50 protein-coding genes (2 of these 50 cut by a window edge) are annotated in these 57,671 nt (G+C 48.8%); 40 read left to right on the forward strand and 10 right to left on the reverse strand.

Annotated elements, in window-relative coordinates; genetic code table 11:
- The 5 genes from BFW38_RS06600 to BFW38_RS06620 all read right to left on the reverse strand — a co-directional run.
- Positions 1 to 1,440, reverse strand: the 5' portion of a protein-coding gene (locus BFW38_RS06600) for an AMP-binding protein (protein WP_068997677.1). Its footprint begins 276 nt before the window's first position; 1,440 of the gene's 1,716 nt are visible here — the first part of the coding sequence; its start codon is at positions 1,438 to 1,440; its stop codon lies beyond the left edge, outside the window.
- A 133-nt stretch (positions 1,441 to 1,573) separates the two neighbouring features.
- The gene (locus BFW38_RS06605) at positions 1,574 to 1,966 is read right to left on the reverse strand and encodes a MerR family transcriptional regulator (protein ID WP_068997678.1); all 393 of its coding nucleotides are present in this window, start codon (positions 1,964 to 1,966) and stop codon (positions 1,574 to 1,576) included.
- A gap of 450 nt (positions 1,967 to 2,416) precedes the next feature.
- Positions 2,417 to 3,922 (reverse strand): NCS1 family nucleobase:cation symporter-1, encoded by a 1,506-nt coding sequence (locus BFW38_RS06610; RefSeq protein WP_425427889.1) that lies wholly within the window; start codon positions 3,920 to 3,922, stop codon positions 2,417 to 2,419.
- Between the two features lie 44 nt (positions 3,923 to 3,966).
- Positions 3,967 to 5,367 carry an NCS1 family transporter gene (locus BFW38_RS06615; RefSeq protein WP_068997679.1) on the reverse strand — a complete coding sequence of 467 codons (1,401 nt, stop codon included), beginning with the start codon at positions 5,365 to 5,367 and terminating at the stop codon, positions 3,967 to 3,969.
- Positions 5,368 to 5,441: 74 nt separating this feature from the next.
- On the reverse strand, positions 5,442 to 6,170 hold the full coding sequence (locus BFW38_RS06620; protein WP_068997680.1) for an aspartate/glutamate racemase family protein: 729 nt from the start codon (positions 6,168 to 6,170) through the stop codon (positions 5,442 to 5,444).
- A 516-nt stretch (positions 6,171 to 6,686) separates the two neighbouring features.
- On the opposite strand from BFW38_RS06620, the gene puuE reads away from it, so the two are divergent.
- From puuE to BFW38_RS06745, 25 genes are all read left to right on the forward strand, one after another.
- Positions 6,687 to 7,613 (forward strand): allantoinase PuuE, encoded by a 927-nt coding sequence (gene puuE, locus BFW38_RS06625; RefSeq protein ID WP_068997681.1) that lies wholly within the window; start codon positions 6,687 to 6,689, stop codon positions 7,611 to 7,613.
- 89 nt (positions 7,614 to 7,702) lie between these two features.
- A complete protein-coding gene (locus tag BFW38_RS06630; RefSeq protein WP_068997682.1) occupies positions 7,703 to 8,548 on the forward strand; it encodes a MurR/RpiR family transcriptional regulator in 846 nt (281 codons plus the stop codon).
- 511 nt (positions 8,549 to 9,059) lie between these two features.
- Positions 9,060 to 9,887 carry a bifunctional allantoicase/(S)-ureidoglycine aminohydrolase gene (locus BFW38_RS06635; RefSeq protein WP_068997683.1) on the forward strand — a complete coding sequence of 276 codons (828 nt, stop codon included), beginning with the start codon at positions 9,060 to 9,062 and terminating at the stop codon, positions 9,885 to 9,887.
- Between the two features lie 134 nt (positions 9,888 to 10,021).
- Entirely contained in the window at positions 10,022 to 10,510 is a 489-nt protein-coding gene (locus BFW38_RS06640) for an ureidoglycolate lyase (RefSeq protein ID WP_068997684.1), read from the forward strand.
- A 335-nt stretch (positions 10,511 to 10,845) separates the two neighbouring features.
- A complete protein-coding gene (locus tag BFW38_RS06645) occupies positions 10,846 to 12,336 on the forward strand; it encodes a CoA-acylating methylmalonate-semialdehyde dehydrogenase (RefSeq protein WP_068997685.1) in 1,491 nt (496 codons plus the stop codon).
- 34 nt (positions 12,337 to 12,370) lie between these two features.
- Positions 12,371 to 13,537, forward strand: a complete 1,167-nt coding sequence (locus BFW38_RS06650; protein WP_068997686.1) for an acyl-CoA dehydrogenase family protein — start codon at positions 12,371 to 12,373, stop codon at positions 13,535 to 13,537.
- Complete coding sequence (locus BFW38_RS06655; protein WP_068997687.1) at positions 13,534 to 14,319, forward strand: enoyl-CoA hydratase; 786 nt, start codon at positions 13,534 to 13,536, stop codon at positions 14,317 to 14,319. Before BFW38_RS06650 ends, BFW38_RS06655 begins: the two co-directional genes overlap by 4 nt.
- A gap of 71 nt (positions 14,320 to 14,390) precedes the next feature.
- Positions 14,391 to 15,512 carry an enoyl-CoA hydratase/isomerase family protein gene (locus BFW38_RS06660; protein ID WP_218186375.1) on the forward strand — a complete coding sequence of 374 codons (1,122 nt, stop codon included), beginning with the start codon at positions 14,391 to 14,393 and terminating at the stop codon, positions 15,510 to 15,512.
- A gap of 177 nt (positions 15,513 to 15,689) precedes the next feature.
- A complete protein-coding gene (gene mmsB / locus BFW38_RS06665; protein ID WP_068997688.1) occupies positions 15,690 to 16,580 on the forward strand; it encodes a 3-hydroxyisobutyrate dehydrogenase in 891 nt (296 codons plus the stop codon).
- Between the two features lie 230 nt (positions 16,581 to 16,810).
- On the forward strand, positions 16,811 to 18,700 hold the full coding sequence (locus BFW38_RS06670; protein ID WP_425427931.1) for a propionyl-CoA synthetase: 1,890 nt from the start codon (positions 16,811 to 16,813) through the stop codon (positions 18,698 to 18,700).
- Between the two features lie 227 nt (positions 18,701 to 18,927).
- Positions 18,928 to 19,938, forward strand: coding sequence for a thiosulfate ABC transporter substrate-binding protein CysP (cysP, locus tag BFW38_RS06675; RefSeq protein WP_068997690.1), 1,011 nt, complete (start codon positions 18,928 to 18,930; stop codon positions 19,936 to 19,938).
- 239 nt (positions 19,939 to 20,177) lie between these two features.
- Positions 20,178 to 21,044, forward strand: a complete 867-nt coding sequence (cysT, locus tag BFW38_RS06680) for a sulfate/thiosulfate ABC transporter permease CysT (RefSeq protein WP_068997691.1) — start codon at positions 20,178 to 20,180, stop codon at positions 21,042 to 21,044.
- Between the two features lie 14 nt (positions 21,045 to 21,058).
- Positions 21,059 to 21,937, forward strand: a complete 879-nt coding sequence (cysW, locus tag BFW38_RS06685; RefSeq protein ID WP_068997692.1) for a sulfate ABC transporter permease subunit CysW — start codon at positions 21,059 to 21,061, stop codon at positions 21,935 to 21,937.
- The gene (locus BFW38_RS06690; protein WP_068997693.1) at positions 21,934 to 23,052 is read left to right on the forward strand and encodes a sulfate/molybdate ABC transporter ATP-binding protein; all 1,119 of its coding nucleotides are present in this window, start codon (positions 21,934 to 21,936) and stop codon (positions 23,050 to 23,052) included. The genes cysW and BFW38_RS06690 overlap by 4 nt, the downstream gene beginning before the upstream one ends.
- Before the next feature lie 422 nt (positions 23,053 to 23,474).
- Positions 23,475 to 24,665 (forward strand): methyl-accepting chemotaxis protein, encoded by a 1,191-nt coding sequence (locus BFW38_RS06695; protein WP_068997694.1) that lies wholly within the window; start codon positions 23,475 to 23,477, stop codon positions 24,663 to 24,665.
- Between the two features lie 91 nt (positions 24,666 to 24,756).
- Positions 24,757 to 25,119: a response regulator gene (locus BFW38_RS06700; RefSeq protein WP_068997695.1), complete on the forward strand. Its 363-nt coding sequence runs from the start codon at positions 24,757 to 24,759 to the stop codon at positions 25,117 to 25,119.
- Between the two features lie 56 nt (positions 25,120 to 25,175).
- Positions 25,176 to 25,475, forward strand: a complete 300-nt coding sequence (locus BFW38_RS06705; RefSeq protein ID WP_068997696.1) for an STAS domain-containing protein — start codon at positions 25,176 to 25,178, stop codon at positions 25,473 to 25,475.
- Positions 25,476 to 25,605: 130 nt separating this feature from the next.
- Positions 25,606 to 27,792 (forward strand): chemotaxis protein CheA, encoded by a 2,187-nt coding sequence (locus BFW38_RS06710; RefSeq protein WP_068997697.1) that lies wholly within the window; start codon positions 25,606 to 25,608, stop codon positions 27,790 to 27,792.
- Between the two features lie 20 nt (positions 27,793 to 27,812).
- Positions 27,813 to 29,555 (forward strand): methyl-accepting chemotaxis protein, encoded by a 1,743-nt coding sequence (locus BFW38_RS18560; protein ID WP_068997698.1) that lies wholly within the window; start codon positions 27,813 to 27,815, stop codon positions 29,553 to 29,555.
- A gap of 15 nt (positions 29,556 to 29,570) precedes the next feature.
- Complete coding sequence (locus BFW38_RS06720; RefSeq protein WP_068997699.1) at positions 29,571 to 30,113, forward strand: chemotaxis protein CheW; 543 nt, start codon at positions 29,571 to 29,573, stop codon at positions 30,111 to 30,113.
- Between the two features lie 3 nt (positions 30,114 to 30,116).
- Positions 30,117 to 30,974 carry a CheR family methyltransferase gene (locus BFW38_RS06725; RefSeq protein ID WP_068997700.1) on the forward strand — a complete coding sequence of 286 codons (858 nt, stop codon included), beginning with the start codon at positions 30,117 to 30,119 and terminating at the stop codon, positions 30,972 to 30,974.
- Positions 30,971 to 32,050 (forward strand): protein-glutamate methylesterase/protein-glutamine glutaminase, encoded by a 1,080-nt coding sequence (locus tag BFW38_RS06730; RefSeq protein ID WP_068997701.1) that lies wholly within the window; start codon positions 30,971 to 30,973, stop codon positions 32,048 to 32,050. The genes BFW38_RS06725 and BFW38_RS06730 overlap by 4 nt, the downstream gene beginning before the upstream one ends.
- Before the next feature lie 96 nt (positions 32,051 to 32,146).
- Entirely contained in the window at positions 32,147 to 32,695 is a 549-nt protein-coding gene (locus tag BFW38_RS06735) for a chemotaxis protein CheD (protein ID WP_068997702.1), read from the forward strand.
- An 80-nt stretch (positions 32,696 to 32,775) separates the two neighbouring features.
- Entirely contained in the window at positions 32,776 to 33,447 is a 672-nt protein-coding gene (locus BFW38_RS06740) for an energy-coupling factor ABC transporter permease (RefSeq protein ID WP_068997703.1), read from the forward strand.
- A gap of 256 nt (positions 33,448 to 33,703) precedes the next feature.
- Complete coding sequence (locus tag BFW38_RS06745) at positions 33,704 to 34,312, forward strand: TMEM165/GDT1 family protein (protein WP_425427890.1); 609 nt, start codon at positions 33,704 to 33,706, stop codon at positions 34,310 to 34,312.
- A gap of 98 nt (positions 34,313 to 34,410) precedes the next feature.
- On the opposite strand, the gene BFW38_RS06750 is transcribed toward BFW38_RS06745, so the two are convergent.
- Together BFW38_RS06750 and BFW38_RS06755 are read right to left on the reverse strand one after the other, a co-directional pair.
- Positions 34,411 to 34,950: a response regulator transcription factor gene (locus BFW38_RS06750; RefSeq protein ID WP_068997705.1), complete on the reverse strand. Its 540-nt coding sequence runs from the start codon at positions 34,948 to 34,950 to the stop codon at positions 34,411 to 34,413.
- Positions 34,931 to 36,250, reverse strand: a complete 1,320-nt coding sequence (locus BFW38_RS06755) for an ATP-binding protein (protein WP_068997706.1) — start codon at positions 36,248 to 36,250, stop codon at positions 34,931 to 34,933. Before BFW38_RS06755 ends, BFW38_RS06750 begins: the two co-directional genes overlap by 20 nt.
- A gap of 319 nt (positions 36,251 to 36,569) precedes the next feature.
- Here BFW38_RS06755 and BFW38_RS06760 point away from each other — a divergent pair, with 319 nt between their 5' ends.
- The 4 genes from BFW38_RS06760 to BFW38_RS06775 all read left to right on the forward strand — a co-directional run bounded on the left by BFW38_RS06760 (position 36,570) and on the right by BFW38_RS06775 (position 41,495).
- Positions 36,570 to 38,156, forward strand: coding sequence for a peptide chain release factor 3 (locus tag BFW38_RS06760; protein ID WP_068997707.1), 1,587 nt, complete (start codon positions 36,570 to 36,572; stop codon positions 38,154 to 38,156).
- A 208-nt stretch (positions 38,157 to 38,364) separates the two neighbouring features.
- The gene (locus BFW38_RS06765) at positions 38,365 to 40,206 is read left to right on the forward strand and encodes a PilZ domain-containing protein (RefSeq protein ID WP_068997708.1); all 1,842 of its coding nucleotides are present in this window, start codon (positions 38,365 to 38,367) and stop codon (positions 40,204 to 40,206) included.
- Between the two features lie 94 nt (positions 40,207 to 40,300).
- Positions 40,301 to 41,065, forward strand: coding sequence for a TatD family hydrolase (locus tag BFW38_RS06770; RefSeq protein ID WP_068997709.1), 765 nt, complete (start codon positions 40,301 to 40,303; stop codon positions 41,063 to 41,065).
- A gap of 115 nt (positions 41,066 to 41,180) precedes the next feature.
- Positions 41,181 to 41,495 carry a hypothetical protein gene (locus BFW38_RS06775; RefSeq protein ID WP_068997710.1) on the forward strand — a complete coding sequence of 105 codons (315 nt, stop codon included), beginning with the start codon at positions 41,181 to 41,183 and terminating at the stop codon, positions 41,493 to 41,495.
- A 348-nt stretch (positions 41,496 to 41,843) separates the two neighbouring features.
- Here the strand turns inward: BFW38_RS06775 and ygfZ are convergent, their stop codons facing one another.
- Positions 41,844 to 42,920 (reverse strand): CAF17-like 4Fe-4S cluster assembly/insertion protein YgfZ, encoded by a 1,077-nt coding sequence (ygfZ, locus tag BFW38_RS06780; protein WP_068997711.1) that lies wholly within the window; start codon positions 42,918 to 42,920, stop codon positions 41,844 to 41,846.
- Positions 42,921 to 43,251: 331 nt separating this feature from the next.
- Between ygfZ and BFW38_RS06785 the strand changes: the two genes are divergently transcribed.
- From BFW38_RS06785 to BFW38_RS06795, 3 genes are all read left to right on the forward strand, one after another.
- Positions 43,252 to 43,449 (forward strand): cation transporter, encoded by a 198-nt coding sequence (locus tag BFW38_RS06785; RefSeq protein WP_068997712.1) that lies wholly within the window; start codon positions 43,252 to 43,254, stop codon positions 43,447 to 43,449.
- Between the two features lie 76 nt (positions 43,450 to 43,525).
- Positions 43,526 to 45,808 carry a heavy metal translocating P-type ATPase gene (locus BFW38_RS06790; protein ID WP_068997713.1) on the forward strand — a complete coding sequence of 761 codons (2,283 nt, stop codon included), beginning with the start codon at positions 43,526 to 43,528 and terminating at the stop codon, positions 45,806 to 45,808.
- Between the two features lie 292 nt (positions 45,809 to 46,100).
- Positions 46,101 to 47,516 (forward strand): diguanylate cyclase, encoded by a 1,416-nt coding sequence (locus BFW38_RS06795; protein WP_068997714.1) that lies wholly within the window; start codon positions 46,101 to 46,103, stop codon positions 47,514 to 47,516.
- 3 nt (positions 47,517 to 47,519) lie between these two features.
- Here the strand turns inward: BFW38_RS06795 and BFW38_RS06800 are convergent, their stop codons facing one another.
- The gene (locus BFW38_RS06800; RefSeq protein ID WP_068997715.1) at positions 47,520 to 48,083 is read right to left on the reverse strand and encodes a Smr/MutS family protein; all 564 of its coding nucleotides are present in this window, start codon (positions 48,081 to 48,083) and stop codon (positions 47,520 to 47,522) included.
- 318 nt (positions 48,084 to 48,401) lie between these two features.
- On the opposite strand from BFW38_RS06800, the gene prmB reads away from it, so the two are divergent.
- The 5 genes from prmB (at position 48,402) to phaC (ending at position 53,730) form a co-directional block, all read left to right on the forward strand.
- Positions 48,402 to 49,343 carry a 50S ribosomal protein L3 N(5)-glutamine methyltransferase gene (gene prmB, locus BFW38_RS06805; protein WP_139116573.1) on the forward strand — a complete coding sequence of 314 codons (942 nt, stop codon included), beginning with the start codon at positions 48,402 to 48,404 and terminating at the stop codon, positions 49,341 to 49,343.
- Between the two features lie 115 nt (positions 49,344 to 49,458).
- On the forward strand, positions 49,459 to 50,550 hold the full coding sequence (aroC, locus tag BFW38_RS06810) for a chorismate synthase (protein ID WP_068997716.1): 1,092 nt from the start codon (positions 49,459 to 49,461) through the stop codon (positions 50,548 to 50,550).
- A 210-nt stretch (positions 50,551 to 50,760) separates the two neighbouring features.
- The gene (locus BFW38_RS06815) at positions 50,761 to 51,015 is read left to right on the forward strand and encodes a DUF6489 family protein (protein WP_068997717.1); all 255 of its coding nucleotides are present in this window, start codon (positions 50,761 to 50,763) and stop codon (positions 51,013 to 51,015) included.
- Between the two features lie 348 nt (positions 51,016 to 51,363).
- Positions 51,364 to 51,786, forward strand: coding sequence for a phasin family protein (locus BFW38_RS06820; RefSeq protein WP_068997718.1), 423 nt, complete (start codon positions 51,364 to 51,366; stop codon positions 51,784 to 51,786).
- 78 nt (positions 51,787 to 51,864) lie between these two features.
- Positions 51,865 to 53,730, forward strand: coding sequence for a class I poly(R)-hydroxyalkanoic acid synthase (gene phaC / locus BFW38_RS06825; RefSeq protein WP_068997719.1), 1,866 nt, complete (start codon positions 51,865 to 51,867; stop codon positions 53,728 to 53,730).
- A 155-nt stretch (positions 53,731 to 53,885) separates the two neighbouring features.
- On the opposite strand, the gene BFW38_RS06830 is transcribed toward phaC, so the two are convergent.
- Positions 53,886 to 54,767, reverse strand: a complete 882-nt coding sequence (locus BFW38_RS06830) for a LysR family transcriptional regulator (protein ID WP_068997720.1) — start codon at positions 54,765 to 54,767, stop codon at positions 53,886 to 53,888.
- A 404-nt stretch (positions 54,768 to 55,171) separates the two neighbouring features.
- Between BFW38_RS06830 and leuC the strand changes: the two genes are divergently transcribed.
- From leuC to leuB, 3 genes are all read left to right on the forward strand, one after another.
- On the forward strand, positions 55,172 to 56,590 hold the full coding sequence (leuC, locus tag BFW38_RS06835; RefSeq protein WP_068997721.1) for a 3-isopropylmalate dehydratase large subunit: 1,419 nt from the start codon (positions 55,172 to 55,174) through the stop codon (positions 56,588 to 56,590).
- Positions 56,591 to 56,605: 15 nt separating this feature from the next.
- A complete protein-coding gene (leuD, locus tag BFW38_RS06840) occupies positions 56,606 to 57,253 on the forward strand; it encodes a 3-isopropylmalate dehydratase small subunit (RefSeq protein WP_068997722.1) in 648 nt (215 codons plus the stop codon).
- A 232-nt stretch (positions 57,254 to 57,485) separates the two neighbouring features.
- Positions 57,486 to 57,671, forward strand: the 5' end (the start) of a protein-coding gene (gene leuB / locus BFW38_RS06845) for a 3-isopropylmalate dehydrogenase (RefSeq protein ID WP_068997723.1). 900 nt of this gene lie beyond the right edge of the window; only the first 186 of its 1,086 coding nucleotides appear in the window; its start codon is at positions 57,486 to 57,488; its stop codon lies beyond the right edge, outside the window.

Consider the following 57,671-nt stretch of genomic DNA (forward strand, 5'->3'; position numbering starts at 1 on the left):
ATGTAAAAATTCTTCGACTTCTCGCGGATAAATATTCTCGCCGCCGCGAATAATCATGTCTTTCTTGCGACCGGTGATCGTGACATAGCCTTCTTCATCCATTTCTGCCAGATCGCCCGTATGCATCCAGCCACTGGTGATGGCTTCATCCGTCGCTTCCGCGTTATTCCAGTAACCCAGCATGACACTATACCCGCGAGTACAAAGCTCACCTTTCTTCCCACGAGGTAAAATCTGACCGCTCTCGGTGTCGATGATTTTAGCTTCTAAGTGAGGATGGATGACGCCTACGGTTGAAACTCGTTTTTCTAACGGCGTATCGCTCAGTGTTTGGAAACTGACTGGACTGGTTTCTGTCATGCCGTAGCAGATTGTGATGTCACGCATGTGCATCCTTTCCATTACCTGACGCATGACCTCGATGGGGCAGGTTGTGCCCGCCATGATGCCTGTCCTAAGGCTGCTCAAGTCGTACTGATCGAAGCGGGGTTCTTCTAACTCGGCAATAAACATGGTCGGGACCCCAAACAGCGCGACGGCTTTTTCAGCTTCGACGGCTTTTAAGGTGGCCTGGGCATCAAAGCTTTCACTGGGATACACCATGGTGGCTGCGTGGGTGATACAGCCCAGGTTACCCATGACCATGCCAAAGCAATGATAGAGCGGCACTGGAAGTGCTACGGCCTCGCCAGGTTTTAGGGCGAGTTGTTCAGCAACGAAATAGCCATTATTCAGGATATTGTGATGCGATAGGGTTGCCCCCTTTGGCATACCCGTTGTCCCTGAGGTGTATTGGATGTTAATGGGGTCGTCGAATTGGAGGCTCTGTTGGCGCTGTAAAAGCGCCTCATAAGGGATGTGGGTATGATATTGTATCAGTTGTTGCCAACTGAGCATGGCTGATGTCGCCGCTTCTTCATTCAAACAGATCACGCTATGAAGTTGAGGGAACTCTTGGCTGTGAAAATGGGCGGGATCTTGGGTTTTGAGTTCTGGGATCAGATCACTAATGATCGCTATGTAATCAAGTTCTTTGACTGCAAGCTGATCATTGATAATTAATGCGGTCAGCCCCGAGTGTTGGATCACGTAAGCCAATTCATGGCGTCGGTAGAATGGATTGATATTGACGAGGATGGCACCGATTTTGGCCGTGGCAAATTGAGTAATGCACCATTGCGCGTTGTTGGGAGACCAGATTCCAACGCGATCTCCACGTTGAATCCCCAGGTACATTAGGCTTCGGGCGCATTTTTCGACAATTTCGTGAAAAGTGCGGTAGTCATAGCGTATTGATTGATGGCAGGCAATTAAAGCGGGAAGTTCCGGATACTGGGCGACGGTGTCATCTAGCTGCTCACCGATGGTCTTACCTAACAAAGGGAAGTCGCAGGTCCCGCTGACATAACTGACCTGCGGCTTGTGGTTTTGATCCTTCATAACGCCACCTCTGATATTGAGATCACATGAATGACGATGAGCCATTCACGGGTGGGCTATGACGACGGTGTGCTTCTAGTCAGGCATCATGCCGACGCTTTTAGAAGAAGGGAACCGTTCCATCCGTGGGGGCTCAATCGTACTCCAGCTCTGCCAGTGCTTCCCGGCAGCGCGTTTCTGCAGCATCGAGTTCACTTTGCAAACGGCGAATGTCGCTCATTTGCTGTTCTAGGTCGTGCCGCTTACGCTCTAGAATTTTTAGCATGCGTTGAAGCTGCTGACTATCTCCGCGTCTTGTCGTGTCATAAAGCTCAAAAAGCTCACGGGTCTCAGCCAAGCTAAAACCGAGTCTTTTGCCTCTTAACGTCAGCATTAGGCGAACACGATCTTTTTCATTATAGATTCGAGTTTGTCCTTGCCGGGTCGGCGACAAAAGCCCTTGTTGTTCATAAAAACGGATGGTTCGAGTGGTAATGTCGAACTCTTTTGCCAGTTCACTAATGGAATAAGTGCGGTGATGAGGCATGTTTTTGGTCTTCATGGCCTTCGGTATGCATTTAACCTAGTTGTATTTTACGTTGACGTAAAGGTCCGGTTGAGGGGTTTACGGCAAGTCATGGGATGTATTGATTGGGATGAGCTTGTATAGGGCTTATAGATCCAGAGAATGCATCATTGTAACGCAATCCGGATTTTCTGTGGGCCTTTGAGGTCTGTGAACAAGAATTAAAGCAAGGATTATGCCAAATATGGTGTTTGAACGTTAGCGTTAAGGCTGATGTTGGCGTGTTAGTTAAAGGAAACCACTCAAACGTTTTAGATCAGTCTCTTTGAATAAACGCCTGATGAGCGAACTGGATATAAAGCAGAAGGCGGGCGCATCTGCGCCCGCCTTCTGTGAAGTACTGTTGTGAAGTACTGTTGTGAAGTGCTTGTTATGACATGCCTGTTGTCAGTGGCTCGATGGCCGAAAGCGTTAAGGCGCTGTCTGAGCCAGCAGCCGTTCTGGCGTTTGACGGAACATGAAAAGGGTGTAGAAGACACCGCCAAGCGCTGCGCCAATCAACCAAGCATAGCCATTAAGTGCAGCCAGTGAAGGCACCCAGATGGCACTTAATGAGAAGCAGGCAGCTAGACCAAAGGCCATTAAGGCACGGCGGTTCCAGCCGTTAACATAGTGGTAAGCGCTGTCGGGGTCTGCCGAAAATAACGCCTGAATGTTCAGCTTTTGTCGACGAACACGATAAAAGTCAGCCACGATAATGCCGAAGAAGGGGGCAATCACTGCGCCAATTGCGTTCACAAATCCAGGAATGCCGATTTTGCTGATTAAAGAGACCCACAAACCGCCAATCACAAAGGCGATGATCGCGGTGATCAGACCCCCTGTTTTAAAGTTGATTTTGTTGGGCATCAGGTTGGCCAAGTCATAAGCAGGTGGGATGAAGTTGGCGACTAGGTTGATCCCGACGGTTGCGGCAAAGAAGGTGACGGCAGCGAGCAGAGTGAGGGGTAATGAATCGACATGGGCGACAATATCTGTCGGATTGGTCATGGTTTTGCCGAAAACGGCCAGCGTACCGGCGGTGATCATTAGCGTGATGAATGAGAAAAAGGCAAGATTCAGTGGAAGCCCAATCAGGTTACCTTTTTTCATTTCGCCTTCACTGCGCACAAAACGGCTAAAATCCCCGAAGTTGATGACAACGGCCGCGAAGTAGGCAATCATTGTTCCGGTAATAGCAAAGAAAGCCCCGATGCTGTTGGTGGTTGCATCTGTTTCGCTGGCGCCACTGAAAATATGAGCAATCGCAGGGAAAATATCATCGCCAGCTTGGTACCAAATGACGACCATAAGCAGCACCATCACGATATAAACCAACGGGCCGGCCCAGTTGAGGAAAGTTTTGATCCATTCAATGCCGCGCCAGAACATCAACAGTTGGAAGCACCAAACGGCGATAAAGGCGACCCAGCCTAATGGCGTCATCCCTAACCAAGGTGTCCCTGAGTCTCCGAATAATGCGGCCAGAAGCAAGTGAAGGGCTGTTGAAGCGAAGTAGGTTTGTACCCCATACCAAAAGATACCCACGATCGCACGTAGCATGGCAGGCAAGTTGGCACCTTTTGTGCCCATACTGGCGCGAATCATGACTGGAAACGGGATGCCGTATTGAACACTGGGTCGACCGCTTAGATTGACCAGGAACATGACGATAACCCCCGCCAGAATAATGGCGGCCATAACAGCCCAGCCGTTTAGGCCATAGCTGATGAACAACGAAGCGGCTAGCGAATAGCCAAATAGACTTTGAATATCGTTAGACCAGACATTGAAAATCTCGAACCAGCCCCATTTGCGTTCTTTGTGCGGGATTGGGGCAAGATCTTCGTTGTAGAGCGAAGGATCGGGGTGATGAATCGTTAGCTCATGCTCTGGATTCATCGTCTGTGTATGTTGTTGTGACGGCTCATGGCTCATGGTCTGGCACCTTGTCGTCTGTTGTTTTTATTGATCGGTTGGGTTCAACGTTGGAAGCGCTGGCAACTTGGCCAGTAGCGCATTAGTAAGTAATACACTAGCCCGGCGGGTATTAAACTGGCATACCAAGAAATGGTCGACATATTGAAGGCGACGATGACCCCTGCGATAGTTGCCACCAGGGCCGCATAGTTAGTGCCTTGATAAGGGCCATTAGGGTCATAAAGATGTTCAATATTGACTGAGCGGCCTCGAATCAAATAGTAATCAACGGCCATAATGGCGAAGATGGGGCCCAAAAATGCGGAATAAATCTGGACGAAAAGCTGTAGACCGGCTGCAGAATCCTCTTGCACTAATAGCCATGGACAGGACGCAAAAGCCAAGAGCCCGACAATGATGGCCGCAGGGCGGTACTTCAGCTTGAAAATATCCATCAGTACATAGGTGGGGGGCACCACGTTATTCAGCACATTTGTGGTCACCTGAGCAAAAGCGATGAACAGTAGGGTCACCACCAGCAGCGGTGTGTTATCAACCGCATTGGCAAAGACCTGGATCGGATCGGCGACACCGGTTGCGCCGGAGACAATCAGTCCAATCAAGCCCATAAACAATGTGCAGGGCAGAATTGACATGGCATAGAGTGTGGTTAAAACGGTGGGGCCGGTGCCTTGCTTCAGCTCTCGCGAGTAGTCGCTGGCATTGAGAATCATGGTGCTATAAATGCCCAAAAACAGCATGGTGGCATTCCAAAAGGGTAAGCCCCAAGTGCCCTCAATATTCACCAGTTGAGACATGATGACATCGCCGTACTTGTCCAATACGCTGATGAACATATAGACAAGTGCGAGCAGAATGAAACCGCTGCCGAAATTTTCTAGCCACTTAATGCCCTGAAAGCCGAGAATCGAAAGGGCGATTTGGGCCAGCTGAAAGACAATAAAATAGAAGACAAGATTATCGAAGCCGAGCAGAGTAACGGAGACTGCATTCAGCGCGCCGGCACCAATCCAACTTTGAAAACCGTACCAGACAATGGCTGGGACCGCTCGAATGAGCCCAGGAATCCGGGTGCCGCTCATGCCAAATGCGCTACGGGCTTGAACCATGAAAGGGATACCGTATCGATATCCGGCTGCCCCGTTGATCATCAGGGCTAGACCAATGACGAAACAACCGACCGCAATGGCAATACTTGCCTGGAGTAAGTTAAGCGTGCCGACGATGCTGGAGCCCATCGCGAAAGTGCCAATCGAAACACAACCACCGAACCAGGCCAGTAGGTAAGACCAAGGCCCCATAATCCGGGTTTGTTGTGGTGCAAGGGATTCTTCACCCAGGCTTTTACTCCCTGAGTGAGCGGCTTCAGGCGCTGCTGGAGCATACGCGCTGGTTGAGCTCGGCGCCTCTCCAGTCGCTGATGTCACTGTTTTTGATGTCATGCTACCTAGCCTCTACTTATGATTGTTTTTGGTTGCCGATTGAGGGTCGTAGTACGGTACTCAGTGTTAGGCGCTTAAGCTCTAGTGCTTAAGTACTCAAAGCGTCCGATAAATGGTTTAGCCGGAGGCGGTGCTAGATCACCAAAGCGGCTGGTGTAGCAGTTGAGTCCGACCAAGGCTTCTGCAAACTTCACTGCGGCCGTTACCCCATCAATGACCGGCATGCCAAGTGCTTCGGTTAGGCGTTCAGCCATGTCAGCCATCCCCCCGCAACCGAGTACGATGGCGCCAATCTGGTCTTCTTTTTGTGCTAGCAGGCATTCCTGATAGAGGTGTTCATAGGCACTGTCGTTATCTTCCTCTAACGCAAGAACAGGTAAGTCCGTAGCCCTTACTTTCCGGCAATGTGAAGCAAACCCGTATTGGTCTAAGAGATGTTCAGCAATGATGCCGGTGCGAGCCAGTGTGGTGACGACAGAGAAGCGTGTACTGATCATGCTGGCCACATGAAAAGCGGCTTCGGCAATGCCAAGAACAGGGGCGGCCGTTAATTCACGTGCAGCCAGTAAACCAGGATCTCCAAAGCATGCAATAACGTAAGCATCGGCTTGATGCTCGCGGATGGTGTCGAGAACGCCAATGGCGCTGATCGCTTCATCGAAATGACTCTCAATCGATACTGGGCCATCTGCAGGCTGGGTAGCGATCAACTCAGTGCCTGGAGCCGCAACTTTACGTGCAGCTTGGGCCATTTTCTCTGTCATTGACGCGGTTGTATTTGGGTTGATGATCATGATCTTCATGCAGTGACTCCATCCTGGCACTAGGTCTTCGCTTAATGGGCTTGATTTTCTTTTCATCACGGCCTTTTCAGTTTTTGGCCGTCTAAACACAAAAATCTGCAGGCTAATGTCTACTTTCTTTTTTTGTCGGTGAAAATAAAATGCCTAATTGGTCGATATAGAAACTTTTGTTTCGTTGATATGCAGTTTTCGTGCCTCTCTTATAAAAGTTTTTGATATCAATGAGTTAGTTTGTTTTTGGTGTGGTTTTTGATGCTGAGGGTGAACAATTAGGTGCACTAAAGTTTAAATTTAATTGAAATGAACTCATTTGGTGCAGGGCTTTCAGTGGGCTTGAGACTGTGCTTTATTGAGCGAAACTTGCGAAGAGAAGCCGGGCCGGTCGATCGACGTTATTGTCTTCGATGATTGAGGGTTGGCTTTGACATTGAAGTGAATGTTCCGCTTTTGGGGTGTTCAATCGTTTTTTATCAATACCTTAGAAAGCTTTAATGACTCATTTAGGAGTATCGATTCATGACTGACAGCGCATCTTATCCTCGTGATCTTATTGGCTATGGTCGAGATTTGCCTGAAGTGACATGGCCGGGTAATGCGCGAGTGGCTGTGCAATTTGTACTGAACTACGAAGAAGGTGGAGAGCGTTGCGTACTGCATGGTGATGAAGGTTCAGAGCAATTTCTGTCTGAAATCATTGGTGCTGAGAGTTATCCAGAGCGCCATATGAGTATGGAGTCTATTTATGAATACGGCTCGCGAGCGGGTGTCTGGCGGATTTTGGATGAGTTCGAACGGCGCAATTTACCCTTGACTGTCTTCGGTGTTGCGATGGCTTTAGAGCGCAACCCCGAAGTGGCACAAGCTTTTAAAACATTAGGTCATGAAGTCGCCTGCCATGGCTGGCGCTGGCTGCATTATCAGGGGGTCGATAAAGAGGTTGAGCGTGAGCATATGGCCAAGGCATTGGCGATTTTTCAACAACTTTATGGAGAGCTACCTGCAGGCTGGTACACCGGTCGGGATAGCGTTCATACGCGTCAGTTGGTGCTAGATCAGGGCACTTTCTTATATGATAGCGATTATTATGGTGACGATTTACCCTTTTGGACGACAGAAACCGATAGCCAAGGGAAGTCCCATTCACACTTGGTTGTGCCTTATACACTTGATACGAATGATATGCGTTTTGCAGCACCTCAAGGATTCAACACGGCGGATCATTTCTTCACCTACCTGCGCGATGCTTTTGATGTCCTTTATGCGGAAGGTGAGACCCACCCTAAGATGATGTCAGTCGGCCTGCATTGCCGTTTAATCGGTCGCCCGGGGCGCTTTAGGGCTTTACAACGCTTTTTAGACCATATTGAATCGCATGATCGGGTTTGGGTCGCTCGCCGGGTGGATATTGCGCGTCATTGGCAGGCTCATCACCCAGCGCTTTGACTGTATCATTGATGTTATAACGCCTTATCCTGGCTCGGTACGAGCTTGGATGATTTTATTGATAATCACGTTGATGGATAAGGGTGAACATGACGCCCCAGCCGCATATTGGCCAAAGAATTAGTGCGCAGTTTGAACAGTTGAGCCAGCAAGAACGGCGAGTGGCTGCGTTTATTCTAGATCATTTTGAAGATTTGGCTGTGTATACCGCGACAGATCTAGCCAGGTTGACGCGCGTGTCTAAGTCAACGGTGACTCGACTGTTCCAACGGCTGGGGTTTGAGAACTATCAAGCGGTTCGACGTCATGCTCGTGAACTCAGAGCACTGGGGATCCCCTTGGCAACTGAAGGCGGTAGCTCGGCAACGCCGCTGGAACTTTTTCGGCGGCATCAGCAGCGTGAGCAGGATAATCTTGAGCGTTGTCTTGCAGAGATTTCGCCAGAAACTTTTGCTGAAATTGTGACTGCGCTTGATCGTTCACGCCATATTGTGGTGATCGGGTTTCGCAATAGTTATCCGATTGCGCTGCACTGTCGACAACAGCTGATCCAGATTCGCAGTGGTGTGCAGTTAGCGCCATTACCGAACCAGTCATTATCCGATGAGTTGGTGGGTCTTAATGAAGATGACTTGGTTATTGTGTTGGGGTTTCGGCGCCGTCCCCGTGTCTTTGATGGTTTGATGACCTGGCTTGCAGAAAGGCCAATGAAAGTTCTACTTATGGCTGATAGTGCTTTTCCTGGGATGGAGGCCGCGGATTGGCAGTTAAGTTGTGGTTTGGATAGCACTTCAGCGTTTGACAGTTACGCGGTTCCAATGAGTTTGGTATGCCTATTGGCGAATAGCGTGTTGCACCAGCGGATGGCAGAAGGGCGCCAACGTATTGATGTGCTGGCCGACACCTATGAGGCGCTAGATGAGTTATCGATTTGAGTGGGCATATCAATTGGCATGAGCATGTCGATTGGAATAGATCTGTTGATTGGAATGGATCTGCCGATTGGAATAGTAGGCTCGTGTCGTGTGTGATGGCGGCACCTATGAAATCTATGAGCAACTTTCCATGACATCCTCAGGGCTTTTGAGGCGTTAGTGTTTTCCACTGAGGGGCATTAGACGCTGTCACGCCGTGGGGCCAGTGAGCCGGAAGTGAACCTAGTTTGGCATAGACTTTGCTTTCTCTTTAGTGTTTATTGGATGATTTTAATCTTGCTTGAAACAAATGTTTCTTTTTTGCTTATAAAGATCATTTCGTTTCTTGGACAATGGGATTATGTCACTGGATCAAGCAAGGCGAAGGCGTTTAAGCCAAGGTTAAGCGCTCGTATCGGGTGATGATGATGCGAGTTTGTACGTTGATTTGAAGTGACTGTTTTTATATACAGTTTTCTGTGGCAGATATCTTTTAATTCAGCATCTTTCAATAAGAAAAGTTGGAGTCATGATGAGTCAATCCCTTTACTACGCCCCTCAGGGTGGCCTACCTTCACAGCGGGCGATGTTGTCGGACCGTGCGGTCTTCACAGAGGCCTATGCCATTATTCCCAAAGGTGTCATGCGCGATATTGTGACCAGCCGTTTGCCTTTTTGGGATGATACGCGCGTTTGGGTTTTGTCACGCCCGATGTCAGGGTTCAGTGAAACCTTCGCCCAGTACATTATGGAGGTCTCTCCGGGAGGCGGGAGTGAGCAGCCTGAGCCTGATGCTCAAGCGCAAGGTGTATTGTTTGTCGTTGAAGGTGAGATGACTCTGACGATTGAGGGTGAGCGTCATGCGATGCCTACAGGAGGGTATGCCTACTTGCCTGCGGGCTGTCGTTGGCAAGTACGTAACGAGCATGAGGCGCCCGTCAGATTCCATTGGATTCGTAAGCGTTATGAGGCGGTTGAAGGGCTTGATAGGCCAGAACCGTTTGTTACCCATGATCAGGCCGTTGAGCCAACGCCTATGCCGGATACGGATGGCGCCTGGGCTACGAGCCGTTTTGTTGATCCGACTGACCTTCGGCATGACATGCATGTCAATATTGTGACCTTTCAGCCCGGCGGTTTGATTCCCTTCGATGAAACCCATGTGATGGAGCATGGCTTATATGTCTTGCAGGGTAAGGCTGTTTATCACTTGAATCAGGATTGGGTGGAAGTCGAGGCGGGGGATTATATGTGGTTAAGGGCTTTCTGCCCGCAAGCATGTTATGCCGGTGGACCGGAGCCTTTCCGCTATTTGCTGTATAAAGATGTGAATCGTCATATGTCTTTGACATTGCGCTAAGCGAATCGGGCGTTTTCACCTTGTGTTGATGACGCCCTTATTCGGCCTGTTGGTTTTGTGTGTCATGCAGGTTTGTGATGACGGCTCTCAGGTTTCTGAGTGGCTTGACTAGAGCCTAGAACATAGGAATCTCCATGCTTGAGTTGATTGCACAGCCTTTGACGGCTGAAGCGTTTAAGCCTTTCGGCGATGTGATTGATGGGCGCACTTCTGATTATTTTATGATCAATGCGGGGCGTACTCAGCGTCATCATGATTTGGCTGAAGTTCAGCTTTTAGGTGATGATGCTCGCACATTAATCAATATTTTTGTCAGCCAACCGGTAACGGTCCCTTTAGATGTCGAAGGGTTGGAAAGGCACCCTCTAGGGAGTCAAGCTTTTATACCGCTACATGAAGAGCGTTTCATTATTGTGGTGGCGCCTCCTGCCGAATCTCCAGATCCTGAAAAAATTTGTGCTTTTGTGACCGATGGCCGTCAGGGCGTGAATTATCATGTGGGAACCTGGCATGCCATTCACTCTGTATTGGATGTTCAGGGAGAGTTTCTGGTCGTTGATCGAGGAGGACCGGGCCACAATTGTGATGAGGTGGCTTACCCGTTAAGAGTTGTCCTACCGTGATGATCTGATGACAGGGTATTGAAGCTGTTATCGGATCTTGGGATCGAGTAACGCTGGCGCTAGACTCAGCCGGTGTTGCTCGTCCATCCTGCGCACACCGCACACCGCACACCGCACACCGCACACCGCACACCGCACACCGCACACCGCACACCGCACACCGCACACCGCACACCGCACACCTCTATTAACGAAATTGCGTTCGACTAATGTCTTAAGACTTAAGAAGACCAAGCAAATGCTTGGTTGGGTATTGCTTTGCCTTTATCGTTGACGTTAACGTTAGGTGATATTGGTGCATCATCTTCATACAACAAAAACGCGAGGCATGAACCATGCAAGGTGTTTCCCTTTTTATCGACGGTGAATTTATCCAAAGCCAGACGGATCAGTGGATTGAGGTCACTAACCCCGCGACCCAAGCCGTATTGGCAAAAGCGCCCTGTGCAACCGAGAGTGAAATGAAGCGCGCCTATGAGAGCGCTCGCCAAGCATTCGAAATTTGGAAGGAAACGCCGGTATCTGAACGTGCACGGTTGATGATGCGTTATCAAGCGTTACTTAAAGAGCACCATGATGAGTTGGCTGAGATTCTCTCTCAAGAAACAGGAAAAACCTTTGAGGATGCCAAAGGAGATGTTTGGCGAGGAATTGAAGTTGTTGAGCATGCGGCCAATATCCCCTCACTAATGATGGGGGAAACGGTCGAGAATGTAGCCCGAGAAATCGACAGTTATTCTTACATTCAGCCCTTGGGTGTGTGTGCTGGGATTACACCGTTCAACTTCCCTGCGATGATTCCTTTATGGATGTTCCCGCTGGCGATTGCCTGTGGCAACACCTTTATTTTGAAACCGTCAGAGCAAGATCCTTTAACGCCGATGCGACTGGCTGAGCTGTTTGTGGAAGCGGGCGCTCCAAAAGGGGTGTTACAGGTTCTTCACGGGGCAAAACAGCAAGTCGATTTCTTGTTAGACCACCCCGACATTCGCGCCATTTCCTTTGTCGGCTCTGTGCCGGTAGGTCAGTATATTTATGAAACAGGGACTCGAAATATGAAACGAGTCCAGAGCTTTGCTGGGGCCAAAAACCATATGGTGATTATGCCTGATGCCGATAAGCAGCAGGTGATTAATAACTTGGTCGGTGCTTCTGTTGGAGCTGCGGGCCAGCGCTGTATGGCGATTTCGGTGGCCGTCTTTGTGGGACAGGCTCGTGAATGGATTCCTGAGCTGAAAGAGGCCATGAGTCAGGTGCGTCCCGGGGCTTGGAATGATGCCGGTGCCAGTTATGGTCCTGTGATCAGTGCTAAAGCCAAAACTCGGATTGAGCATTTGATCCAGCAAGGGGTCGATGAAGGGGCCTCACTTGACCTCGATGGTCGTGGCTGTGTTGTTGAGGGCTATCCTGATGGACACTGGATCGGGCCGACCCTGTTCAGTGGCGTGACAACCGACATGGCCATTTATCGTGAAGAAATTTTTGGTCCAGTGCTGGCATGTATGGAAGTAGAATCACTTCAAGACGCGGTTGAGTTAATTAACCAAAGTCCATATGGCAACGGGACTTCTATCTTTACCAGTTCCGGGGGCGCTGCTCGACGTTTCCAGCATGCGATTCAAGTGGGACAAGTCGGGATTAACATTCCGATTCCCGTGCCGTTGCCGTTCTTCTCTTTCACTGGTTGGAAAGGTTCTTTCTACGGCGATCAACATGCTTACGGCAAGCAAGCGGTGCGTTTTTATACCGAAACGAAAACAGTAACTGCACGTTGGTTTACCTCTGAACCTGTTTCAGGCCCGAACTTCTCGATCCAGATGCGTTGAGTCTCAATCGCTTGAGTCTCAAAAGGAGGCCTTGATGGATTTTAATTTTAGTGAAGATCAAATCGCATTTCGCGATGCGGCACGAGCCTTTGCTGAAAAAGCCATGGCACCGAATGCAGCGCGCTGGGATGCGGAGCACATTTTCCCAGAGGAGGTCATTCACGAGGCTGGGCAAATGGGGTTTTGTGGTCTTTATACCCCTGAAACGTATGGTGGGATGGGCTTGTCGCGGTTAGATACGGCGTTGATTGTTGAAGAGCTGGCCGCTGCGTGTCCTTCGACGACTGCCTACATCACAATTCACAATATGGTCACCTGGATGGTGGCCTCATTTGCCCAAGAGACTGTCGCGGCGGAACTCGTTCCTCGTTTGGCTGCAGGTGAATGGTTAGGTTCATACTGTTTGACTGAACCGGGTGCGGGGTCCGATGCGGCCAGCTTGAGAACCCGTGCTGATCGAGAGGGCACTGATTATGTGCTTAATGGCGCCAAAATGTTTATTTCAGGTGCCGGTCGTACGCAACTTCTGGTTGTGATGGCGCGGACTGGAGCGGCAGACTCCGGAGCCAGTGGGATATCCGCGTTTATTGTGCCCGCTGATTCAGCGGGTATTGAATATGGCAAAGCTGAGGATAAATTGGGTTGGCATAGTCAGCCCACGAGACTGGTGACATTGGATAATGTGCGCATTCCGGAGCGTTATCGTTTGGGCGAAGAAGGTGAAGGATTCAAGTTCGCCATGAAAGGCTTGGATGGTGGACGCATCAATATTGCCACCTGCTCATTAGGCGGCGCACGAGCGGCATTATTGCGTAGTCGTGATTATTTGCACGAACGTCAGCAATTTGGTCGCGAACTAGCGAGCTTTCAGGCGCTACAGTTCAAAGTGGCCGATATGATGACAGATTGGACGGCGGCACGACAAATGGTTCACTTAGCGGCCTTTAAGTTAGACCAACAAGATGCCGAAGCCACATTGTTTTGTGCCATGGCGAAACGCCAAGCGACCGATGCGTGTTTCGAGGTGGCCAATCAAGCGCTGCAGTTACATGGTGGATACGGTTATATCCGAGAGTATCCATTAGAACGCTATGTTCGAGATTTGCGGGTGCACCAAATTCTCGAAGGAACGAATGAAATCATGCGCCTGATTATTGCACGTCGGGTGTTGGAAGAAGGGGTTATCGAGGGGCTGATATGACAGATACTGCTGGTTTAAAACTCGATATTCAGGGGCATACGGCGATTTTGACCATTCATAATCCACCTGCCAATACGTGGAATGAAACCACCTTATATGAATTGAAGACCACGGTAGAATCACTCAATCAGAATCGAGATGTCTATGCGCTGGTTGTGGTGGGGTCGGGTGATAAATTCTTTTCAGCAGGGGCTGATCTTAATCGCTTTGCTGAAGGTGATCACGCAGTGGCACGCAAGATGGCCCGTTGTTTTGGTGAGGCCTTTGAGGCGCTGACGGCGTTTCGTGGTGTTTCTATTGCGGCTATCAATGGTTATGCCATGGGCGGTGGGCTTGAGTGCGCCTTATCGTGTGATTTGCGTATTGCTGAACGACAAGCGCAGATGGCGTTACCTGAGGCTAAAGTCGGATTATTGCCCTGTGCGGGGGGGACTCAAAATCTGCCTTGGTTAGTGGGCGAAGGCTGGGCCAAGCGAATGATTTTATGCGGTGAGCGTATTTCAGCAGAGAAAGCGCTGGCGATCGGTTTAGTTGAAGAGGTGGTTGAGACAGGGGAGGCCTTGTCACGAGCTTTGACCATGGCTGAGATGGCTTGTCAGCAGAGCCCGACTTCAGTTGCGGCCTGTAAATCTCTCATCATGAGCGCGCGTGAACAGCGCTCGCATGCTGACGGTTGGCGTCTAGAGCGAGAGCGCTTTGTGGATTTATTTGATAGCGAAGATCAGCGCGAAGGGGTGCAAGCCTTTTTACAGAAGCGTACGCCTGAATGGAAAAATCGCTGATCGTTCTAGTTTGTGGGTCGTTCTAATGATCGACCCAGCACTACCCTGTGAAGATCATTGAGGAGCCAATTATGGATCAGGCTGTTCTGCTTGAAACGCGCCAGACCTCTGCTGGGCAAACAATAGGGATTATTCGTCTGAATGCCCCAAAATCACTCAATGCCTTATCTATGGCCATGATTGAGCCCATGTACGCTCAGCTTAAGCACTGGGCTGAGTATGATGATGTGGTGGCCGTTTGGATGGAAGCAGAGGGCGATAAAGCATTTTGCGCTGGTGGTGATGTGGTGCAACTTTATCATGGCATGACAGCCTCTGCTGATGCCGCCACAACATTGGCAACAAGCTATTTTGGTGCAGAGTATCGTCTAGACTATCTGATTCATACTTATCCTAAGCCGTTGATTGTATGGGGGCACGGTATTGTCATGGGAGGAGGCTTAGGACTCATGTCTGGGGCTTCTCACCGTGTGGTCACGGAATCGTCGCGCATCGCGATGCCTGAAATCACGATCGGTCTTTATCCCGATGTGGGGGCAAGTTGGTTCCTGAATCGTATGCCGGGTCGGTGTGGCTATTTCTTGGGGCTCACGGGGGCCCAGATCAATGCAGCGGATGCGTGCTTTGTGGGCTTGGCTGATCGGTGTATCGCCAATGACCAACGTCAAGCAGTATTTGAGGCGCTCTGTGAAGCGGTGACTGCCGTAGATCTTGCGGATCAGCAGGTGCATCAAGTGCTCAAGGATTTTGAAGCTCAAGATACCTCCCAATGGCCTGAAGCTCAGGTTCAGTCCCACTTTGATGTCATTCAGTCACTTACTGATGCTGCGAATGATGAGCGACTCATTGAGCAGTTATTGAGCTATGACGGCGATGACCCGTGGCTGTCTCGTGCGGCCCAAACATTGGCCGCAGGCTCGCCGAGCTCCATGCGTCTCATCATTGACCAATTGCGCCGTAGTCGTCATTTGTCGTTAGCACAAGTCTTCCAAGAAGAGCTTGTGGTGTCAGTGCAATCCTGTTTGAAAGGTGAGTTCGCCGAAGGTGTAAGAGCATTACTGGTGGATAAAGATAAAAAGCCTCAGTGGCAATATCCCACGGCGGAGTCAGTGCCTTCGGCTTGGATTGATGACTTTCATCGATTGCCCTGGGGAGATCAGCGCCATCCCTTATCGGATCTGCAGACTTGCTAATCTACAGACTTGCTAATCTTCAGGCTTGCTAATCTTCAGGCTTGCTAATTTACAGGCCTGTTGATCAGAACCCTTATTTCATCTTGGTTTGAGGCCACCATTTTGGGTTTGAGGCCAAAGTCGCAAGGCAAAAAGTGTCCAAGACCACTACAACAAATACAAGAAGGAGTGAGCAATATGGCAAAGATTGCATTCATCGGTTTAGGCAACATGGGCCAACCTATGGCGACATGTTTGGTCAAGGCCGGGCATGACGTTGTTGTCTTTGATCTGGTTGAGTCAGCGATGCAAGCGTTAGAAGCAGCAGGGGCCAAGGCCGCCCCTTCTGCCGCTGCTGCCGCGGAAGGGGCTGAGTATGTCATCTCGATGTTGCCTGCAGGGCAGCATGTTGAGCGACTCTATCTTGGGCCTGACGGTTTATTGGCGAGATTGCCTACTGGCAGTGTCGTGGTCGATTCATCAACCATTGACGCCATGACCGCACGTAAAGTGGGGGCTGAGGCACAAGCGCAAGGAATCACCTTTGTGGATGCGCCCGTTTCTGGCGGTATTGGCGGTGCCAAAGCCGGGACGTTGACCTTCATTGTTGGGGGGGCGGAATCAGCTTTTGAGCAAGTGAAAAGTGTATTAGAGCCAATGGCACGCCATGTATTCCATGCTGGAGATTTGGGGGCAGGTCAAGTCGCCAAAGCTTGTAACAATATGCTGTTGGCGGTTTTGATGGCGGGCACCACCGAGGCGTTAGCGTTAGGCGTTAAAAATGGGCTAGACCCGGCAGTGCTCTCCAATATTATGCAGCAAAGTTCCGGCGGAAACTGGGTATTGAATGGCTACAACCCTTGGCCTGGTGTGATGCCCGGTGCACCCGCTTCAAATGATTATCAGGGCGGCTTTCAAGTCGATCTGATGTTGAAGGATTTAGGTCTAGCCACGGATATGGCGACGGCCAGTCATGCGGCGATGCCTATGGGGGCTTTGGCTCGTAATTTATATGCATTACACGCACAACGGGGCCACGGCAAACAAGATTTTTCGAGTCTTCAGTTTTTCTTTACTTCGGCTGAGTAAACGCTGGCTTCATTGGGTCTGGGCATGCCCCTGGCCTTGGCTAAGCTTCAAACGACTCACTCATCACGTAGAGGTAAGGCTGACTGACTCACTATTAATGGGGTGTGAGTCGCATCATGGAGAGGTCTAGGCCATGGATCATTCCTGCTTGGCTACAGCAATAATCCCATGACTCACACACCACACCACTTTAAATGAGCAGACCACAATAATAAGAGGCAGTCATTATGGTGATGTATCAAGACGCCAAGACACAGGCGCAAGAAGATCCAAAGCGTTTCTGGGCGGAGCAGGCGGCTCAGATCAGTTGGTATAGACCCCCTCAGCAAATCCTTCAAGAGAATAGTGACGGTACTCATCAATGGTTTGCTGATGGCACCCTGAATAGCTGTCATCTAGCTGTTGATATTCATATTGAACAAGGACGGGGGGATCAGCTGGCTCTTATTTATGATTCTCCTGTGAGTGAAACTAAAGCAACGTTTACTTATCTGGAGTTACGTGATGCCGTGGCTCGATTCGCTGGGGTATTGAGCCAAATGGGCGTCGTCAAGGGAGACCGAGTGGTTATTTATATGCCGATGGTGCCTGAGGCGGCGATAGCCATGTTGGCTTGTGCGCGTATTGGCGCCATCCATTCTGTGGTCTTTGGTGGTTTTGCTCCGCATGAGCTGGCAGTCCGCATTGATGACGCAAAGCCCAAAATTCTACTGACGGCCTCTTGCGGCATTGAGGTCACTAAGGTAATTCCTTATAAGCCTTTGGTGGATCAAGCATTAGAGGAGGCGACTCACCAACCTGACCAAGTCGTTGTGCTCCAGCGCCCTCAAATGTCGGCAGAGTTAAAGTCAGGGCGTGATCTGGATTGGTACCAAGTGCAAGAGGGTGTCGAGCCTGCTGACTGTGTGGCTGTGGGGGCACTGGATCCTCTCTATATTCTCTATACTTCAGGCACAACCGGTCAGCCTAAAGGGATTGTACGAGAAAGTGGTGGGCATGCCGTTGCCATGCATTATGCATTGCGTGAAATTTATAATATGCAAGCGGGGGATGTGTGGTGGGGGATTTCCGATATTGGTTGGGTTGTCGGGCACTCTTTCATTGTCTATGCACCGTTAATGGGTGGATGTACGACTATATTTTATGAAGGTAAGCCCGTTAAAACCCCTGATGCGGGTGCCTTATGGCGAGTGATACAAGAATATCAAGTTCAGGGCATTTTCTGTGCGCCAACAGCCTTTAGAGCCATTCGCTGCGAAGATCCAGAAGGTGACTTGTTTAACCAATATGATGTCTCTTCGTTGAAGCATATCTTTGTCGCGGGCGAAAAGTTGGATTCGCCTACATATCACTGGCTGCATGAGCTGGCCCAAAAGCCCGTTTATGATCATTGGTGGCAAACTGAAATTGGTTGGCCTGTGACTGCACCGATGACGGCATGGGGTGAAACGTCGATTCGCCAAGGCTCAACGAATCGTGCAGTTCCTGGATATGACGTTCAGGTCTTGGGGGCTGATGGCCAAGTTTTAGAGGCCAATGAAATGGGCGCGATTGCGATTCGCCTTCCCTTGCCCCCCGGCGTGGCGCAGACGCTGTGGCAAAATCACGAGCGCTATTTAAATGCTTATCTCGGTGCTTTCCAAGGGTGGTATTTCTCTGGGGATGGTGGATACCTGGATGATGAGGGGTTTGTCTACATCATGGGGCGGACCGATGATGTCATCAATGTTGCTGGCCATCGCCTGTCAACGGGCGAGATGGAAGAAATTGTCGCGACTCATTCGGCTGTCGCAGAGTGTGCCGTGATCGGGGTGAATGATGATTTAAAAGGGCAGGTGCCGGTTGGATTAGTATTACTGAAGGCTGGTGCTCAGTATGAGCATGAAACAGTAGAGGCCGAATTGATTGCGCTAGTTCGGGAGAAGATCGGTCCCGTTGCTTGTTTTCAAAGGGCTATCGTGGTTGAACGTTTACCCAAAACGCGTTCAGGAAAGATTTTACGTGCGGTCTTGCGCAAAGTCGCCAATGGCGAAACCTACACCGTGCCTTCTACGATCGATGATGAGTCTATATTGCCTGAAATCGAAGATAATATGAGGCGAGAGGGTCTTGTTCGTTAAAGCCTGATTGCCTAATACGATATACACAGCGTTATCTATTACAGCATCGCCTTTTCCATTATATGGGGAAGGCGATTTTTTTATACCGTTATCTTATGTGGGGTCAATATAGAGTAAGGATATTCTCATTCGGTATATAAAGCTTTCTTGTCATATCAAATGCTTTTAATTAGCCTTGTTACTTATAAAAGGCTAAATTCTTATTCTTTTTTTGGATATCGGATCTCATGCTTAACAAGTCGCGTTTTTTTAGGCCTCTATTCGGTGCGTTACTGGTGAGCGCCTCACTTCAGGCTTCAGCCGCTGATCAGTCGTTGCTCAACACCTCTTATGACATCGCGCGTGAGCTCTTTGCGTCATATAACCCTATGTTTGCTGAGCATTGGAAAGAGGAAACAGGTCATACGGTTGAAATTCGACAATCGCATGCGGGTTCTTCCAAGCAAGCACTGGCGATTTTGCAGGGGTTACCGGCAGATGTGGTAACGTTCAATCAAGTGACGGATGTTCAGGTGTTGCATGATCGCGGGAACTTGGTGTCGGCCGATTGGAAAAGCCAATTCCCTAACGGCAGCTCTCCTTATTATTCCACGACGGCATTTCTGGTGCGTCAAGGAAACCCCAAAGGTATCGATAGTTGGGCCGATCTAGTGCGTGATGATGTCCGCATTGTCTTCCCCAATCCGAAAACATCGGGTAATGGCCGCTATACCTACTTGGCAGCATTAGGTTATGCCCAGAAGACCTTCGGTGATGATCAAGCCAAAATTGATGAGTTCATGAAAACTTTCCTGTCGCACGTTGCCGTTTTTGACACTGGCGGCCGTGGTGCGACGACCACTTTTGTTGAGCGAAAGATTGGGGATGTATTGATCACTTTTGAGTCAGAGGTCAATAACATTCGTGATCAGTATAGTGATGACCAATATGAAGTGGTTGTGCCAAAGACCTCTATTCTTGCTGAATTCCCTGTCGCCGTTGTTGAACGTAATGCCGAACGTAATGGCACCACTGAAGTGGCGCACGAATACTTGAACTATCTCTATAGCGAGCCTGCACAAAGGCTTTTGGCCGGTTTTAACTACCGCGTGCACAACGAAACGGTCAAGGCAGAAGTGGCAGATCGTTTTCCCGAGGTCGATTTGTTGACAGTCGAAGACATTGCGGGTGGTTGGCCGGAAGCCATGAAAAATATATTCAGCAGTGGCGCCAAGCTTGATCAGTTGCAGCGACGCTAATCGCGCAGTGGCTGAGATTCTTTAGGTCGCGCGCCTTACACCCATTTTTCATGTTTAGTCGTCGTTGCGATGGCGGCTAAACATCCTGTTTTAGAGTGTAACTCTTTAGTTCGGTCCTATATTCGGTTCTATAGTTCGACGCTACAACTCGATGCTATAGCTCGACTTTATAGTCAGGCTGTCGTGTCTTTTGAACCCTTTATTCAGACAGCCCGTGTGTTAACGAGAGAATCGATGAGATGAGTTCGAGTGTAGTGAATTCCAATGATATGAGGCGACCTCGGCATAAGAGAGTATTGCCAGGGCTTGGCCTCACGTTGGGAACCTCGGTGTTGTTTATTAGCCTTATTCTTCTATTGCCCTTGTCCGGGTTGGTGATGCAAACGGCTGAGATGGGGTGGGAACGTTATTGGTTTGTGATTACGGATCCTCAGGTCGTGGCGAGTTATCGTCTTACTCTGGTCTCGGCCTTATGGGCCTCACTCTTTAATGGAGTGTTTGGGTTGCTACTCGCTTGGGTGCTGGTGCGTTATGAGTTTCCCGGACGTCGTTTACTGGATGCACTGGTTGATCTTCCCTTCGCATTGCCCACGGCGGTTGCTGGTATCACCTTAGCCACGCTCTATAGCGATGAAGGCTGGTACGGTGGGTGGTTATCCGGCGAGCTGGGAATTCAGGTGGCTTATACCCCTTTAGGGGTCGTCATTGCGATGGCCTTCACCAGTATTCCTTTTGTGGTGCGCACGGTTCAGCCCGTCTTAGAGGAGATGGCGGTTGAGGAGGAGGAGGCCGGTATGACGCTTGGTGCCTCAGATTGGACGGTATTTCGACGGATCCTGTTGCCTTCTTTATGGCCTGCGTTGGTTACCGGTGCGGCCCTCTCATTTACTCGAAGTTTAGGTGAGTTTGGTGCCGTCATCTTTATTGCGGGCAATATGCCTTATGTAAGTGAAGTCACCTCGTTAATGATTTTTATGCGCTTGCAAGAGTTTGATTTTGCGGCGGCTAGCGCGATTGCGTCGGTTGTTTTGGGGGTATCGCTGTTGCTGCTATTGCTGATCAATATTTGGCAAGCACGCTTCTTACGGCGTTTTCAGGGGCGTTGATATGGAGGTGCATAGTGGCCGCTAAACAGTCTCATCGAGTCGGTGATCATCCGCTGGTCAAATGGACATTGATCATTGTGACGTTGTTACTGACGTCAATTTTGTTAGTCGTACCGTTAGTGGGGATCTTTCATCAAGCATTTGCACTTGGTGCGGCCCATTACTGGGCTAGCATTGCTGATAGCTACACGTTACACGCTATTTTATTAACGCTATTTGTCGCGGCATTAACCGTACCCTTGAACTTGGTTTTTGGCATCATGTTGGCTTGGGCCGTTACTCGGTTTCAATTTCCTGGCCGTAAGTTATTGATGACGTTAATGGATATTCCGTTTGCGGTTTCTCCTGTTGTGGCCGGTTTGCTGTACTTGCTGCTTTATGGACGCAATGGCTGGATCGGCAGCTGGTTGGATGAGCATAGCATTCAACTGATGTTCGCTTGGCCGGGGATTGTCATGGTCACGGTCTTTGTCACCTGCCCTTTTGTTGCGCGTGAGCTGATTCCATTGATGCAGCAACACGGGCGGGAAGAAGAGGAAGCCGCGGTGATTTTAGGGGCTTCGGGGTGGCAGGTTTTCCGTCGGGTCACTTTTCCCAATATTAAGTGGGCGTTGCTTTATGGTGTGATTCTAACGAATGCCCGGGCAGTGGGTGAGTTTGGCGCGGTTTCCGTCGTGTCAGGGAGTATTCGTGGTGAAACCAATACATTACCGCTTCACGTTCAACTCTTATATCAGGACGAAAGTGTGGCGGCTTTTGCCAGTGCTTCGTTACTGGCGGGTATAGCGCTATTGACTTTGATCATCAAGGCGTTGGTGGAGTGGCGACAGTCACGCCAGGATAAACTCGCCAATGCTGAGCCGCTCGTTGTTGCTGATAAGGTGGGGTCATGAGTATTCGAATTGAGAATGTCGCTAAACGTTTTGGTGCTTTTCAGGCGCTGGCCCCCTTATCTCTGGATATTGGCGAAGGTGAAATGGTCGGTCTTTTAGGTCCTTCTGGATCAGGTAAGACCACATTGCTTCGTATTATTGCAGGGCTTGAAGGTGCCGATACGGGGCGTATCTGGTTTGGTTCGCGCGATGTGAGTGAGCTTCATGTCCGTGATCGTCGTGTCGGGTTCGTTTTTCAGCATTATGCTTTATTCAAGCATATGACGGTGGCTGACAATGTGGCCTTCGGGTTGGAGGTTTTGCCGCGACATGAACGGCCCTCGTCTGCACAGATTAAGCAGCGAGTGGGTGATCTCCTAGACATGGTGCAGTTAAATCATTTAGCCCAACGCTTTCCTGCTCAGCTATCTGGGGGGCAAAAGCAGCGTGTTGCGCTTGCGCGAGCCTTAGCGACACAGCCCGAAGTGTTGCTGATGGATGAACCATTCGGTGCTCTGGATGCTAAAGTGCGTAAAGAATTGCGGCAGTGGCTTCGTCAGCTTCATGAAGAGCTTAAGTTTACTAGCGTATTTGTCACTCACGATCAGGATGAGGCCTTGGAGCTTTCTGATCAGGTGGTTGTGATGAGTCATGGGCGCATTGAACAAGTTGATGAGCCAGCGAAGCTTTATGCTTCACCCCAGAGCCGCTTTGTCTTTGATTTTCTGGGGCATGTGAATGTGTTTGAAGGCCAGTCATATCGCGGCCGCTTGAATCAAGGCCAAGCCTGGATTCAGCTCCCTGAACAGCACCTCGATAGTGGGGAGCTCTATATGCGTCCACATGAGATGCGGGTGACAGCGAACCCGACTACCATCGCACATTTACCTTTGAAAGTGATGGCGGTGAATCCGGTTGGGGCAGAGGTTCGCCTTGAGTTGGTTCCATTGGGCTGGGAGACCTCTTCTCCCTGGGAGCTCGGACTATCTCATCATGAATATCAACGCTGGTCACTTAAACGGGGTGATCAGGTCTATGTTGAACCCTCTAAAGCTCACTTCTTTAGTCAGCATACTGCTGCACCTAGCGAGATCTCTTGGCCTTGTACCTCTACTGCGGGTGTTGTTGAGGTATGAGCATGTATTGAGGCGCCATTGCATGTGACGATCAATAAAAAACCGCAGCCTTGTGCTGCGGTTTTTTTTTGGAGGGCGGAGATTCACGACTGTGATGAAGTGAATACTCTTCTGATCTCGCCTCACTTTTCTTGTGTAACCGCCTTAGCGCTCATCAGCTTATAGCGTTCTCTCTTTTGCCCACTAAAACCTTGACGATATGTGGGTTTAAAGTTGATGTTTGGTCTCTTTTTACCCTAAGAATTATGGCTTTTTCAAAAATATTTTATGTTCTGAATTAAAAATAGCGTGTTGTTTGGCAATGTTGGAGATGAGTGACTACATTCATGACAGCAAAGCCAAAATTCAAGATTCTGTCATCCTTTAATCAGATGTTTTGAAGGTTACATCATGGATCAATAGGTTTGAGATCAAGGAGGCTCATGGAAACGTTATCCTTAAGAAAAGCCAAATGGATGGTGATTGGACTATGGATGGCGATTGTGGCTACCGGTGGACTTGTTATGGTTTTTGATCGTGAAAACCTGACCAGTACGTCGCTTATGTTATTGGGTATATTGATTTTTTGTAGTGCTATTTTAGCACGTATGGCTTGGCCAAAGCGCTCATCAGAGATAGCCGGAAGTCATGATGATGACGTGATTGAGACACTCGGTGATGAGGCTAACTTCTCTACTGATGAGGTCTTGAAAAGCGCCTTCGAAGATTTCCTCCCGGTTTGGCGTCAGACGCTTGAGGGGAGTCGGATCCAAATGGAAGATGCCATCAGTATTTTGACGCAAAATTTTGATCAAATGCACCAGCAAATTCAGCATGTGCTTAAAAGTGCTGACTCGGCTGACGTTCATGATGACACTATTGGGCAAATGACCGATCAGGCGCGTAACACCTTCCTTGAGTTATTAGCCTCTCAGGAAGAAAGTGCTCGTCGTGAGAAAACAAATTTCCAGATGATTGAAGCGCTCTCTGAACATAATGCTGAGCTGGTGAAATTTTCCGATGATGTCCAGATGATCGCTGAACGTATCAATTTATTGGCTCTAAATGCTGCTATTGAGGCTGCTCGAGCAGGAGAGGCGGGTCGTGGTTTTGCAGTGGTTGCAGATGAGGTGAGGTCATTGGCTTCTCGCTCGTCAGATACGGGCGAACGTATCGAGAACGTTGTTATGAAAGTCAATGAAACCATCAAAAATGTCGTGAGTCATGCCCAAGAAAGTTTAGACCATGCGCGTGAAGGGCGTGAGCATGATCAGGAACGTATTGATGCCGTATTACACCAGCTTGATACCAGTATCGAAGTCATGTCAGAAGATAATCGCGCACTGAAAAAGTTACGTGATGACATGGCTTTAGAAGTGAGTGAAGTGATTGTTCGATTACAGTTTCAAGATGAAATGAGCCAAGTCATTACGCATGTAGTGGAAGGAATGACAGATGCCGAACAATTGATGGGTCAATCGAACGACTTTTCTTCGGACCAAATTAAATTACATGCGGATAAGCTTACTCAAAATATGCATCGACGGGCCTCAACCGATTTTGAGCGACGTATTTTATCTGGAGAGTCTCCAGAGCAGGCAGCTCAGGGAAATGATGAGGTGACTTTTTTCTAAGTCATATACGCCCATTAATTGCGATCGTATAAGTGATCGGTATTGATGAAAATTATCAGTAAAAGTATGCGTTGATTTCTAGGAGCTGATTATGGCTAAGCAGATTTTAGTCGTGGATGATTCTGCATCGGTTAGACAAGTGGTGAGTATGACCTTGAAAAATGCTGGCCATCAGGTGGTTGAAGCAGTGGATGGTCGTGATGCACTTAATAAACTTGATTCGCATCGATTTAATCTTGTGATCAGTGATGTCAATATGCCCAATATGGATGGCATTTCATTTATTAAAGAAATGAAGAAGAAATCTGATTATCGTTTTACACCTGTTCTGATGTTGACCACTGAATCTGAAGCATCAAAAAAAGCGGAAGGTAAGGCCGCAGGTGCTAAAGCCTGGCTGGTGAAACCTTTTAAACCTGATGTTTTGTTATCCGCCGTTTCAAAACTAGCCTGATATTATCGCCATTATTCGAATGCTTCGATTTTGATTCGTGGCAAAGGAGATGGTTAATGGATGATCATCCTACTTGGGTTATTCCAGGTAATCTTACGATTTATGATGTGAAATCGTACGAGCAGCAATGCCCATTACTTGAACAGCCAAACTCGATTTGGCGATTAAGCATGCAAGCAACTCAGGAAATCGACAGTGCGGGTATTCAATGGTTGTTGTCATTGTTGAGGCGGTTGGAGGCTTCAGGCGGTGGGCTTAGACTTATTGATGTTAGTGAGAACATTTTGCCTGTTTTTGCGTTAATGGGATTGAATCGAACATTGTCACTGAATGATGCCTATCCTGATATCAGTTGATATCAATGGTTGTTGATGCAAGTGATCGTTGATGTAAGTGGCCGTTGATGTGAATGGATCAATGACAAATGAAGTATTGATTCATCCGTTAAATAGCGACCAGTGATAGAGATAAGGAGCTCTCTTGACTATGACTGATCCGGTTCAGGTTTTTCGTGAAGAGGCCGAAGAGCATCTGTCTACGCTCGAACTGGCTTTGTTGGAGCTTGAAGAAACGCCGGATGATCATGATCAGATTGCGGCGGCCTTTCGTGCCATGCATACCATTAAAGGGGCTGCAGGCATGGTTGGATTTGATCATTTATCTGAGTTTACTCACCATCTTGAGAGTTTTTTTGATCAAGTTCGTAACGGGAAAATTCATTTGAGTGCTGAATATATCAGCATTTTGCTTGAAGCTCGTGACCATATTTTTACATTGCTAGATAATCCTGATCCAAATGAAGACGCTCGTCGTATAAGTGGGCAATTGGCTGCACGCTTTTCGCAACAAGTGGACCAAGCATCATCGGAGCCTGAAGTCGTCAGTCCTTCTTCTCAACAGGCCCATGAGCACATCGAGACCGAAGTTGAGCCCTTTTCTGCGTTGATCTGCTACCAGATTACGATTATCCCTGATTCTGAAGCTTTTCGTGACGGTTTCGATTTGTTGCCATTGCTTCGAGAGTTAAATGAGCTGGGGGATTACCAAGCGACCACTTATTTGAGCGTTGCCGGTTTTAGCGCTGTTGGACACGCCGATAGTCGTGGTGCTGAACAAGGCCACTCTGAATTACTTGGCTCTGAGCCACTTGATCCCTCGGCATTCGATCCTGAGCAATGTGTTTTAACCGTCGTTGTTGAATTGACGACAGCATTACCGAAAGAACGTATTGATGACGTTTTCTTTTTTGTTATCGATGATTGGTCGATCGATATTCAAGCAACCCCCCTGTCAACACCAGAAGCGACTACCCTTGATGCAACACACTCGATGACAGTAGAAGATGAAGATGGGGTTGTTGCTCATGCAACCGCTGAATTGACGGTGCCTCCTTCCGCTCTTTCTTCGGAGTCTTCTGTCGCGCAACCCCGCAATCCTCATCAGCGCTCAGTAAGGTCTGAAACAGTTTCTCAGAAGGCGCCCGCTCGGGCAGCTGCAACTAAGGGGGGGAGCAAAAGTGGCACCAGCGATCAGAGCATACGGGTTCCTCAGAGCAAGCTGGATGCCTTAATGGATCAAGTGGGCGAACTCGTAATTTTGCAGGCGAGTTTAGATCAAGTGGCCAGTGAAGGAGCGGATGAACGCTTGGCGGGACTCGCTGAAGAGCTGGATCGGTTGGTGGGCAATTTGAGAGAGACCACCTTTGATGTCCGCATGTTGCCGATTGGCTCAACTTTTTCGCGCTTTCGTCGCCTGGTTCGAGATCTATCTAAAGATCTCGGCAAGGACGTTGCCTTTGAAACCGCCGGTGCTGAAACGGAACTGGATAAGGTGGTAATTGATCGCTTGGCCGATCCACTGGTTCATCTATTACGTAATAGCTTAGACCATGGCATTGAATCCCCCGATGTACGAGAAGCACAGGGTAAGCCTAGAAGGGGCTTGTTGCGCTTAGAAGCGTCTCAACATCAAGGGCAAATTCACTTGAATTTGAGTGATGACGGGGCCGGCCTTAATCGTGAAGCGATTCTCTCTCGTGCTTTGGACCGTGGCGTTGTGCGTCCCGGCCACGATCTGACGGACCAAGAAATCAATCAGCTTATTTTTGAACCTGGCTTTTCTACTGCGAAAGTGGTCTCTGACGTTTCTGGGCGTGGCGTGGGAATGGATGTCGTCAAGCGTTCTATTGAGGGGCTACAAGGGCGTGTTTATCTTGAAAGTGAAACGGGTATTGGCACTACGGTAAAAATTACATTACCGATGACTTTAGCCATTATTGATGGCTTGATGGTTGGCGTCTCTTCAGAACGTTATGTCTTACCGTTGAGTATCGTTGAGGAGTGTATGGAAACGTCTTCAAAGGATATTAGTCGAGAAAATGGTATCCGGCTGGTTCGTCATCGCGATGGATTAGTTCCTTGTTTAAGATTAAGAGATAGCTTTTCTGTTGCAGGCACCCAGCCCAACATTGAGCAAACCATTTTGGTTCGTGTTGGGGAAGAACGATTCGGCATTACTGTTGATCAGGTTATTGGGAATTTTCAGACCGTGATTAAAAGCCTTGGTCACCTTTATCAGGGGATAAAAGGTGTGATGGGGGCTACGATTATGGGGAATGGCAGTATCGCAATGATTTTGGATGTTGCCGAGTTGATGGATGAAACCAACGTCTAAAGGATGAAGGGGGCGTTCCAATGAAACGTATCACCATAAAAGCCCTGCTCTATATCGGTTTTACAGTACTGGTTGTGCTGTTAGCCGTAAACAGCTGGATCAGTTTGAAGTCGCTTGACCGTGCTCAGGAACGAATGGATAACATGGTCAATGTCGCTGCAGAGAAAGTCAAAGTAAGTGGCCGGATGCGAGCGAATCTACTTGAGCTAGATTTGCTTGAGAAAAATGAGTTGTTAGTGAAGTCCAACTCGAAAAGAGATGAGATCGAGCGGGAACGGGAATCAACTTATAATGATATTATCGAACAGTATGAATACATTAATTCACTCATATCTACTGATTATGGTAATGAGGTAATGGGTGATTTCTATGCTGCCTTAGAGAACTATATGTCGGTCACGCGTCGTGTGCAGTCAATGCTGAATATAGCAGAAGAAAGAAATTTATCTGAAGAAGAAATGTTTGCCGTTAGTCATCAAGCTTATTTAATTCTTGAACGTGAAGGGGATGAAAAGCTGATGAAGGCAGAAGCCTCACTCAAGGAAGTTATCTCTTTTAATGATAATGAGATGATCGACGCTGTCACAAAATCGGCAGCCCTTTATACCAGTTCGCGTAATCAGCTATTGGTGTTGTTAAGCATCTCCTTTGTGATCGCCATTGCGGTCGCTACTGTCATTATTATGCGGCTGAATCAGGTCATCCGTTTAGCGACGCAAATTGGCGAAGGTAACTTGAATCAGCATTTTGATCCCAGTACCAGTGATAATGACCTTTATGGTGTGTTGAGGGCAATGAATCACCGGTTACGCGAAACCGTCGCTGAAATCCAGGAAGCATCAAGAAATGTCGCTTCTGGCAGTGTTGAAATGAGCAGTACAGGCCAACAAATTGCGCAAGGTGCAACTGAGCAGGCTGCATCATTAGAAGAAGTGTCTTCATCGATGGAAGAGATGACAGCCAACATCTCTCAAACGGCAGATAATGCCAGGCAGACCGAACAGATAGCACACCAAGCCGCTCAGGATGCGCAATCCACCGGAGATGCTGTGCGCGAATCGGTATCCGCGATGCAAGAAATTGCGGAAAAAATCGGCATTATTGAAGATATTGCCCGTCAGACTAACTTGCTGGCTTTAAATGCAGCGATTGAGGCTGCTCGAGCCGGAGAACATGGTAAAGGTTTTACTGTCGTAGCGGCAGAAGTCAGGAAGTTAGCCGAAAGGAGCCAACGAGCCGCTGGTGAAATTGTTGAGCGTTCTCGTAATACTCTGACTGTTTCTGAGAAAGCCGGAGAAATGCTCATTCAGCTAGTGCCCAATATCCAGCGGACTTCTGGTCTGGTCCAAGAGATCAGTGCGGCATGTGTTGAACAGGATAAAGGCGCTTCTGAAATCAATAAAGCGCTCCAGCAGTTGGATCAAGTGGTACAACAATCAGCCGCTTCAGCGGAGGAGATGGCTGCGACATCAGAAGAGTTGTCTGCTCAAGCGGAGCAAATGACGACCACTGTTGAGTTCTTCAAAATTGATCAACATCATACCCATTCCGCAGCCTCTTCCGGTGTGCCTCGTTATAACCGGAATGCAAGAACGCGTCAGTCTGAATCTCAGCCTTCAAAAGGTACGTCAGGCGGTACTCATCATTCTGGCCAATCGTCGCAGCAACACTTCTCTCAGTCGGCATCTGCAAAAAGCAATCGTTCAGCGGCGGGACACGGTGTTGATATTGATCTGGATGATGAAGACTTTGTCCGCTATTGATTGAGGAGGTGTCCCATGGATGAAGCGCTTGATATTCAGGTGGAATCTTTTGCGGATGGCCTGCAAATTCTGACTTTTGTGCTTGATGGTGACTGGTTTGGGGTGGAAATCGAGTGTATTCAAGAAGTGCTCGAATACCGTGATGTCACGCCTGTTCCTCGAACGCCAAACTTTATGCTGGGCGTCATCAACTTGCGTGGCAAGGTCATCCCTGTGGTTGATCTCCGGCGCCAGTTTGATATGGAGGTCATTGAGCCGACCATTGATACCTGCATTGTGATTCTTTATGTCGACATTGATGGTGAGTCAACGCCTCTTGGGATCTTGGCCGATAAGGTTCAGGAAGTGCTCGAACTGAGGCCCGATGATATTGCACCCCCTCCGCGCCTGGGGAACCGAATTCGCAGTGACTTTATTGCGGGGATGGCGCGACAGAATGATCATTTTATTATCATTCTCTATCTGGCCCGGGTTTTCTCTATGGATGAGTTGCAGAAAGTCATTGAGGGGTCTGACCAACAGCCGACTCAACACTGGTCTCAGGATGAGCAGGAATAAGGGATGATTCGACAGGATAGTTTATCAGCTCAGGATCATATTCGAGTCGCTGAATTTGTTGAGGCCGTTGCGGGTATTCAACTCCCTGAGCATAAACGGAGCTTAATTGAGACACGTCTGCGTAAGCGCTTGAAGCCTACCGGGCATGCTTCGTTGGCGGATTATTTAGATTTTGCGCTATCGCCAGCGGGGGCTGCTACTGAGCAGCCATTATTAATTGATGCCATCACAACGAATAAAACGGATTTTTTTAGAGAGCCCGCACACTTCGATTTTTTAGGCCGGCTTGTCAGAGATCGTTTGGCCCCATTACAAAAGGTGGGTTGGTCACGCCCGCTATCAGTTTGGAGTGCGGGTTGCTCAACAGGAGAAGAGCCTTACACCTTGGCGATGGTTTTGATGGAGCTTCAGCAGGGGTTACCGGGATTTACGTTTACGATTGAAGCTTCAGATATTGCGCCCTCTGTGCTGGAAACGGCTGCAAAAGGGATTTATCCCGTTGCGAATATTGAGCCGATTCCCATGCCACTGAGGCGGCGCTATTTATTGCGCAGTAAAAAAAAGGAATTAGAGTTGATTAGAATGGGGCCGGAACTTCGTGAGGCCGTGCATTTCTTTCCTTTTAATCTACGGTTGGATGAATACCCGAGAACCCCTCAATATGACATCGTTTTTTGTCGCAATGTCATGATCTATTTCAGTAATGAAGATCGAGAGATGATTGTCCGCCAGTTTCATCGCGCATTACGTCCAGGTGGACTTTTATTCATCGGTCACTCTGAAAGTGTTGCCCATCAGAAGCTCGGGTTTGAGTCTGTTGCGCCCACCATCTATCGGCGGATTGAAGTGGAGGGGGCATGATTAAAGTCTTGATTGTCGATGATTCTGCGTTGGTTCGTCAGGCGCTGACAGACATTCTATCGACGGACCCTAACATTGAAGTGATCGGAGTCGCTGCAGACCCTTATTACGCCGTGGATAAACTACGTCAATTGAAACCTGATGTGATTACACTGGATGTTGAAATGCCGCGTATGGATGGAGTCACCTTCTTACGCAAAATTATGTCTCAGCATCCGATTCCGGTTGTGATTTGTTCGTCATTGGTGGGTGAAGGCACTGAAACACAAATAAAAGCACTTGAGTATGGTGCGGTTTCGATTATCGCCAAACCTACGTTCGGGACGCGCCAATTTCTTGAAGAAAGCCGATTACAGATTATTGAGGCGGTTAAGGGCGCAGCCTGTGCTCGACTGAAAAAGCTCCCAGCCATGAGAGCTCATCATCCCAGCCCAAAATTATCCGCGGATGCCATTTTGCCTCGGAGTGAGACCCAGGCCCACAGACCCAGTTCGGCCATGTCAGAGACCACCGAAAAAGTGGTTGCCATCGGTGCTTCTACTGGGGGGACAGAGGCTATTCGTGAAGTCCTTGAAGCCATGCCATTGGACTGTCCTGGGATTGCCATTGTGCAGCATATGCCCGTTGGGTTTACTCGCTCTTTTGCCCAAAGACTGAATCAGCTGTGTGCCATTAAAGTCAAGGAGGCTGAAGATGGTGATACCTTATTACGGGGCCATGCACTAATCGCACCGGGCAATCAACATATGTTAATTCGGCGTAGTGGGGCAAGATATTACGTGGAATTACGCGATGGCCCTTTAGTGACGCGCCATCGCCCTTCTATTGACGTCTTGTTTCGATCGTCTGCTCGCTATGTTGGTCGTAATGCCGTCGGCGTGATCCTGACGGGTATGGGAGATGATGGCGCGGCTGGTTTATTGGAAATGCGAGAGGCGGGTGCCAATACGATAGGGCAGGATGAAGCGACGAGTGTAGTCTATGGTATGCCTAAGGAAGCGTTTCTGCGTGGCGCTGTTGAGCGTCAGTTACCCCTTGAACATATTGTGTCCGCAGTTTTGAAAGCTTGCCGTTAGGGTCTTCGTTTAGTCGGTTTAGATCGTTTAGAAAGTCATGATCGTTCAGAAAGTCATCGGCTTTTTTATGTGCTGTTTCGATTAAGGTGATCAAGGATGCTTAAATACCACGATCAGCATGTGATTCATATCGGTGAGCTATTATTCGGCCGTATTCGTAAGCCCATTACGACGCTGTTAGGATCATGTGTTGCGATTACCTTATGGCATCCTCGACAGCTGATTGGTGGCATGTGCCATTTTGCCTTGCCCTGCCGTCCTGATTTTCTTGCTCAAGAGCGAGAGGATGCTCGTTATGCTACCGACTGCATTAAAATTTTTATGCGTCATGCCCATGATTGGAAAGTTGAATTAACTGAGTTTGAGGTTCGGCTTTTCGGTGGTGGTGATATGTTTACGCATATGTTACCTGAAGAAAATATTGATACTGAAACGGTGCAAACTCGTCCGGTTGGGGAAGCGAACGTTGCCCATGCTTTCGGTATGTTGATGGAGTTGGGCATCTCCGTACTGGAAGCGGATGTCGGTGAAAAAGGTTATCGTAAATTGTGGTTTGACCCTCGTACTGGGTATACACGGGTAACTTTTGTGCCCGTTCACCGTGTTTCTCAGCTGGATCCTCGTTATATGAGGGCCCAGGCATGACATAAGTCATCGGTATCAGGCACAGTGTTCGTCATGATCCGCTATGATGTAATGATTTTTAGCTTTCATTAGGGTTGATCATGAGCTTTTCCAATATCTTGCCGTTAGGTTTTTGGCCCGAAGCGGCAGGGGCATTGTATTTCTGTATATTGGCGATTGCGCTCTGGCAAGTGCCTTGGCGAATCGTGTATCGCGAGCCAGGCTTACAACACTTATTTCTGGGTATGACAGTGTTGGTCAGTTTTTTATGGCAGCTTCGAGCGGGTATTACACCTTGGGTTGATATCCAGTTGTTGCTGGCAACGGTGATGACATTGATGTTCTACTGGCCCATGGCGCTGATCGGTACCAGCTTAGCCCTTCTCGGTACGGCATTAACAGGTAAGACCCCTTGGGACATGTGGTTTGTTAATGCCCTGTTGACCTGCGTGGTGCCGGTATTAGTCAGCCACCTTGTGTGGCGCTTTGTGGATCGTCGCTTACCGGATAACTTTTTTGTCTATGTGTTTGTGGCTGCTTTTGGCGGCAGTGCGTTAGCCGCCTTGTGCTCTGGCTTGTTGTTGATGTTGACTCTGACGCTATTTTCGCAGGGCATACAATGGGGGCATTTTTCTTCAGAGTATTTCCTTTTTCTTCCTTTAACGTTACCCCCTGAAGCGGTGATTAACGGCATGATCGTGAGTGGGCTCGCTGTTTACATGCCACAATGGATGCGCTCTTTTGATACCCAGCGTTATTTTGACCATCAATGACAGTCATTCAGCCTATTGATCTGAACCTAAGGTGTGTGTGAATGTTTTAATAAGTGTTCGGTTGTGGGCTGGACATGCTAGGCAGGACTCGCTAGGATTAGCCGCCTATTCAGGGGAGTAGTCGCTTTCATCTTGACCCGGGTGAAAGACAGTTATCAACATATTTGGCCCTCAATGGCCATGGTACCTGTAAGTCGCTAGTCGACTGTGACGAGACCTGGATACGACCACCGGCAGGGGCCGGGTGGTGGTATCCATGGTTGAGTCGGCCCCTGGAGTATCTAGTTTGATGGAAGCATTAGTGTTTTCCACCACTTCAGTGGCTATTGCAGAAATTGGCGATAAGACTCAATTACTCGCTTTTCTTCTGATTGCCCGTTATCGGCGTCCGTGGCCGATCATCGTGGGTATCCTCATTTCGACCTTATTAAATCACGCTTTGGCTGCTTGGCTAGGGGCTTTTGCGGCTGACTGGCTGTCGTCTGGCTGGTTACCGTGGTTAGTGGGCGGTGCTTTTATTGCCGTGGGTGTTTGGATTTTGATTCCAGATAAGCTGGATGATGAGTCTGAATCCCGATGGCTGAAGCATGGTGCTTTTCTTGCCACACTGATGTTGTTTTTTATTGCGGAAATGGGTGATAAAACCCAAATTGCGACCGTACTGTTAGGGGCACAGTTTAATAATCTGCCCATGGTCGTGTTAGGAACGACACTCGGAATGCTTTTAGCCAATGTGCCTGTTGTGTTGGCTGGGCATCTTGCTATTGACCGCTTGCCTCTGAACTGGATTCACCGCATTGCCAGCGCCTTATTCATCGCATTAGGGCTTTGGATTATATTGGGTGATGCCATGAGCCTACTTTAGTGCTCATTTTGACACCTTTTATGCTCCCGCTTGAGTCCGTATGCATGCAGACTCAAGCGGGTTGTGATTGAGTGATTAAGCGAGTTGTTATGGAGTGGCTAGTGTTTAACAGGCCTTTTTTGCAATTTGCGCTGAAGTGTTCGTCTGTGCATGCCCAGTGCGCGAGCAGTTGCTGAAATGTTGCCTTCATGCTCCTGTAGCACCTTTTGGATATGTTCCCAAGTGAGCCGGTTGACTGAAATTGGATTATCAGAAATTTCAACATCTGGATCACCTTCTGATTTTGAGAAGGCCGCTAGAATCTCATCAGCATCGGCGGGTTTGCAGATGTAATTAACGGCCCCCAGCTTGATGGCTTCAACCGCTGTAGCAATACTGGAATAGCCGGTAAGGATGATTATTCTTGCCTCTGGGGCGCAGTCCAGTAAGTCTGGGAGTAGCACTAGCCCAGAAGGTCCCTCCATCTTGAGGTCGAGGGTTATGTAGTCCGGTTGAAAGGATTTGGCGGTTGATAAAGCCTCATCTGCTGTTTGGCTGACAAGCACCTCATGGCCGCGTTTACGCATAGCTCGTGCCAGGATCAGACCAAATGTTTCATCGTCATCAATGATCTGCATTTTACCCAGCGGTAGGCTCATGATGTTCCTCCTGATCAGCCAAAGGCGCCCCTTGGCGCTTTGTTACGGGCAGCCTGACTTCGGTCAGCGTGCCGCCTTCATCGTGATTGAAAAGTCTGACACTGCCACCGATCCGGTTAATGGTGGCATGTGTTAAAAACAGCCCTAAACCTAATCCCTTGCTTTTTGTCGAAACAAAAGTTTCGCCCAGGCGTTCAGCAATTTCCATTGGGATGCCTGGGCCATGATCATGAATCTCAAGCTTGGCCTGTTGTGGTTTCCAACGAACTTTGATGTCAACCGGTTTGTCCTGACTGGCATCGGCCGCGTTGTTGAGTAGGTTCAATAACGATTGTTGCAATGTGATATCTGCATTCAAGTCGGGCATTTCTGATACTTCGCCCGACCAGGTCAGTGAATAATGGATATCTGGGCGGAGCACATTCCAACGCTCAATAACCACTTCAATAAATTCGTCTAACGGTAAACGGACATTCTTACCCAGTCGGCTACGATCAGTATTGTGTACCAGCGACTTCAAGGTTTGTTTGCAGGTGGCAATTTGTTGCTGTAACAAGGCCAAATCATCCTGAATCGGATCTTGTTCATCATGTTCGTTGCGCATTTCACTGAGCATGACGGCCATGGTTGAGAGCGGTGTCCCTAATTCATGTGCTGTCCCAGCGGCTTGAGTGGCAATTGCCATAATTTGGTCGTCACGCAGCGCCTGTTCCCGAGTCTGTGCTAAAGCCGCATCACGTTGGCGGAGTGCATGAGCCATCTTAAAAAGAAATACAGTGATCAAGCCTGCACTGAGCAGGAAATTAGCCCACATCCCAAAAATGTGAAGTGAGAGACCCGCGCCACGGACATGCTCAAGTTGCGGCACTGGATGGTTAAAGAACATTAAGATGGTGTAGCTGGCGAGTGCGGTTGCGGCGATGATCCAAGTATGCAACCAAGGTAAGGTCGCAGCGGAGATGGTTATCGGAATCAGAAAGTAGGAAATAAATGGATTACTCGCACCGCCAGTAAAGAAGAACAGTAAACATAAACCGCAGACATCGAACAGCAGATGCAATAAGTACTCGGTATCGCTGACCGGGCGGGGAATGCCCAGGCGCCACCAAGTCAGTATATTGCCACCGGCCATGGTCAGTATGACGGAAAAAACGGCCAGTACGTTCAGTTGAAAATGGAGAATTTCTAAGCCGAAAATAATGCCCGCTAAAAAACCTGTCCAGGTGATGCCGCGCACAATCGTTAAACGCACTAAATTGCGCCCGGGTGTGGATAGAGGAAGCGGTTGTGTTGCCATCATTGCGGCATAGGCTCCTGATGTGAATCAAAACAGATGATGAATGATGTGATTTTACTCTTCGTTACGCCGATATTGTACGGGGTCTGTGTTGCCTTGTCCCTTGAGCGATAGGTGCTTGTTGAATTCATCGACGATTCATCGGCCGGTGAGGGCTGGAGGAGGGGCTCGGGTTCGTCATCTTGTGTTTAAGGTTCATTGTGTCTCGGACGTATATCAGCGAAAATGTCTTCATTAAATTTAAAAATTACGGCGTTAGCTCAGGCTAACGACCGCCTACAAGCTGATTGCTTCGAGCTGAACCAAGAGACGAAACCGACCCATGTCTAATTCTTTACTCGCGTCAGAAGTGGCGCGCCGCAGAACTTTTGCCATTATTTCCCACCCTGATGCCGGTAAAACTACGATCACAGAGAAACTACTACTGTTAGGCAAGTTAATTCAGGTGGCTGGATCGGTAAAAGGTAAGAAGGGGGACCGTCACGCGACCTCCGATTGGATGAGCATGGAGCAAGAACGTGGGATCTCAATCACTTCTTCTGTGATGCAGTTTCCCTATCATGATCGCGTCGTCAATCTTTTGGATACCCCAGGGCACGAAGACTTCTCAGAAGATACTTATCGCACGTTAACCGCTGTGGACTCGGCGTTGATGGTCGTCGATGGCGCGAAAGGGGTTGAGGATCGCACGATCAAGCTGATGGAAGTCTGTCGATTACGAGATACCCCCATTTTTTCTTTTGTGAATAAGCTCGATCGCGACATTCGAGATCCGATTGAACTGCTTGATGAAATTGAAGAAGTGCTCAAAATCGAAGCCGCCCCCATTAATTGGCCAATTGGGTCCGGTCAATGGTTCAAAGGCGTATACAACCTCTATCATGATGAAATTCATGTGTTTACGCCAGGGCAAGGTCATACCTTGCCGGAAGATCAACGGATCAAAGGGCTTGATTCAGACCAGGCGCGTGAGCTGTTAGGCGATGAATATGATGATTTTGTTGATGAAATCGAGTTAGTGCGTGGTGCGACACATCAATGGAATCGTGAAGACTTCCTTGCGGGCCGTCAGACGCCTGTCTATTTCGGTACCGCCCTGGCCAATTTTGGCGTGCGCGAAATGCTGAACGATTTTGTCGAATGGGCGCCTGCCCCTGAAATGCGGCATGCCGAACCCCGTGATGTTAAGGCTGATGAAGACAAATTCAGTGGTTTTGTGTTTAAAATCCAAGCGAATATGGATCCGAAACACCGTGATCGGATTGCCTTTATGCGCGTGTGCTCTGGTCGTTACAGCAAAGGCATGAAGATGCGTCATTGTCGAATTAATAAAGATATTCGAATTGCGGATGCGGTTGGCTTTGTTGCCGGAGATCGAGAGCTGGTCGAAGAGGCTTTTCCAGGCGATATTATCGGCTTGCATAACCATGGCACGATTCAGATTGGTGATGCTTTCACTGAAGGTGAGCCGCTAAAATTTACGGGCATCCCGCACTTTGCCCCAGAGCTATTCAAGCGGGTGCGGCCCAGGGATCCGCTCAAAGTCAAACAGTTGCAAAAAGGATTGCAGCAGTTGTCGGAAGAAGGTGCCGTTCAATTATTCCAACCCTTGAATAATAACGATCTGATTCTAGGCGCTGTGGGGCAGTTGCAGTTTGATGTGGTGATGTTCCGCTTGAAAGATGAATATAAAGTAGATTGCTTGTATGAAGGGGTTACTGTACAGACGGCACGCTGGGTAGAATCCAATGATCCTCGTAAGATCGAAGAAATTCGTAACAAACAGAGTGATCATTTAGCACTTGATGGGGCCGGGTTATTAACCTATCTGGCGCCAACGCGTGTTAACTTAAGTTTGGCTGAAGAGCGCTTTCCTGATATTGACTTCCGGGCAACGCGGGAGCATTAAGAGCGCTCTTGTCAGCAAGAATACATAGTGAAATCTGAACACCTAAGCCACTTGAGTCGTGGCTTAGGTGTTTTTTTGTCTCAAATGTTCAATTGGCGTTGAGTGTTGGAGGCCTCTACTGCTTTTGTGCATTTATTGGCACTCTTTCTTCCAATTGCTACGCTTTGAAGCAGATGTGCTGTGAATTGCTCCATGTTCAGGAGGTGCCATGGCGAATCGTTCGCGTGGATCATTTCAGCCAGGAAGTCAAACAGACGATGCCGGCCGTGCTTATCTGGATGCCATCCGATTGATGCAAATTTTGACTCAGTGGCAGCTACCTTACCCGGTTCAACTAGTGGTTGTCGGGCAAGAAAACGATGAAGAATGTGGAGCGCTTGCCGGTTTTGTTGAACGGCTTTGCTTTAATCAAGAGGCTCGCTCGGGGCTCAATGAAAAAGTGAATACTGATCAGCGCTGTGACGGACTGATCATCAAAACTTATCTTGCCGCTCATTCCGTTCGATTACTGGATGCCGCACAGCAAGTGTCATTAATATTTAAATGGAAAGATCAGCGTTATCGAACGGCCCCGGTGCGGTTAAGATCCTCGGCGCATCAAGTAAGTGACGGGCGTTTATGGCATGTCAAAATGCCTCAGCGTGCCGAAAGCCTCTATATTAGGAATTACTTTCGGGCCCATTTGCATGAGACTTTGAAAGTAGACGGTGTCCTTCATCGCGGTGACCGGCAGGTTAAAGTTCGGCTACTCGATATATCTGCCGGGGGGTGTCGTTTACTCGTTCCAGTGAGAGAAGGGGTTGCTTGGTGGCAACAGCTCTCAAACAGGAGTTCAGAGGATGATACTGCCGATGGGGAAAAACTGACTTGTGATGTTCAGCTTGCTTTTCCCAGTGGCGAATGGCTTGAAGGGCGGGGGAGTATTCGTTCCGTTTATGCCACTCGACGCGGTCTATTTGCGACGGTTGGGATTTGCTTTGACCCTGATCAGGAAGCGCTTGAAGAGCAAGCGATGAGAATTGCTCTGGAGACGGAAAGAGAGTCCGCTCGGCTAGGGGAGGAGTCGCACCATGACTTGTTACCGGCTCCTCTCTATCAAGGACGGGCGCCAGCGGTTGATATCGCTCAGCCGGTGATCACTCATCCTGATGCTTCTGGCTTGCAGTCGGTTTTGGAGGGTGTCGCGGCGATATTATGCATTCAGGCCCTCAGGCTAGCCCACGATGAACCTTTTGACAGTGACCTAATCAAGCAGGCGTCTCAATCTTTATTGAAACGATTGGACCAACAGCCGGATGAGCTTATGTATGCCTTGGTTCGGTTACATGGTTGGCCTTCGATTATTCGCCACTGCATGTTAGTGGCTGCCCGCTTGTATCTACTGGCCACGTCAGAAAAGCTCATTGACGGGGCTCCAGAGGCGCTATTGGCGAGTGCTTTGCTTCATGATTTAGGCAAACTCGTCGTTCATTTGCCCGTGCGTTTAAGTGATGAGCCTGACATTAGAGCACGGCAGTCTGAGCAGTTACGCCAGGTACTCCTTCGCGTTTTGCAAGGGTTACATGCGGTGAACTGGATTGCTCGGCGGTTTCTTGAGGCGGCGTTGGTCAACCCCCATGAACGGCTGGATGGTTCGGGTGTGCCACGTGGTTTGAACGCTGGCGAGCTGGATGCATTAAGCCGAATGGCGGCGGTCGTTGATAAAATCGATCTGCTGACTTATGCCAATGATCAGCATGATGGTGTTCGCCTCCATGATATTGTGCCTCTGGTCTTTGCCGATAAGTCGTTGGACCAGGGAATGGTGACATGCTATGTGGAGTATTTTGGCTTGTTTCCTGTGGGCAGTCTGGTTCGCTTTAGCGGTGGTGCTTTGGCTTGGGTTCTTTGCCTGGATGAAACCGGCTTACCCGCAGAAGTTTCGGTAGCGGTTGATGATAAGTCGCTTGACCTCGTCGGTGGAGAGGTCATCTGTGCTAGACAATTCGCATCTCGTTTAGGCAAGTTGAAAGGCCATGCTGCGCCTCGTTATTTAGAGGCATTGCGTTAGTGATTGAGTCCCAAGCGATCGGTGGATGATCTTACATGTATAACGGCTGCGTCTATCTATACATACATATGTATGCCCGCGAACTGTTGACCCTATGATTGATGCTCACTGCCATTTAGATTTTCCTGTCTTTGATGCTGATCGAAGTGCCATGCTTGAACGCGCGCGGCAAGCCGGTGTAAAGGGGTTTGTGGTGCCAGGTGTCACGCAATCAACTTGGGCAAGAACTTTGTCCGTCTGCCAGTCATACCCTGATTTGTTCCCTTGCCTTGGGTTGCATCCTTATTTTTTGGAAGAGCACTCTGTGGCACAGTTGGCATTGCTCGAGAATATGCTGAAGGCTCATCCTGAAGTGGTGGCGATTGGCGAAATTGGTGTCGATTTTTGGGCGTCCAACGCCAACTCAGATCTTCAATGGCACTTATTGGACGCGCAGTTATTGCTGGCGCAACAATACCGTTTGCCTGTGGTTCTGCATGTGCGTAAAGGGCATGATCAAGTCTTAAAGCGTTTGCGGCAGCGATCACTGCCTTGTGGTGGACTCATTCACGCCTTTTCAGGGAGCTTACAGCAGGCTCAGGCCTACTGGTCATTGGGTTTTCATCTTGGCATTGGGGGCGCCGTGACTTATGACCGTGCTCAAAAGCTTAGGCGGGTTGTTCAGCAGCTACCTTTGGAGTCGATTCTATTAGAGACTGATAGCCCCGACATGCCGCTTTCAGGATATCAAGGGCAACGTAATGAACCGGCCCGATTAGCCTTGGTGCTCAGTGTTGTGGCGCAGTTGCGAGGGATGCAGCCCCATGATCTTGCCTTATCTTCAGAAGCCATGACGCGTCAGCTATTCCAGCTACCCTGAGTCAATAATCTGAGCTGAAATTGTTCTCTAAATCTTTATCCGTCACGGGTTTATTTAGCGATATTGATCTGGGCTGTTTATGATAGGTCTTTTGATCCGGATATCGAGTTTGTTTATGTCTCAGCCTTCGTCTTATCGGCCAACGTTTACTTCTTCTGGGTCCGCATTGCGGGTTTTACGTGCGGGCAAGCATAATCCTAATTGGGAGGCCGCTGCGGAGTATCTTCTGGAAAGGGCTGCGCCTGATGTGAAACTGTTAATTGAAGCTGCACTACAGTTAGAGCATGGGTCTACTGCGGAAGTGAAGCCTCAATCTGCACGTCAACTTTCTTGGCGGTGGTGGCACTTCCTAGTGTTGGCCCTGATGGGGTCGGGTCTAACGGCACTGCTGGTTTGGATTGTGAATAATGCGGTGTTTAGGCAATGCTAAGATTGTGAAAATCTTGAGCCGCAAAATGCTAACCCTTAACGCTAAGCCATCATCCTCGTGTCCAGAAAAAAGCCCGCTTTCGTGAGAAAGCGGGCTGGCCAATAAGGCTCAATCAATCTGGAGTCAGTCACTCACTCCCGTCGGAGTGCAATTATTTAAATGCATGGCTTGTGCCGTTTTTTGTTTTTTAATTTAAAAACAATGAGTTAAGTTGTTCTATCTCGTGTGTGGCTCGGTGTTTAAAGCGGCCGACTATTTTTTCGGGTTTATCGTGTAACGTTATGGTGCATGGTTGGCGTTTCCTGGTGCTCGCTGGTGCATATTCGCTGTGGTGATGAAGTGTTCCCATTATTTGGCTTGATCGGCCCGTGAATAGGGGTCGTAAGGCAGTTTTAATAGATTGAGCTTATTTTGTGGGTTTGCCGCCAATGCCAGTTCATCTTCTTCGGCAGCGGTGTTTAACACCAACAACGCTTGAATTTGGCCATGGGCATCAGGCGCAGCTCTGACAATTTGACCCACTTTCTTCTCATGCTGATTGATGACTTCTGCTAGGCGGTCGGGCTGTTCTTGCCCGCTGAGCTGGGCCCGATAGAGCCGTTTTTTGACTTGTCCACGAAATTGCGCTCGAGCCACCACTTCTTGTCCCGAGTAACAGCCTTTCTTGAAATTAACGGCACCTAATGCCTGATAATTCAACATCTGTGGTAAAAATTGATCAGACAAAGAATCTGTTACATGGACGATGCCGGACTGAATTTCCAGTAAGGTCCAGACAGGTTCGCCGACTGGGCGTATCGCGGTGGCTAACTGTTGCCAGATTTCTTGTGCTTGTGTCACGGGTATCATCACCAAAGCCCTAGGCTTTTGTCCAGGCAGCCTCATGATCATCCCGGTTTCATTCAGGGAGTGCCATTCATAGCTGTTCTCTGGCCAGCCTCCCAGCCGAGCTTTGATTAAAGCAGGCGTTTCTTTGCCCGTAATACCTAAAGCGACCCAATGATCACTTTCATCTTGCATTTGTGTTCGAAAGAACGGCACAAATTTGCTCAGCTGCGCTTCAGTGTGTTGGATGCAAGACCTTGCCATTAACAACTGAATACATTCAGATGACTGCCGTACCGCCTCGAAGCTCGATTGCATTCGTCCTTTAATGGAACAATAACTGCCAAAAAGGGCTCGGCTCTCCGTGAGCTCTCGGATGTCGCAGGTCACTTGTCCTTGTAGCAGCTTATCAGGTTGACCCCCAGTGAATGTCAGCATGCCCAGGCCTGTCAGTGGAATAATGACGCCTTCTTGCAACGCATGATTGGCTTGCCCTTCCAGGTCTCCAAAGTGATTTACCCGACCATTGTCGTCAAATACTGCGCCTTCAGTTTGTAGAAACTGGCGCCATTGCTCAAAATTTTCCAGCGAATTGCTCATGTAGCGCCTCTTTGTTTAATCAGCGTGTTAATACCAGTGGAAACGTCTTCGAGCCTTTTGAGAGGCTTTATACTGGCGAAAGTATGATTTTATAAATTGAATGACATAGTTGGGATAATGAGCGATTAAATCAAGCCGGTCTTTCCGCTTAAGCTTGACTCTAAAGTCGACTCTAAGGTTTATGCTCTTGCACGTTCTAAAGGGCATCATGATCGCTGGCCGTCCAATAAGGCATAAATCAATCTTAGTGGCTTTGGGCGCCTAAGTGATTTTGAGCAAAAATGTGATCGATGTTTCATCGAATCCTATTCAACCATTAAGGAGCGTTAACATGGCAAAGGTTCATCTCCAACTCTCTGGCCTGACTTGCGGGGGTTGCGTCAATAAAGTGACACAAGCATTGATGGAAGTAGAGGGTGTTGAAAGTGTCGAAGTCTCGCAAACTGCAGCTGATATTGAAGGTTCGGCATCTCTCGAAGACTTAATTGATGCTGTTGAAGACGCGGGTTATGAAGCCGAGAAGGCCTAAATACGCTTAGCACTGCAAAGTAGTATCACCGAGTGGTTTTCCTAGCCTGTATTCAATTGTACCAGGGGAGGTCGATATGGCGGCTCAGCATACACGCCTAGCATTGCGTGGAATGCACTGTGCTAGTTGTGTTCAAAGTGTCGAAAAAGCGCTTTCCAGCGTTCAGGGTGTTGAAGATTATACCGTTAACTTGCCTGATCGTAGCGCCGACATAGAAGGTACTGCGGATGCTGAATCTCTAGTTCATGCCATTGAAGCGGCTGGGTATGAAGCGACCCCTATGGACGAAGATTATGGTGAAGCCGAGCGAGAGGCCGATGAAGCCCAAGCATTAAAAAGAGCTTGGATTAAAACTTCTGGGGCCTTGTTAGTGGGTGTCCTGCTGATGGGGGGCATGCTACTGGGATTGCTCCCCGAGCTTGAAAGCCACTCGGGGCAACTTTTTTGGGGCGTCATCTCAATGGTGACGCTGTTGGTGATGTGGGGAACGGGAGGCCATTTCTTTTCGGGGGCCTGGAAAGCACTTCGCCACCACCACGCCAGTATGGATACGTTGATCGCCTTAGGGACGGGAACCGCTTGGCTTTATTCAACATTGCTTGTGATCTGGCCTGATCTGGCTCCTGTTGGCAATCGTCATGTTTATTTTGAAGCTGCCGTTTTTGTTATTGGGCTGGTTAACTTGGGGCAAGCGCTAGAGGCCAGGGCTCGGGGGCAGGCGTCAAGGGCCATAAAAGCATTGATGGCCTTACAGCCTGATACCGCTATGTTGATAAAAGACGATGGCGAAACCGTTGAAATGCGTTTGGCGTCTATTCAGCGTGGCGATAAATTACGCGTTCGTCCTGGTGAGCGTATCCCTGTCGATGGTGTGATTGCCGAGGGTGAAACATGGGTTGATGAATCCATGTTGACCGGTGAGCCTGACCCTATCCATAAAGTTAAACGAGATGAGCTGAGCGCCGGGACTATTAACCAGTCTGGCAGTATTATTTTACGTGCACGTAAAGTTGGAGGCGATACGGCTTTAGCGGGCATTATTCAGCAAGTTCGCCAGGCTCAAAATGCAAAACCATCGATTGGGCGTTTGGCTGATCGGGTCAGTGCTGTTTTTGTGCCAAGTGTGATGATCATCGCTATCGTGACGGGATGGTTGTGGTGGCATTGGGGGCCTGAGCCCAAGAGCGCCTATATGTTGGTCACTGCCATGACCGTGCTCGTAATTGCCTGTCCTTGTGCACTGGGGTTGGCGACGCCCATGTCATTGATGGTGGGTGTCGGTAAAGCTGCAGAGCAAGGCATCATTATTCGGCGGGGAGAAGCGCTACAAACTGCTGCAAGCCTTGATACGATTGTGTTGGATAAAACGGGCACTATCACTGAAGGCATGCCGACAGTGAACCACATTGAATGTCTGGGAGCTGAATGGGACGCCGATACATTATTGGGCATTGTGGCGGCCCTGGAACAAGGATCAGAACACTCATTAGCAAAAGCCGTCATACAAGCGGCTCAGACAAAACATATCGTATTGCCTGATGCCGAAGTACCCACGATTGTTCCGGGTCAAGGGCTTTTAGGTCGTGCAAGCAGCCATCATTGGGCGATTGGCAATAATGGCTTAATGAAAGCCCAGCAAGTTGACATGCCAGAAACGGTTGAGAAGACAATGACGTCAATGGCGAGCGAGGGAATGACGGTGGTGATGGTGGCCTGTGACCGTCAATTAGTTGGGTTGATGGGCATCGCTGATCCAATTAAGGCTGATAGTGCTGCAGCGATTTCACGGCTTCAGTCGATGGGTCTGAATGTGGTAATGCTGACAGGAGATAATAGGCGAACCGCAGAGGCTGTTGCTAAAAGTGTCGGCATTCAACAGGTCTTGGCGGAAGTTATGCCGGATGAAAAAGGTGGCCAAATTCGTGAGCTCCAAGCGCAAGGACACCGTGTCGGCATGGTCGGAGATGGCATTAATGATGCCCCTGCTTTAGCCGGAGCCGAAGTGGGGTTCGCGATTGGGACCGGGACCGATGTCGCAATCGAAAGTGCGGATATGACCTTAATGCGAGGCTCATTGCACGGAGTGCCTGATGCCATTACGGTCGCCAAGGCTACACTAAGAAATATTTATCAAAATTTAGCCGGCGCTTTCATTTATAACGCTTTGGGGATTCCGCTTGCGGCGGGGATCTTATTTCCTGTTACTGGGTGGTTGCTTAATCCTGCTTTTGCCGGTGCCGCAATGGCAATGAGTTCTGTCACCGTTGTCACCAATGCTAATCGTCTCAGGTTACTTTCATTCCCTCGTCATGCACGCCCTGATACTGAGATGGATATCACACAAAGCGAACATTCCTAAGCATAAGGTGTCGGGCATAGACGCTAATGTATGAATGGATCAATTGTATGAATCGATCAATTGGATGAATGGATCAATTGGATGAATGGATCAATTGGATGAATGGATCAACCTTGGGAGTTCACTATGAATGTCGGCTGGGTCGATTTAGGTGCTATCGTCATGATTGTGACCATTGTGTGGTGGTTCTGGGGAGGGCGGAAATCGTAAAGCTCAGGAATGGGTCATCATTGATCTAAAACTCATCTATACTGATGATTGACTGTCATGAGTTTAGCTGGAGCTTTCCTGAGTGAGTCATATCACGCCCAGCCCCTCACAAATAAAGTCTCTACTGATTGCTTTAGTGGTGACATTGATCTTGGGCGTTGTTTTTCATCTGGTGATCCAGGTTGAAAGGCAACGCCTTGAGCAGCTATTACGCCTACAGGTGAACCAAGAAACGGCGGCACTTTTATCTTCGCTGGAAGCTGAACTTAACGCGAATATCTTTTTGGCCTCTGGCTTGGCGGCTCATGTTGAGGCCCTCCAGCATATTGAACAGGATACGATTCCTAATACATTGGCAGTACTTTATCGGTTAGGACGCCATGTGAGGAATCTGGAGGTGGCGCCGAACAATCGGGTCGATTATGTCTATCCCTCGGCGGGTAATGAAAAGGTGATCGGGGTGTATTACCCCGATACCCCCTCTCAGTGGCCTTCCGTTAAACGGGCTATTGATGAGCGTCGGACGTTAGTCACTGGACCCCTGGAGTTGCAGCAGGGTGGACAGGGGATCATCAGTCGTACGCCTGTATTTTTAGATGATAAACACTATTGGGGCATGTTGAGCTTGGTGCTCGATAGTGATGATTTATTTTCAGCGGTAGGGTTGAATCCAGAAGTAGAAGGTATCCGCTATACCTTAAGGAATATTTCTTCAGGCTCTGGTCAGCGTGTGATCATGGGTCATCCCCAGCTTTTTGAAGAAGACTCTATCCGTTTGATACTCAACCTTCCTGGCACTCGATGGGAGCTGGCCGCTGTTCCGGTTTCGGGGTGGTCATCAGCGTCTAGCCATTTGCGTATTATGCTGTGGGTGAACTGGGCTTTGGCTGGACTGATCGGGTTTGGGGTATGGCGCTACATGCGATACAGGGATATTTCTGAGCTTAAGTTGAAACACTTAGCTGAAACTGATGCGTTAACGGAGCTATATAACCGCAGAGCTTTTGTCCAGGTTGCTGATCAGCTGGCCCGACAATTCCCTTCATCTCATTGGTCAATGTTATTGATCGACATCGATCATTTTAAACATGTCAATGACACCTATGGCCATCAAGTTGGAGATCAGGCTTTGCAGTCATTGGCATTGAAATTAAAGGCTGAGTTGACAGAAAAAGGCTGTGTCGCGCGTTTTGGTGGTGAAGAGTTTGCGGTGCTGTTACCTCATCAATCTTTAGCGGAAGCTGAGCAGTTGGCTAGCCAGTTATTGGCGTGCATTCGAAATATGGCCATTGCAATCCAGTCGGATGATATTTCACTGTTGAGACTGACCATCAGTATTGGTATTGCTTCTGGCAAGATCGAGTGGGTCGGTTTGGATCATTTGATTAAGGCTGCGGATGATGCACTTTATCGGGCCAAAGATGCGGGGCGAGACCGTTATGCCTGTGAGGTGGCGCTCTCGAAGGCGCCTGAAGGGCCTAGCACGATCGTTGGTTAATCACTAATCAAGCAGTCTATCGCCTTTTTTCAAGAGCACGTAAACCGCACCGGTATCGCCATCGGCAGGTGTCGCGGAGGTGAAGGCCAGGACTTCAGGCATTTGTCTCAGCCACGCATTGACATGAGCTTTGAGTACTGGGTAGCGAGCCTCATCGCTCCAAGATTTACCATGTACGACTAGGAGACAACGAAAGCGCTGGTTGTGGGCATCTTGTACGAAGCTTGCGAGCTCATGACGTGCTTTTTCAATGCTGTAGCCGTGTAAATCAAGGCCTTCCTCCCAAGGAATTTGACCTTTTTTCAGCTGTTGGCGCGTTTTCCAAGGCAGGTCTGGAATCGCGTAATCGAGCACCTGAGAAGGGGTGACCGGGGGAATATACCCTTCGCTTAACGCATTTTGTATTTGTTGCTCATCAACCGCTATGGCTGCTTTGCGGCGAGCGGCTGCATTGGTTAGAGATTTTTTAGGCTGATCTAAATCTGCTCTATCATGCGTTATCGGGCGCACATTGCCCATGAGCTGGCGAAACAGGGCCATGTCATCTGGCGGCTGTCGTTGGCTCATGTTGATAATCCCCTTATGGCTATTGGATGGCGCGGTGGAAGAAGGTGGTCGTCATTATAAGAAAAAAACGCCATTTGGGCAGGCGCATTTGTACCTTGATTGTAGGAAGGCTATCCATTGCGATGTGTTTAATCGCTAAGGCTTGTCACCTCCGGCTTCGGTTTGATTGGTGTCTTTGAGCTGCCTAGTCTATTCATAAGCGTCTCGGTGCTGTTTAGGGTGTCGGCAGGTGCAGTGAAGCAGTGGCTGGGGTAAACTTTAGGGCGGTTAAGATTAAGTTCTCACGTTTCATTCATACTCAAGGCTGGGTTATCTAATATGAGCCAATCGCTGACGGCTGTTGCACAAGAACTTCATTCAGTCCGAGACTATATTCGCTGGGCTTTGACGCGTTTCAATCGGCATCAGCTGTTTTATGGCCATGGTACTGATAATGCCTGGGATGAAGCGGTTCAACTTGTCTTAGGCGCTTTGCATCTGCCCTGGGATACAGACCATTCGATCTTGGATGCGCGCCTGGTTCAAAGTGAGCGTGAAACGGTATTGAATATGATTGAACGCCGTTGCTCTGAGCGAGTGCCGTTACCCTATTTGTTGGGTGAGGCGTGGTTTGCGGGGATGCTATTTAAGGTCGATCCGCGAGTGTTGATCCCTCGCTCACCGATTGGCGAGTTAATTCAGCACGCTTTCCAACCTTGGATCGGTGAAGAAAATACGCCTGAGCGTTTACTTGATATGTGTACGGGGAGTGGATGTATTGGAATTGCTTGCGCTCAGGCGTTTCCAACGGCCGAGATTGTCTTGTCTGACCTCTCAGCTGATGCACTTGATGTGGCCCAAGAGAATATCCAGTTGCACCACATGGAAGACCGGGTAACAACGGTGCAGTCTGATTTGTTTGAACATATCGAAGGTCGCTTCGATATGATTGTCTCCAATCCCCCTTATGTTGATATCCATGATCTAAGCTTAATGCCCGAAGAATTTTGCCAAGAGCCTGAGCTTGCATTGGCAGCAGGGGATGATGGGTTAGATTTGGTTCGTCTGATTTTAAGAGATGCTCGCCAATACCTGACTGATGATGGCCTGTTAATCGTTGAGGTAGGCAACAGTGATCACCATTTGGAACATCTATACCCGGAAGTCTCTTTTTTATGGCTAGAGTTTTCAGAAGGGGGCCATGGTGTCTTTTTATTAACGGCAGCTCAGCTTGACGCCCATCAGACCTTGTTTAATGAACGTGCCTTGCGCACGGCATAACTCATGATGTTCACAAAGTAGAAGTACGCAAGGTAGAAGTGATCAGCATATCTGCTGTAAGAATAATGTAGGGGGTGAAGCATCTCCCCTTAATGCTGGCTGGAGCCAAAAAGTTATGTCAGGAAATACCCTGGGGAAATTGTTCACTGTAACGACATTTGGAGAAAGTCACGGGCTGGCGTTGGGCGCTATCGTCGATGGTTGTCCTCCTGGACTTGAGTTGACTGAAGACGACCTGCAACGAGATTTGGATCGTCGAAAACCAGGAACGAGCCAACATACGACTCAACGGCGCGAAGCCGATCAGGTCAAGATTTTATCAGGCGTTTTTGAAGGGCGGACAACTGGGACCCCGATTGGATTACTGATTGAAAACACTGATCAACGCTCTAAAGATTACGGCAAAATTAAAGATCAGTTTCGACCGGCTCATGCGGATTACACTTACCAACAGAAATACGGTGTACGAGATTATCGCGGTGGCGGTCGAAGCTCTGCCCGTGAAACAGCCATGCGAGTGGCTGCGGGTGCGATTGCTAAAAAGTATCTGCGTGAAGTACACGGTGTTGAAATTAGGGGCTACCTTTCACAGCTGGGCCCGATTAAAGCTGAACGGATAGAGTGGGATATTGTTGAGCAGAACCCTTTCTTTTGCCCTGATCCTGATAAAGTTGCCGAGATGGAAGATTACATGCAGGCTCTGCGCAAGGAAGGGAACTCCATTGGCGCTCGCATTAATGTTGTCGCTTCTCAAGTGCCTGTGGGGCTAGGTGAGCCTGTTTTTGACCGCCTGGATGCAGATATCGCGCATGCGATGATGTCGATTAATGCGGTTAAAGGGGTAGAAATCGGTGCGGGCTTTGACTCGGTTACACAAAAAGGAACCGAGCACCGAGATGAAATGACACCATCAGGCTTTCTATCGAATCAAGCCGGAGGTATTTTAGGGGGAATTTCAACCGGGCAGGATCTGTTGGTCAGCATGGCGTTGAAACCGACTTCTAGTTTACGTCTACCGGGGCAGGGTATTGATGTACACGGGGAATCATGTGAGGTGATTACAACGGGGCGACATGATCCTTGTGTTGGCATTCGAGCCACGCCTATCGCAGAAGCTATGCTGGCTATCGTGTTGATGGACCATTTATTGAGACACCGAGGCCAGAATGCAGGTGTTGAATCTTTGACACCGGTATTACCAGGCTAGCGGTCTATTTCATGGCTTGAGGCTTGGTTATTACAGCCTTGACAGTCACAATCATTGTTATGCCATGCTTGTTCGTTGGGATGATCAACGCTTTAAGCATGGCATTTTCGTATTTGGCATTTTGTATCTTGATCTTTTAAGGGCTTGCCATTAGCTTGTGTTAGGCTTAGAGTTTCTAATATTGCAGCGCAGCAAGACATGGAGTCCTCTATGAAAGTCAATATTGAGTTTGACATGACGCCGGAAGAATTTCGTAAGGCAATGGGATTGCCGGATGTAGAAGGCTTCCAAGATGAGCTGATGCAAAAGATTCGTCAACAGATGGAAGCGGGGGTCGAAGGCTATGATCCACTTTCGCTATTCAAACCTTTTATCACCCAAGGGTTTGACTCTCTGTCAAACTACCAGAAGTTGATGATGCAAGTGATGGCCAACTATGGTCAGCATTCCAGTTCAGATCTCTGACTGAGCGATTTCACGTGATCTTGGTCAGTAATGAAATGGATTTCTTCGTAGATGAGCTAGAAAAATTTTCAAACTCGTCTACGCTTAGGGTGTTGTTGCAGTGCAGCACGAGCTGTACCGTGGCACTGTCAGGTTATCGAACAAGGTCAATAACGGTCACTTCGTAAGTATCATTCGTAGGTGTTGATGACACGATTGACTTACTAATGAACCTATATTTTCACTGTTGATAACCCGCGCAGTGGACTGATGATGCCATAAACGGGGTAGTGATAGACGCAATTAAGCGCTGAATCTGCCCAAATGTCTTGAGTCCTTTTGACGGTAAACACGAGTAAGGAGACTGTCATGCAAGAGAAAGTGATGAACGCCTTTGCAGAGCAAACGAAAAATCTATACGCCCCGCTGCGCAAGATGAACGCACTGCTGGTTGAAAATATGGAGAAAATGACAGAATTTCAGCTGGATGCGCTGAAGTCTTACAGTCAAGCAGGTATCAACCAGATTAAACAGGCCAATGAAGTGCGTGATACGGAATCCATGCGTGATTTCAGCACCTCACAAGCTGAGTTGATGAGCTCTATCAGCAAAAAGCTGCTTGAAGATGCGAAAACAATGGCTGATATGAGCATGGAATTTAAATCAGAAGTTGAAAAACTCATGGAAGAAAGCCGTTCTCAGGTTTTTGCAGCGAAAGCAGCAGAAGAAAAAGCAGCGGCGCGTTCAACAAGCTCCAGCAATAAGTCTTCCAGCAATACTGCAAAAGCATAATGTGCTTCCTCGCTGGTAAAGTTTATTGAATTACGGGGCCCAAGGGCCCCGTTTTGTTGCGTTGACGGAGAGGTGGCAATGGCTGAGGAACGGAAAAACGATCAGTTTGATTTTGACTATGATCCTCAGGAGGTATTTGACTGGATCGGCAAAGCCAGTGAGCGCTATCAGCAACTGATCGAACAATTGATGCAACGTCAGCAGGGCAGTATGAGTGATCCGTCACTGTCTGTACTGTTCGATATGAATGATAATTTTCAAAAAATGACGGAGCATCTGGCCATTAATCCAATGGTCTTGTTTGATGAGCAAATGCGATTGATGCAGGCTCAAATGCAGCTTTGGCAGAATGCGGCTCGGCAGCTTCTGGGGGAAGAGGTTGATCCGGTGGTTGAGCCTGCCCATGATGATCGACGCTTTAAAGATGCCGAGTGGGCGGACAATCTACTGTTTGACTTTATTAAGCAGTCCTACCTCTTGTTTGCCCGTTGCGTACTTAATGTGGTTCATGGGGTTGAAGGGCTCAGTGATCATACTCGCCAGCAAGTTGATTTTTACGCCCGCCAATATGTCAATGCCTTGTCCCCGTCGAATTTTATTGCGACTAACCCCGAAGTGCTTCGGACAACGATTGCTTCACGGGGTCAGAACCTACTGCGTGGTATGGAACAGCTGGTAGAGGATCTTAAGCGCAGCTCCGAAGGGCTGAATGTGTCGATGACAGACCTCAGTGCTTTCAAACTGGGGGAGAATGTCGCCACAACACCCGGTGAAGTCGTATTTCAAAATGATTTGATGCAATTGATTCAATATCATCCTGCAACAGATCAACAGTACCGAACGCCTTTGCTGATTGTTCCTCCCTGGATTAATAAGTATTACATTCTGGACCTGCGCGAAAGTAACTCATTCGTTCGCTGGCTGACGGCTCAAGGACATTCAGTTTTTATCATTTCCTGGGTGAATCCAGGTCCTTCACTTCGTGATAAGGGCTGGGTTGAGTACATGGAAGAGGGCCCCATTACAGCGATGGATGTGGTTAAAGAGATTACTGGAGAAAAACAAGTTAATCTCTTGTCCTACTGTATCGGCGGCACTTTAACCGCTTCCATGCTGGCCTACCTGAGTGCTAAGCGACAAGCGGCCCGAGTTCAATCGGTGACCTACATGGCGACACTGCAGGATTTCTCTGAACCTGGAGAAATCGGCGTGTTTATTAATGAAGCCAGTCTCAGTGGTCTTGAGCGCCAGATGGAACGTAATGGTTATTTGGATGGCCGTGCTATGGCCTTTAGTTTCAACCTATTGAGAGAAAATGACCTGTTCTGGTCATTCTTTATCAATAACTATCTTAAAGGTGAGCGGCCGCAAGCATTTGACCTGCTGTATTGGAATAGTGATGGCACCAATATGCCGGCTAAAATGCATAGCTTCTACTTGCGCAATATGTATCAGTATAATCGCCTGATAGAACCGGGTGGTATTGAACTTGAAGGCGTCAAAATTGATTTGCGCAAAATCAAAACGCCGGCTTATTTTGTCTCAACCATTCAGGACCATATCGCGCGCTGGACCAGTACCTATAAAGGGGCTTTGTTACATTCCGGTCCTGTGAAGTTTGTGCTGTCGGGATCAGGCCATATTGCGGGCATTGTGAATCCGCCCAGCAAACAAAAGTATGGTTATTGGACGAACCCCTCGTTGGCTGAAACGCCTCAGGCGTGGTTTGCCGGTGCTGAAAAACATGAGGGCTCTTGGTGGCCTGATTGGCAAGCTTGGATGCTAGAAAATCAGTATGTTGTCGAGGACGATAAAGTCCCTGCGCGTGAGCCTGGAAAAGCAGTGACTAATGCTGAGAAGTATCAAGTGATTGAGGCCGCACCAGGAAGTTATGTCAAACGGAAAATCAGTGAGGTACTGCAAGCCGAGCATACGCCGACCTGATGCTTGATCACATTTCTGGTCAGTCAAAGCCAGCGCAAAAGCGCTGGCTTTTTTATGCAAGAGAATCATACGACACAAGGATGTGGTGTATCTCTAAGCTAAATATTTCTACGCTAAATACCTCTGAACTCAGCCATATTGCATGCTTTGGAGTGTCAGCGTCTCACCTCTCGGGCGCTATCAAGCAGTTGAATCATCTGGCGAGCGGCATTGGAAAGGGTGCGATCCCGGTGATATAGGTAGCCAAGAGGGCGTGTGATCGGTTGATGCTGCAGGTTTAGTGTTGCTAGATGTTCATCAATCATTGACTCCGGCAGCAGGCTCCAGCCCAAGCCAATGGAGACCATCATCTTGAGCGTTTCCATATAGTTAGTCGATAGGGCTACATTCAGATCTAAATCCTGTTCGGCAAAGGCTTTCTCAACAATGCCACGGGTAAACGTCAGGTGGCCGGGCAGTACCGCATCATGATGGGTTAGGTCTTGCATCTGGAGTTGGCCGAGGCGGGTGAGTGGATGATTATGGGCGACAACGAATTTTAATTCGTCGACCCAAACAGGTACCACAACCAGTGAAGGATCTGGCACTGGGGCCAGTGTCACGATGGCCAGCTCCAATTCACCACTGACAACACCAGAATAAGCCTGCTCCGAATCGAGAAAACGCATGTCCAACTTGACATGGGGGAACTGCTGCGTGAACCGTTGTAATAGCGGCGGTAAGCGATGTAAGCCGATGTGGTGGCTGGTGGCCAGCACAAGCGGGCCTTGAATATCACCGCTTAGATTATCGAGTAATCGTCGGGTATCTTCTAAATCAACCAAGATCTTACGGGCCCGCGGCAAGAGGGCTTGTCCTGCTTGAGTCAATGTAATGCGCCGCCCGATGCGATCAAAAAGGCGTTGATTCAGTTGTTGCTCAAGATTGGCAATACGCTTGCTGACAGCCGGTTGCGTAATATAGAGCTGTTCGGCTGCCAAAGAAAAAGAAGCCAGTTCAGCAACGGCAATAAAAGCATTGAGAGACTGAGTGTCCATAATCGATATCCAAGCGATGCCTTTGTATCGTCTTTCTATAGCGCCCGAACTCAATGCCTTAATCAATTGTTGTACCTCTTATGAAGGGCGAGCCGGTCGAATGATCTGGCGATACTTGGCGTTAATCACAAGCCGCACCTGGCAATGGCAGGGAAGCTTCTATTCCAAAGTTTTATTTTTAAAATAATTAATATGAATTAGATTTATTTGAGCATAGCTTTTAGGATCAGACAATACCGTTGAATGCTGAAAGCGCTAAGATTGATGATTTTATGCATGAAGCTGATTTCAAGGCTTGGTAAAAGTACTCGAATGGCCGCATCGGCGTCTAATAATGATGAGTGACCGTGAAAGGCACACAGACCGAGAAATGATGGCTTGGTTTGACCCTGAGGAGAGAAACAATGGGCGCAAAGACCCTCTATGACAAGTTGTGGGATTCGCACTTGGTTAAGCAGCGTGAAGATGGCACTGCTTTGATTTATATCGATCGTCATCTGCTGCATGAAGTGACTTCACCCCAAGCATTTGAAGGGCTCCGGCTAGCAAACCGTCAGCCCTGGCGGCTGGTCACCAATCTGGCGACGCCGGATCACAACGTGCCGACCACTTTGACCGAGCGTGCCGCCGGTGTTAAAGGCATCGATGATGATATTGCGCGCATTCAGGTGATGACGTTGGATGAAAATTGCGACTCATTCAATATCACTGAATTTGAAATTAATGATGCTCGTCAGGGGATTGTTCATGTTGTTGGGCCCGAGCAGGGGGCGACATTGCCTGGGATGACCGTCGTCTGTGGTGATTCTCATACGGCCACTCATGGTGCTTTTGCTGCATTAGCTCATGGCATCGGGACTTCCGAAGTTGAGCATGTACTGGCGACTCAGTGTTTGATTCAACGCAAAATGAAAAACATGTTAGTCCGCGTTGATGGTGAGTTAGGGCCTGGGGTAACCGCCAAAGATGTTGTACTGGCGATTATCGGCAAAATTGGTACGGCTGGAGGTACCGGTCATGCCATTGAGTTTGGGGGCTCTGCAATTGAGAGCCTCTCCATGGAAGGACGTATGACCATCTGTAATATGGCGATTGAAGCGGGAGCCCGTGTGGGGCTGGTGGCATGCGATCAAACCACAATTGATTATATCAAGGGGCGTCCGTTTGCTCCCCAAGGCGAGCATTGGGATCTGGCAGTTAACGCTTGGCAGGATCTTAAATCTGACGATGATGCTCAATTTGATACGGTTGTTGAACTCAGAGCCGAAGACATCGAGCCACAAGTCAGTTGGGGGACATCACCGGAAATGGTGACGAGTGTGAATGGGCAAGTGCCTGATCCCGAAAAAGCAGCAGATGAAACGCAGAGTAAAAGCTGGCTTCGTGCGCTCGAATATATGGGGCTTGCTGCGAATCAACAGATCACTGATATCCGCTTGGATAAAGTATTTATCGGTTCTTGCACAAACTCTCGTATTGAAGACTTACGTGCCGCAGCGGAAGTCATCAAAGGCCGAAAAGTCGCGGATACGGTTAAAGAGGCCATTGTGGTACCGGGGTCAGGGTTGGTTAAACGCCAGGCTGAAGCCGAAGGGTTAGATAAACTCTTTACTGAAGCGGGTTTTCAGTGGCGTGAGCCCGGTTGCTCCATGTGCTTAGCGATGAATGCCGATAAGCTGGGGGCGGGTGAACATTGTGCTTCTACTTCAAATCGGAACTTTGAAGGTCGTCAAGGCTGGGGCGGTCGAACGCATTTGGTGAGCCCTGCTATGGCGGCAGCCGCAGCGATTGCGGGTCATTTTGTCGACGTTCGCCATTTCTGATTTAGGGGTAAGAAAATGCAAAAGTTTACTGTTGTTGATGGCATTGTTGCGCCAATGGACCGAGCCAACGTTGATACTGACCTGATCATTCCCAAGCAATTCTTGAAGTCCATCAAGCGCACTGGGTTTGGCCCAAATTTATTTGATGAATTGCGCTATGAGGATGAAGGGTATCCAGGAAAAGATCCTGAAAGCCGGACTCTGAATCCCGATTTTGTGCTGAATCAGTCGCGCTTTAAAGGGGCTGAAGTTTTGCTGGCCCGACAGAATTTTGGATGTGGCTCTTCTCGAGAGCATGCCCCTTGGGCTTTGGTTGATTTTGGCTTTCGTGTGGTGATTGCGCCTAGTTTTGCCGACATTTTTTATAACAATAGTTTCAAAAATGGTCTGCTTTTGATCACGTTGGATGATGCTATTGTTGATCGCCTGTTCCAAGCTGTAGAGCAACAACCTGGTTATCAGCTCCATGTTGATCTTGAGTCACAGCAGGTGCGTACTCCCGAGGGAGAAAGTTATGCCTTTGATGTCGATCCATTCCGGAAACATTGCTTATTGAATGGCTTGGATGACATCGGTCTAACACTACAGGATGCTGATGCGATTCGGGCTTATGAAACCAAACAAGCCTCGCAAGCGCCCTGGTTGTTTGCTGATCAGCAATGACCAGTCGCCCTGATTTTTAATATGACAGCGTTAGCGCTGGACACGAAACAGGATTGTAAGCGCACATGGAAGTGCTCATTATTCGATTGAAGTGAAAGGTTATTGAAGTGGAATATTGATGGCAGTCGTTTTCCCTCAAGCCTGAATGCACATTGTGTATTCAGGTTTCTCTCATTGGAGAACTGTGATGAGTGATTACGGCTGAGTTTGATTATTGTGGAGATTATTCGTCATGAGCCAGCAGGTTTTAGTACTCCCCGGTGATGGTATTGGGCCAGAAATTACAGCGGAAGCCGTTAAAGTATTAGAAGCTTGCCGCGATCAGCTGGGGTTGGACATCACCCTGGATGAAGGATTAGTGGGCGGTGCTGGGTATGACGCTCATGGTGAGCCTCTGCCCGCCCAAACGTTGGATAAG

Source organism: Terasakiispira papahanaumokuakeensis (assembly GCF_001709345.1).
GTDB lineage: Bacteria > Pseudomonadota > Gammaproteobacteria > Pseudomonadales > Halomonadaceae > Terasakiispira > Terasakiispira papahanaumokuakeensis.

What these genes read in the sequence shown, in the direction of transcription:
- BFW38_RS06755 (WP_068997706.1), bottom strand. Translation starts at nt 36,250, where the DNA reads ATGATGGCAACACAACCGCTTCCTCTATCCACACCCGGGCGCAATTTA.
- mmsB (WP_068997688.1), top strand. Translation starts at nt 15,690, where the DNA reads ATGGCAAAGATTGCATTCATCGGTTTAGGCAACATGGGCCAACCTATG.
- BFW38_RS06635 (WP_068997683.1), top strand. Translation starts at nt 9,060, where the DNA reads ATGAGTCAATCCCTTTACTACGCCCCTCAGGGTGGCCTACCTTCACAG.
- BFW38_RS06725 (WP_068997700.1), top strand. Translation starts at nt 30,117, where the DNA reads ATGATTCGACAGGATAGTTTATCAGCTCAGGATCATATTCGAGTCGCT.
- BFW38_RS06765 (WP_068997708.1), top strand. Translation starts at nt 38,365, where the DNA reads ATGGCGAATCGTTCGCGTGGATCATTTCAGCCAGGAAGTCAAACAGAC.
- BFW38_RS06655 (WP_068997687.1), top strand. Translation starts at nt 13,534, where the DNA reads ATGACAGATACTGCTGGTTTAAAACTCGATATTCAGGGGCATACGGCG.
- BFW38_RS06615 (WP_068997679.1), bottom strand. Translation starts at nt 5,367, where the DNA reads ATGACATCAAAAACAGTGACATCAGCGACTGGAGAGGCGCCGAGCTCA.
- BFW38_RS06735 (WP_068997702.1), top strand. Translation starts at nt 32,147, where the DNA reads ATGCTTAAATACCACGATCAGCATGTGATTCATATCGGTGAGCTATTA.
- prmB (WP_139116573.1), top strand. Translation starts at nt 48,402, where the DNA reads ATGAGCCAATCGCTGACGGCTGTTGCACAAGAACTTCATTCAGTCCGA.
- BFW38_RS06745 (WP_425427890.1), top strand. Translation starts at nt 33,704, where the DNA reads ATGGTTGAGTCGGCCCCTGGAGTATCTAGTTTGATGGAAGCATTAGTG.
- BFW38_RS06620 (WP_068997680.1), bottom strand. Translation starts at nt 6,170, where the DNA reads ATGAAGATCATGATCATCAACCCAAATACAACCGCGTCAATGACAGAG.
- BFW38_RS06650 (WP_068997686.1), top strand. Translation starts at nt 12,371, where the DNA reads ATGGATTTTAATTTTAGTGAAGATCAAATCGCATTTCGCGATGCGGCA.
- BFW38_RS06760 (WP_068997707.1), top strand. Translation starts at nt 36,570, where the DNA reads ATGTCTAATTCTTTACTCGCGTCAGAAGTGGCGCGCCGCAGAACTTTT.
- BFW38_RS06820 (WP_068997718.1), top strand. Translation starts at nt 51,364, where the DNA reads ATGCAAGAGAAAGTGATGAACGCCTTTGCAGAGCAAACGAAAAATCTA.
- BFW38_RS06770 (WP_068997709.1), top strand. Translation starts at nt 40,301, where the DNA reads ATGATTGATGCTCACTGCCATTTAGATTTTCCTGTCTTTGATGCTGAT.
- aroC (WP_068997716.1), top strand. Translation starts at nt 49,459, where the DNA reads ATGTCAGGAAATACCCTGGGGAAATTGTTCACTGTAACGACATTTGGA.
- BFW38_RS06750 (WP_068997705.1), bottom strand. Translation starts at nt 34,950, where the DNA reads ATGAGCCTACCGCTGGGTAAAATGCAGATCATTGATGACGATGAAACA.
- ygfZ (WP_068997711.1), bottom strand. Translation starts at nt 42,920, where the DNA reads ATGAGCAATTCGCTGGAAAATTTTGAGCAATGGCGCCAGTTTCTACAA.
- BFW38_RS06785 (WP_068997712.1), top strand. Translation starts at nt 43,252, where the DNA reads ATGGCAAAGGTTCATCTCCAACTCTCTGGCCTGACTTGCGGGGGTTGC.
- phaC (WP_068997719.1), top strand. Translation starts at nt 51,865, where the DNA reads ATGGCTGAGGAACGGAAAAACGATCAGTTTGATTTTGACTATGATCCT.
- BFW38_RS06690 (WP_068997693.1), top strand. Translation starts at nt 21,934, where the DNA reads ATGAGTATTCGAATTGAGAATGTCGCTAAACGTTTTGGTGCTTTTCAG.
- BFW38_RS06720 (WP_068997699.1), top strand. Translation starts at nt 29,571, where the DNA reads ATGGATGAAGCGCTTGATATTCAGGTGGAATCTTTTGCGGATGGCCTG.
- leuD (WP_068997722.1), top strand. Translation starts at nt 56,606, where the DNA reads ATGCAAAAGTTTACTGTTGTTGATGGCATTGTTGCGCCAATGGACCGA.
- BFW38_RS06710 (WP_068997697.1), top strand. Translation starts at nt 25,606, where the DNA reads ATGACTGATCCGGTTCAGGTTTTTCGTGAAGAGGCCGAAGAGCATCTG.
- BFW38_RS06815 (WP_068997717.1), top strand. Translation starts at nt 50,761, where the DNA reads ATGAAAGTCAATATTGAGTTTGACATGACGCCGGAAGAATTTCGTAAG.
- BFW38_RS06800 (WP_068997715.1), bottom strand. Translation starts at nt 48,083, where the DNA reads ATGAGCCAACGACAGCCGCCAGATGACATGGCCCTGTTTCGCCAGCTC.
- BFW38_RS06630 (WP_068997682.1), top strand. Translation starts at nt 7,703, where the DNA reads ATGACGCCCCAGCCGCATATTGGCCAAAGAATTAGTGCGCAGTTTGAA.
- cysP (WP_068997690.1), top strand. Translation starts at nt 18,928, where the DNA reads ATGCTTAACAAGTCGCGTTTTTTTAGGCCTCTATTCGGTGCGTTACTG.
- BFW38_RS06645 (WP_068997685.1), top strand. Translation starts at nt 10,846, where the DNA reads ATGCAAGGTGTTTCCCTTTTTATCGACGGTGAATTTATCCAAAGCCAG.
- BFW38_RS06705 (WP_068997696.1), top strand. Translation starts at nt 25,176, where the DNA reads ATGGATGATCATCCTACTTGGGTTATTCCAGGTAATCTTACGATTTAT.
- puuE (WP_068997681.1), top strand. Translation starts at nt 6,687, where the DNA reads ATGACTGACAGCGCATCTTATCCTCGTGATCTTATTGGCTATGGTCGA.
- BFW38_RS06640 (WP_068997684.1), top strand. Translation starts at nt 10,022, where the DNA reads ATGCTTGAGTTGATTGCACAGCCTTTGACGGCTGAAGCGTTTAAGCCT.
- BFW38_RS06730 (WP_068997701.1), top strand. Translation starts at nt 30,971, where the DNA reads ATGATTAAAGTCTTGATTGTCGATGATTCTGCGTTGGTTCGTCAGGCG.
- BFW38_RS06605 (WP_068997678.1), bottom strand. Translation starts at nt 1,966, where the DNA reads ATGCCTCATCACCGCACTTATTCCATTAGTGAACTGGCAAAAGAGTTC.
- cysT (WP_068997691.1), top strand. Translation starts at nt 20,178, where the DNA reads ATGAGTTCGAGTGTAGTGAATTCCAATGATATGAGGCGACCTCGGCAT.
- BFW38_RS06740 (WP_068997703.1), top strand. Translation starts at nt 32,776, where the DNA reads ATGAGCTTTTCCAATATCTTGCCGTTAGGTTTTTGGCCCGAAGCGGCA.
- BFW38_RS06700 (WP_068997695.1), top strand. Translation starts at nt 24,757, where the DNA reads ATGGCTAAGCAGATTTTAGTCGTGGATGATTCTGCATCGGTTAGACAA.
- BFW38_RS06790 (WP_068997713.1), top strand. Translation starts at nt 43,526, where the DNA reads ATGGCGGCTCAGCATACACGCCTAGCATTGCGTGGAATGCACTGTGCT.
- BFW38_RS06660 (WP_218186375.1), top strand. Translation starts at nt 14,391, where the DNA reads ATGGATCAGGCTGTTCTGCTTGAAACGCGCCAGACCTCTGCTGGGCAA.
- leuC (WP_068997721.1), top strand. Translation starts at nt 55,172, where the DNA reads ATGGGCGCAAAGACCCTCTATGACAAGTTGTGGGATTCGCACTTGGTT.
- BFW38_RS06695 (WP_068997694.1), top strand. Translation starts at nt 23,475, where the DNA reads ATGGAAACGTTATCCTTAAGAAAAGCCAAATGGATGGTGATTGGACTA.
- BFW38_RS18560 (WP_068997698.1), top strand. Translation starts at nt 27,813, where the DNA reads ATGAAACGTATCACCATAAAAGCCCTGCTCTATATCGGTTTTACAGTA.
- BFW38_RS06610 (WP_425427889.1), bottom strand. Translation starts at nt 3,922, where the DNA reads ATGAGCCATGAGCCGTCACAACAACATACACAGACGATGAATCCAGAG.
- BFW38_RS06830 (WP_068997720.1), bottom strand. Translation starts at nt 54,767, where the DNA reads ATGGACACTCAGTCTCTCAATGCTTTTATTGCCGTTGCTGAACTGGCT.
- BFW38_RS06775 (WP_068997710.1), top strand. Translation starts at nt 41,181, where the DNA reads ATGTCTCAGCCTTCGTCTTATCGGCCAACGTTTACTTCTTCTGGGTCC.